Genomic DNA, 57671 nt, shown 5'->3' with positions numbered 1-57671 from the left:
GTGTCCAGGATGAGCGACCCCGACATGATCGAGGGCATCATCGCCGCCGTGTCCATCCCCGTGATGGCCAAGGCCCGGATCGGCCACTTCGTCGAGGCCCAGGTGCTCCAGGCGCTGGGCGTCGACTACGTCGACGAGTCCGAGGTGCTGACCCCCGCGGACTTCGCCAACCACATCGACAAGTGGCAGTTCACCGTGCCCTTCGTGTGTGGTGCCACCAACCTGGGCGAGGCGCTGCGCCGCATCACCGAGGGCGCCGCGATGATCCGCTCCAAGGGCGAGGCCGGGACCGGCGACGTGTCCAACGCGACCACCCACATGCGTAAGATCCGGGGCGAGATCAAGCGCCTCACCTCGCTGCCCGAAGACGAGCTGTTCGTCGCGGCCAAGGAGCTGCAGGCGCCGTACGAGCTGGTGGCCGAGGTCGCGAAGACCGGCAAGCTGCCGGTGGTGCTGTTCACCGCGGGCGGCATCGCCACCCCCGCCGACGCCGCGATGATGATGCAGCTCGGCGCCGAGGGCGTGTTCGTCGGCTCGGGCATCTTCAAGTCCGGCGACCCCGCCAAGCGGGCCGCCGCCATCGTCAAGGCCACCACCTTCCACGACGACCCCGACGTGATCGCCAAGGTCTCCCGGGGCCTCGGCGAGGCGATGGTCGGCATCAACGTCGACGACATCCCGGTGCCGCACCGCCTCGCCGAGCGCGGCTGGTAGGCGCGGCCGGCAGGAACGGCCTTCCCGGAAAGGCGCAATGTTCCCAGGAAGGTAAAGAGGCTCCCGTCGGCGGCGTGTCGGCCGCGGGTGACCGGCGGTAAGGCGATTCGCTCGGTCGGGACGTCCCGGCCGAGCGTTTTGCTGTGCGGCCGTAGATCTGTGTGCCGGAGATCCGCGCGTCGGAGATCTGCATGCCGGAGATCTGCATGCCGGAGATCTGCATGCCGGAGATCCGCGCGGCGGTGTCCGGCAGCGCGCGGCAGGGCGCCCGACGTCGCCGGGCCGTCGCCCGCCACGCCGATCGGTGCCACCCCGTCGCGATCGATCGCCGGGCCGCGGGCGTCCCGACCCGCTGATCGTCCCAGGGAGCCCAGTTGCCCGGCCTCGATCGCCGCACCTTCCTCGTCACGGGCCTCGTCACGGGCCTCGTCACGGGCCTCGTCACGGGCCTCGCCGCCGCGATCCCCGCGCCCGCCTCGGCGGACCCGGCCCCGACGCCGTCGCCCTCCACGCCAGGCGCGGAGGCCGGGGCGGCCGCACGCGGCCTGTGCTCCGACCCCTTCACGCTCGGGGTGGCCTCGGGGGACCCCGACCACGCGGGTTTCGTGATCTGGACCCGCCTCGCCCCGCGGCCGCTGGCCGAGGACGGCCTCGGCGGCATGCCGCCGATCGTCGTCCCCGTGCGGTGGCAGGTCTACGACGACGAGTGCTGCCGCCGGGTCGTACGGGAGGGTGTGGCCGACGCGAGCCCCGAGTGGGGGCACAGCGTCCACGTCGAGGTGGACCACCTGCGGCCCGGCAGGGAGTACTGGTACCGCTTCCGCGCGGGGCCGTACGTCTCACCGGCCGGCCGGGCGCTGACCGCCCCGGACCCGGCGTCCTTCGGCGGCCCGCTGACGATGGCGTTCGTCTCGTGCGCCCAGTACGAGCACGGCTACTTCACCGCCTACCGCCGGCTCGCCGAGGACCACCCGGACCTGGTCCTCCACCTGGGCGACTACCAGTACGAGTACGCGAGGGACACCTACGTCGCCCCCACCGGCAATGTGCGCGACCACGAGGGCCCGGAGACGGTGACCCTGGCGGACTACCGCCGGCGGCACGCGCAGTACAAGACGGACCCCGACCTGCGCGCGGCCCACGCCGCCGCGCCGTGGCTCGTCGTCTTCGACGACCACGAGGTGGACAACAACTGGGCCGGCGAGACGCCGGCGCACCCGGAGGAGCGGCCCGCCTTCGGGCAGCGCCGGGAGGCCGCGTTCCGCGCCTACTACGAGAACATGCCGCTGCGCCGCACCTCGGTCCCGTGCGGTGCCGGAATGCGGCTCTACCGGCGGGTCGGATGGGGCAGGATGGCGACCTTCCACCTGCTCGACACCCGGCAGTACCGCGACGACCAGGCCTGCGGCGACGGGTACAAGGACTGCCCCGAGGCGGCCGACCCGGCGCGGTCGATCACCGGCGCCGAGCAGGAGGCGTGGCTGCTCGACGGCTTCCGGCGCTCGGCGGCGCGGTGGGACGTCATCGCCCAGCAGGTGTTCTTCGCCCGGCGCGACAGCGACGCCGGGCCGGGCACGCGCACCAGCCAGGACGCCTGGGACGGGTACGCCGCCTCGCGCCGGCGCATCACCCAGGGCTGGGTGGACGCCCGCGTGCGCAACCCCGTCGTGCTCACCGGCGACGTACACGCGCACTGGGCGAGCGACCTGAAGCTGGACTACGACGATCCGGCCGGGCCCACCGTCGGGTCCGAGCTCGTCACGACCTCCGTCAGCACCACCGGCGACGGGGCCGACTCCGACCCCGCCGACCATCCCTTCCTGCGGATCAACCCGCATCTGAGGTTCTACAACGACCAGCGCGGCTACGTCCTGACCCGCGTCGAGCCGGAGGCGATGACCGCCGACTTCAGGGTGGTGCCCCGGGTCAGCGTCCCCGGCGCGGAGGCCTACTCCAGGGCCACCTTCGTCGTCGAGGACCGGGTGCCCGGCGTCCAGCAGACTTATCTGCGCCCGTTCTCCCCGCCGATCGCGGCCCGTACGGCGGGCGTCACCGCCGAGGACACGATCCGGCAGGAGACTGAACGCCCCTGACCGGTGCCGGCCGTACGGCGCGGCGTTATCGTGACCCCCTATGACGACCGACGACACCGGGCGGCTCGCCGAGCACCTGTCGCGTGAGCTGCGTCACCTCGTGATGCTGCTGCGCCGTACGACGGCGGGACAGCCGGTCACCGCCCAGCAGTACTCCGTGCTCGGCTCGCTGGAGGAGGCGCCCCGCCGGATGACCGAGCTCGCCGAGGATCACGGAGTGCAGCTCCCCACCATGAGCGTGCAGGTCAACCGCTTGGAGGAGGCAGGCCTGGTGGCGCGGGGCACCGACGCCTCCGACGCCCGGGTGCGCACCGTCGAGCTCACCGACGAGGGCCGCGACCGCCTCCGTGCCGTACGGCGGGCGCGCATCGCCTATCTCTCCAGCAGGCTCGGCGCGCTGACCCCCGAGGAGCGCTCGGCCATCGAGAGCGCACTGCCCGCTCTGGCCAAGCTGGGACGGACATGACCGGGTTTTGGGCGGGGAAGGCCGTGGCCATACCCTGAACGGGTCACCACAGAAGGGGAAACCGTGACGTCCGCACCGAAGATCGGCGTGCTCGCCCTGCAGGGCGACGTGCGCGAGCACGTCCGCGCGCTGGAGGAGTCGGGGGCGGCCGCCGTCCCGGTGCGCCGCCCGGGGGAGCTCGCCGCGGTGGACGCGCTGGTCGTCCCGGGCGGCGAGTCGACCACGATGTGGAAGCTCGCCGTCACCTTCGAGATGCTCGAACCGATCCGGATGCGGATCAAGGAGGGCATGCCCGCCTACGGCTCCTGTGCCGGGATGATCATGCTGGCCGACCGGATCGAGGGCGGTGTCGAGGGCCAGGAGACCCTCGGCGGCATCGACATGGTGGTCCGCCGCAACGCCTTCGGCCGCCAGGTCGACTCCTTCGAGGCCGATCTCGACTTCGCGGGGCGCGGGGAGATCAGGGCCGTGTTCATCCGCGCGCCCTGGGTCGAGTCGGTGGGGCCGGATGTCGAGGTGCTGGGCCGGACCGAAGCGGGGAGTAGGATCGTCGCGGTCCGACAGGGACCGCTGCTCGCGACGTCCTTCCATCCGGAGTTGACCGGCGACGCGCGCGTGCACTCGTATTTTGTCGAAATGGTGAGGGAGTTCTAGGCGATGTCCGGCCACTCCAAATGGGCGACGACGAAGCACAAGAAGGCGGCGCTGGACTCCAAGCGCGGCAAGCTGTTCGCCAAGCTCATCAAGAACGTCGAGGTCGCGGCCAGGACCGGCGGACCCGATCCGGACGGCAACCCGACGCTGTACGACGCCATCACCAAGGCCAGGAAGAACTCGGTCCCGATTGACAACATCGAGCGGGCCCGCAAGCGCGGCGGCGGCCTGGAGGCCGGCGGCGCCGACTGGCAGACCATCATGTACGAGGGCTACGCCCCGGGCGGTGTCGCGGTTCTCATCGAGTGCCTCACCGACAACCGCAACCGCGCGGCGTCCGAGGTGCGTGTGGCGCTGACCCGCAACGGCGGCTCGCTCGCCGACCCCGGCTCGGTGTCGTACATGTTCAACCGCAAGGGCGTCGTGCTCGTCCCCAAGGGGTCGCTGAGCGAGGACGACGTGCTCATGGCCGTCCTCGACGCGGGCGCCGAGGAGGTCAACGACCTCGGTGACAACTTCGAGGTGGTCTGCGAGGCCTCCGACCTGATCCCCGTGCGCAAGGCGCTGCAGGACGCCGGCATCGACTACGAGTCGGCCGAGATGAGCTTCATGGCGACCCTCAACGTCCCGCTGGACGAGGACGGCGCCCGCAAGGTCTTCAAGCTCATCGACGCGCTGGAGGACAGCGACGACGTGCAGAACGTCTGGGCGAACTTCGACGTCAGCGACGACGTCTTGGAGAAGCTGGACGTCTGACCCGGCCCGTCCTATCGGAGCCGCCCGATCGGGGTCGCCTGATCGGGCCGGTGGAAAACCGCTGGCCCGGCGCACCGCGATCGGCATAGGTTGGCGCGTCGTGGAAATCCGCGATCTCACCGCCGGCGACCTCGACGCCGTGCTCGACATCCGGCGACGCGCCTTCGGCCCGCTGTCCGCCGAAGGCGCGCGGACCTGGCGCGATCTGGTCTCCCCGATGCTGCCGGAGGGGCGTTACCTGGGCGCGTTCGACGGGCCCAGGCTCGCCGGCGCGGCCAGGATCAACCCGTACGTCCAGTGGTGGCACGGCCGGCCGTTGTCGATGGGCGGCGTGGCCAGCGTAACCGTCGCACCCGAGGACCGCGGCAGGGGAGTGGCCCGCGCGCTCATGGAGGCGGCCGTCGAACGCTGCGCCGCGCTCGGCCACGTGGTGTCGGCGCTCTACCCGGCGACCACCCCGCTCTACCGGAGCGTGGGCTACGAGCACGCCGGCGGAATGACGAGGATCACGCTGCCCGCGGAGGCGTTGCGCACGCTCGGCGGCTCCGGCGGCTCCGGCGGCTCCGGCGGCTCCGGCGAGCCCGGGAGTTCTGGCGGGCCCGATGGCTCCGGCGGTCAGGGTGGTTCCGGAGGTCAGGGTGGTTCCGGAGGTCACGGTGGCGCGCCGGGGCTGCGCCGAGCGGGCCCCGGCGACGCGGCCGAACTGGTGGCCCTGATCGGCGGGCTCCACGCCGCCACCCGCGCGAGCGGCCCGCTGTCCTACGACGAGCGCACCTGGCGCCTGTGGCTCGCCGACGAGGACGACTACTGCTACCTCGCCGGCGACGGGTTCGTCGTCTACCGCTGGAACGACGGCGACATCGAGGTCGACAACCTCGTGGCGGGCTCGGAGGCGACGGCCAGGGCGCTGTGGTCGCTGGTCGGCAGCGCCTCCTCCGTCGCGAAGTCGGTGCACGCCTGCGTCGACCCGGCCGACCCCGTGCTCTGGCTGCTGCGGGAGCGGTCGGACGACGACGTCACGGTGCGCCGGTGGATGCTCCGGCTGATCGACCTGCCCGCCGCGGTCGCGGGACGCGGCTTCCCCGCCGGGGTCGCGCTGGAGACCGTCGTCGAGGTGACCGACCGGCTGCGCCCCGGCAACACGGGATCGTGGACGTTCCGCGTGGCGGGCGGCTCCGGCTCCGTGACGCCGTCGGACCCGGCGTCGCCTACGGCGCCGCGTACTGGGCCGGGTACCGGCCTGGGCACTGGTCCTGGCTCTGGGCCGCGTACTGGAGCTGGCACTGGACCTGGCATTGGGCCGGGGGAGGCGACGCGGCTGACGATCGGCGGCGCGTCCGCGCTCTTCGCCGGGGTGCCCACGGCCACGCTGCGGCGCTCGGGCAGGCTGACGGGCGGTTCCCCCGAGACCGACGACGCGCTCGACGCCGCCTTCGCCTGCGCCGCCTACATGATCGACGCGTTCTGACGCCGCGTCGCGACCCCGCACCGGTGGTGATCGCTGTAGAGTGACCGACCGAACTGATGTTCGGCGGAGAGGCGAGCCGGTGCGATTGCCCCATGTGCGGGTGATGGGGGTGGACCCGGGGCTGACGCGGTGCGGCCTCGGCGCCGTGGAGGGCAGGCCCGGCGCGCCGCTGAGCCTGGTGTCGGTCGGGGTCGTCCGGACTCCGGCCGACGACGATATCGGCGCCCGGCTGGTCGTCATCGAGGCCGAGATCGAGCGGTGGCTCGACGAGCTGAAGCCGGACGCGGTCGCCGTCGAGCGGGTGTTCGCCCAGCACAACGTGCGCACGGTCATGGGGACGGCGCAGGCGTCGGCCGTCGCGATCGTCTGCGCGGCCCGGCGCGGGCTGCCGGTGGCCCTGCACACGCCGAGCGAGGTCAAGGCCGCCATCACGGGCCACGGCAACGCCGACAAGAAGCAGGTGGGCACCATGGTCACCCGGCTGCTGCGGCTCGACGCGATGCCGAAGCCCGCGGACGCGGCCGACGCGCTCGCCCTGGCCATCTGCCACGTCTGGCGCGGCGGCGTGCAGCACCGCCTGGCCGACGCCCTGGCCCGCTCCCGCTCCGCCCCGCGACCGGCCCCCGTACGCCGGGAGGACGCGTGACCCCGTACGCCGGCCCCGAAGGCTCTGATAGGACTGGGAGGCCCGGCGCGGTCGCGGCCGGGTGGCAGGGCCGGGGAGGGAGCACGCGGTGATCGCATCCGTTGCGGGGCAGGTGACGGCGGTCGGCGCCGACAGCGCCGTGGTCGAGGTCGGCGGGGTCGGAGTGCTCGTCCACTGTGCCCCGGGGACCCTGGCCGGGCTCCGCGCCGGCGAGCCCGCCCGGCTGTCCACCTCGCTCGTGGTGCGCGAGGACTCGCTGACGCTGTACGGTTTCGCCTCCGACGACGAGCGCGCCGTCTTCGAACTGCTGCAGACGGCCAGCGGGGTCGGGCCGCGCCTCGCCCTCGCCATGCTCGCCGTGCACGCGCCCAACGCGCTGCGGATGGCGGTGGCGAGCGCCGACCTCAAGGCCCTGACGATGGTGCCCGGCATCGGGCAGAAAGGCGCGCAGCGCATCGTGCTGGAGCTGAAGGACAGGCTCGGCGCGCCCGCGCAGGTCGTCGGCGCGGCACTGAACGGCGGCGCCCGCCCCCCGTGGCGCGACCAGGTGCATTCCGGCCTGGTCGGGCTCGGCTACTCGGCCAGGGACGCCGACGAGGCGGTCGCGGCGGTGGCCCCGGAGGCCGACGCGGAGGTCGCGGCCGGTCGCGCCCCCCAGGTGGCCGCGTTGCTGAAGTCGGCCCTGCGCGCCCTGAGCGTCCGGTGAACATCAGTCCGATGAGCGCCGGTTCGATGAAAGATTCACCGGGAGGCGGATGGTTCCCGGCAGGCCGAGCGGATGGTGCCGAGTGAGTGTGGAGCGGGATCTCGTGTCGCCCGAGCCCGAGCCCGACGGCGACGAGCGGGCGATCGAGGCCGCGCTGCGTCCGAGACGGCTCGACGAGTTCATCGGGCAGGGCCGCGTGCGCGAGCAGCTCTCGCTGGTCCTGGAGAGCGCGCTGCGCCGCAACCGGCCGCCCGACCACGTCCTGATGAGCGGCGGCCCCGGCCTGGGCAAGACCACGCTCGCCATGATCATCGCGGCGGAGCTGGGCGCGCCGCTGCGGATCACCTCCGGTCCCGCGCTGGAGCGCGCGGGCGACCTCGCCGCGATCCTGTCCACGCTGACGGAGGGCGAGGTCCTGTTCATCGACGAGATCCACCGGATGGCCCGGCCCGCCGAGGAGATGCTCTACCTCGCGATGGAGGACTTCCGGGTCGACATCGTCGTGGGCAAGGGCCCCGGAGCCACCTCGATCCCCCTCGACATCGCCCCGTTCACGCTGGTCGGGGCCACCACCCGGGCGGGCCTGCTGCCCGCGCCGCTGCGCGACAGGTTCGGCTTCACCGCCCACATGGACTTCTACGAGGTGGCGGAGCTGGAGCTGGTGCTGCGGCGCTCGGCCCGCCTGCTGTCGGTGGAGCTGCCGGACGACAGCGCCCTGGAGATCGCCCGCCGCTCGCGCGGCACGCCCCGGATCGCCAACCGCCTGCTCAGGCGGGTGCGCGACTTCGCCGAGGTCCGCGCGGAGGGCGTGGTCACCAGGGAGATCGCGGCGGCGGCGCTCAACCTGTACGAGGTGGACGCGGAGGGCCTCGACCGGCTCGACCGGGCGGTGCTCGACGCGCTGCTGCGCAAGTTCGGCGGCGGGCCGGTGGGCCTGTCGACGCTCGCGGTGGCGGTGGGGGAGGAGCCGGAGACCGTCGAGGTCGTGGCCGAGCCCTTCCTGGTGCGGCAGGGCCTGCTGGCCCGCACGCCACGCGGCCGGGTCGCCACCGCCTCCGCCTGGGCGCACCTCGGCCTGACTCCGCCTCCTGACAGCTTCGGATCGCCCGTCGCCCCCATGCTCTTCGAGGGCTGACCGCGCTTCTGGAGAGCGCCCCTCCGGGCGCTCTCCAGAAGCGGAAACCGGGGCAAAGAGGTAACAGACCGATTGCGAAGCCCATGAAACGGGAACTTTCCTGCTCGCCGAGCCGTGGGTTCGTTGCCGGGCTTCGGCGGGCTCGCATACACTGCGTGGCTTGACTGGCCGCTCACGCCGGCGCGAGCAGCGTCGCGGTGGCCCGCGTGTCGCAGCGCACCAGACCTCCGGCGTCAGGCCGGTTCATCACGTTACGGAAGGGTGGCCCCCGTGGGTAACAACCCGCTTGGGACGTTCCTGCCACTGATCTTGCTGGTAGTGGTTTTCTACTTCCTAATGATCCGCCCGCAGCGCAGGCGGCAGCAGGAGCAGATCCAGATGCAGAACTCCCTCACCCCGGGCGTCCGGGTCATGACCACGACAGGCCTGTTCGCGACGGTCGTCGCCCTGGAGGACGACGACGTCGTGCTGGAGCTCGCGCCCGGCGTCGAGACCCGCTGGACCAAGGGGGCGATCAGCCGCGTGCTCACTCCCGTGGACGACGTGACCGGCGTGGAGACCGAGGAGCCCGTGACCGGCGGTCCCGACACGGGGAACGGCGACGATACGAGCACCAAGCAGTCCTGAGTAGGCTGATCGCAACCTTTCGACGAAAGAACTGACCTCCAGTGGCCCCACCGACCAGTAGCCAGAGCAAGCCGGGACGCACACTCCTGCTGCTCCTCGTGCTCATCATTGTCATGGGCGCGACGGTCGCCCTTCAGAAGGCGTTCGTCCCCAAGTTCGGCCTCGACCTCGCGGGCGGCACCACGGTGACCCTCTCGCCTGTGTTGGCGAACGGGAAGACTCCCTCGCAGGAGAGCCTCGACCGCGCCGTGACGATCATCCGGCAGCGCGTCAACGGCACCGGCATCTCCGACGCCCAGGTCGCGAAGTCGAACGACAACATCGTGATCCAGATCCCGGGAGCGGGCCGGGACGAGGCGCTCAAGCTGGTGTCCACCACGGCCGAACTGCGCATGCGGCAGGTGCTCGCGGTGGCCGCGGCCAAGGCGCCGCCGGTCCAGCCGTCCACCGCCGCGCCGACTCCGAGCGGCTCGGCCGCGGCCTCCCCGGCGGCCTCCCCAGGCGTGGCCTCGACGGCCAAGGCCAGCGCGGCCCCGAGCGGGAACGCCACACCGGCCGGCCGGGCGCTGTCGAAGGCGCTGACCGCGCCGACGCCGGAGCCGAGCGAGACCAAGAGGGCCAGGACTTCCGGCGGCCGTGCCGCGAAGGCCTCTCCCTCGGCCTCGGCCTCCGCCTCCGCCGCGCCGTCGTCGAGCGCCGCGCCCGAGGACGCGGGCGACCCGCTGGCGGGCCAGGACACGAGCGGCATCGACCAGGCGCTGCTCACCGACTTCCGCACGATCGACTGCAGCGCGAAGAACCGCGGCCAGGGCGCCCTCGACGACCCGAACAAGCAGATCGTCGCCTGCAGCGACGACGGCTCGGCCCGCTACATCCTGGACAAGGCCGCCGTACAGGGCACCGAGATCAGCGGCGCCCAGGCGGGCACCGACCCCACCACCGGTGAGTGGATCGTCCAGGTGAACTTCAAGTCGAAGGGCGCCACGCAGTTCGCCGACATCACCCGGCGCATCACCAGCCTGCCGGCCCCGCGCAACCAGCTCGCCAACGTGCTGGACGGCGTCGTCATCGTCGCTCCGACGATCGAGGAGGCCATCCCCGGCGGCAGCGCCCGGATCTCCGGCAGCTTCACCCAGGTGACCGCCACCGACCTGGCCGACCAGCTCAAGTACGGCGCGCTGCCGCTGAAGTTCAAGCAGAGCTCGGTCGTGTCGGTCTCCTCGACTCTCGGCCAGGACCAGCTGCGCGGCGGCCTCATCTCCGGCGCCATCGGCCTGATCATCGTCATGCTCTACCTGCTGCTCTACTACCGCGGCCTCGGGGTCATCGGCATGGCCAGCCTGTGCGTGGCGGCGATCGTCACGTTCCTGACCGTCGACGTCCTGAGCCACAACGCGGGCTTCCGGCTCTCGCTGCCGCACATCATCGGCCTGGTGGTCTCCATCGGCATCACGGCCGACTCGTTCATCGTCTACTTCGAGCGGATCCGCGACGAGATCAAGGAAGGCCGCCGTACGCTGCGCTCGGCGGTGGAGGTCGCCTGGCGGCGCGCCCGGCGCACCATCCTGGTGGCCGACGCCGTCATGTTCATCGCCGCGGTGGTGCTCTACTTCCTCGCGGTCGGCGACGTGGCCGGCTTCGCGTTCGCGATGGGCCTGACGACGCTCATGGACGTCGTCGTCGTGTTCCTCTTCACCAAGCCACTGATGTCCCTCGTGGCGCGGATGCGGTTCTTCGCCAAGGGCCACAAGCTGTCCGGACTCGACGCGGAGCGCATGGGCCGCACCGGCCGCGCCGAGCAGACTCTGCAGGAGGCGTGATGCCCGGAGTGATCAGCCGCCTCTACCGCGGCGACATCGACATCGACTTCGTCGGCAAGCGCAGGACCTGGTACGGTCTGTCCGCGTTCCTGATGACCGTCTCCATCCTGGGCCTGTTGCTGCACGGGCTGAACCTGGGCGTGGAGTTCCGCGGTGGCTCGGTCTTCGACTTCGCCCGCACGCCCGGCTCCAGCATCGAGCAGGTCCGGCAAACCGTCGCGGAGGCCGGGCACAACCAGGTCATCGTCCAGCAGGCCGGCCCGAACTGGCGGGTCACCACCGAGAGCCTCAAGGCCGAGGAGGTGACCAAGATCCAGCAGGCGGTCGCCCAGAAGTACGGCGTCCCGGAGAGCCAGGTCAGCTCGCAGGTCATCGGCGCGACCTGGGGCGGCGAGGTCTCCCAGAAGGCCTGGATCGGCCTCGCGGTCTTCATGATCGCGATCATGCTGTACCTGTCCGTGGCGTTCGAATGGCGGATGGCCCTCGCGGCGGTCGTCGCCCTCGTGCACGACCTCGTCATCACGGCGGGCGTCTACGCCTGGTCGGACTTCGAGGTCACCCCGGCGACCATGCTCGGCTTCCTCACCATCCTCGGTTACTCGCTGTACGACGCGGTCGTCGTCTTCGACATGATCAAGGAGGTGACCGGCAAGCTCGGCACGGGCGCGAAGATGACCTACACGCAGGCCGCCAACAACGCGCTCAGCCACACGCTGATCCGGTCGCTGAACACCTCGCTGGTGGCGATCCTGCCGGTGGCGGCGATCCTGTTCATCGGCACCACGCTGCTCGGCGCGGGCACGCTGAAGGACCTGTCGCTGGCCCTGTTCGTCGGCATGGTCGTCGGCACCTACTCGTCCCTGTGCGTGGCGACGCCGATCCTGGTCACGCTCAAGGAGCGGGAGCCCAAGTGGCAGGCGCTCGCCAAGCGGGTGCACGCCAAGGAGGTCTCCACCGCCAAGGCCGCCCGTACGGTCAAGGAGCCGGTCTCGGCGGGCTCGCAGGGCACGACCCCGGCCGACGACAAGCGCAAGAAGCGCTGAGCGCTCGCCGGACGCACACCCCGGAGGCGCCCCCGGAACCCGCACGGGTTCCGGGGGCGCCTTCACGTACGCCTCCGCCCGGGCGGATCCCGGTGGTCGCGGCACTAGGGTGAACGTCGTGACTGACTGGACGGCACTCATCAGGGATGTCCCCGACTACCCCAAGCCGGGCATCCTCTTCAAGGACATCACCCCGCTGCTGGCGGACCACGCGGCCTTCACGCAGGTCGTGGACGAACTCGGCGACGGCCTGGCGTTCGACAAGGTGGCCGGCATCGAGGCCCGCGGGTTCATCCTCGCCGCCCCGGTGGCCTACCGCAGCGGCGCGGGATTCGTCCCAGTGCGCAAAGAGGGCAAACTGCCCTCGGAGACGTACGAGGCGTCCTATGATCTGGAGTACGGCTCCGCGACGATCGAGGTCCACGCCGACGCCTTCGAGCCCGGCGACCGTGTGCTGATCGTGGATGACGTCCTCGCCACGGGCGGCACCGCCCGGGCCGCCGTGGAGCTGGTCAGGCGGACCGGCGCGCAGGTGGTGGCGGTCTCCTTCCTGATGGAGCTGTCCTTCCTCTCCGGCCGCGACCGGCTGCCCGGGCTGGAGGTGCGCACCCTGCTCACCGTCTGAGCGAACCGGACCGAGCGGGCCGGACCGAGCGGGCCGGACAGGGTGAACCGGACTGAAGACACCAGATCGGGCGAACCGGGGCACGCGGCCGAGAGCGCTGTGGCAGCACGGATACACTGTGGAATCTGGACTCGACGTGAGGAGTCTGTGTGCCCCGTGATGTGGTCGTGCCCGACGACGCGCGGGTCGATCGCGGTGAGACACCCCGCGACGTCCCCGAGCCCGTCACCGACGTGCCCCCCGAGGAGGCGCGCGACCCCGCTGCGGGCCCTGAGGACAAGCCGGCGTCGCCGGCCACGCGACGTAGGCTCGCCCGTTTCGGGGGGCAGTGGGGTGCTATGAATCCGGTGTTGGAACCGCTCTTCAAGACGGTCCGTGCCACCCATCCCAAGGCCGACCTACGGCTGATCGAGCGCTCGTACGACGTCGCCGCCTATCACCACCGCGACCAGAAGCGGAAGAGCGGCGATCCGTACATCACGCACCCGCTCGCGGTGGCGACGATCCTCGCGGAGCTGGGCACCGACGACGAGACGCTCTGCGCGGCCCTGCTGCACGACACCGTCGAGGACACCGCCTACAGCCTCGACGAGTTACGGGCCGACTTCGGCGACAACATCGCGCTGCTCGTCGACGGGGTGACCAAGCTCGACAAGGTGAAGTTCGGCGACGCGGCGCAGGCCGAGACGGTGCGCAAGATGGTCGTCGCGATGTCGCGCGACATCCGGGTGCTGGTGATCAAGCTCGCCGACCGGCTGCACAACATGCGGACCATGCGCTACATGCCCGAGCACAAGCGCCAGCAGAAGTCGCGCGAGACGCTGGAGATCTTCGCGCCGCTGGCGCACCGGCTCGGCATGAACACCATCAAGTGGGAGCTGGAGGACCTCGCGTTCGCCATGCTCTACCCCAAGCGGTACGACGAGATCGCCCGCATGGTGTCGGAGCGGGCGCCGCGCCGCGACCTGTACCTGCACGAGGTGATCGAGAAGGTCTCCGCCGACCTGCGCGAGGCGAAGATCAAGGCGACCGTCCGGGGGCGGCCCAAGCACTACTACTCGATCTACCAGAAGATGATCGCCAAGGCCGTGGCCTTCGACGACATCTACGACCTCGTGGGCATCCGCGTGCTGGTCGACACGGTCCGCGACTGCTACGCCGCGCTCGGAACGATCCACGCCCAGTGGAAGCCGGTGCCGGGGCGGTTCAAGGACTACATCGCCATGCCCAAGTTCAACATGTACCAGTCGCTGCACACGACGGTCATGGGACCCGACGGCAAGGCCATCGAGCTGCAGATCCGCACGCGGGCGATGCACAACCGCGCCGAGTACGGCGTGGCGGCGCACTGGAAGTACAAGGAGGAGATGATCGGGGCGGGCCCCGGGAAGGTCAAGCAGGTCGGCGACATGGCCTGGCTTCGCCAGCTCCTCGACTGGCAGAAGGAGACCTCCGACCCCGGCGAGTTCCTGGAGTCGCTGCGCTTCGACCTGTCTGTCTCGGAGGTCTTCGTCTTCACCCCGCGCGGCCAGGTGATCGCCCTGCCCGAGGGCGCCACCCCGGTCGACTTCGCGTACGCGGTGCACACGGAGGTCGGCCACCGGTGCATCGGCGCGCGGGTGAACGGCCGGCTGGTCCCGCTGGAGTCCCGTCTCGGCAACGGAGACACCGTCGAGATCTTCACCTCGAAGTCGCCGGACGCGGGCCCGTCGCGAGACTGGCTCAAGTTCGTCAAGAGCGGCCGGGCCCGCAACAAGATCCGCCAGTGGTTCACCAAGGAGCGCCGCGAGACCGCCATCGAGGCGGGCAAGGAGGCGATCGGGCGGGCCATGCGCAAGCAGGGCCTGCCGCTGCAGCGGCTGATGTCGGGCGAGGCGCTGCTGGCGCTCGCCCGCGACCTGCGCTACGCCGACGTGTCGGCCCTGTACGCCGCGGTGGGCGAGGGGCACGTCGCCGCCCAGTCGGTCGTGGACAAGCTCGTGCAGGCCCTGGGCGGCGTCGAGGGGGCCGAGGAGGACATCGCCGAGGCGCAGGTCCCGACGCGGCTCAGGGGCAGGCCTAGGGCCAATTCGAACGCCGGAGTGATGGCGGCGGGCGACCCCGACGTGTGGGTGCGCCTGTCCCGCTGCTGCACCCCGGTGCCGGGGGACGACATCGTCGGGTTCGTCACCCGCGGCCACGGCGTGTCGGTGCACCGGGCGAACTGCCCGAACGTCGAGCAGCTCAGCACCGTCCCCGACCGGCTGGTGGAGGTCGCCTGGTCGCCCGGAGACGACTCGGTCTTCCTCGTCGCGATCCAGGTGGAGGCGCTCGACCGGCCCCGCCTGCTGTCGGACGTCACGCGGACCCTGTCGGACCAGCACGTGAACATCCTGTCCGCCTCGGTCGCGACCAGCAGGGACCGGGTCGCCGTCAGCAAGTTCACCTTCGAGATGGGCGACCCCAAGCACCTGGGGCACGTGCTCAAGGCGGTGCGGGGCATCGCCGGCGTCTACGACGTCTACCGCGTGACCAACTGACGACCGCCGCCGTCCCCGGCGGGCCGTGCGGCCGCGCCGGGGAGGAGAGCGCCGGTGAGGGCGGGGAGGGTCAGGAGAACTCGGCGAGCGTGCGCTCGGCCTCCTCCAGCCAGGAGCGGCGGGCGGCCAGGGCCTCCTCAGTCTCCTTGACGTCCTTGTCCCGGCCCGCCGTCTGGGCCTTGGACAGCCGGGTCTCCAGCTGCTCGATGGACCTGCGGAGCTGGTTGACAGTGTCCTGGGCGCGCGCCCTGGCCTCGGGGTTCGAGCGCTTCCACTCGTTCTCCTCGGCCCTGCGGACGGCCTCGTCGACCTTGCGCAGCCCGCCCTCCAGGCGGTCGCGCTGGTCGCGCGGCACCGGGCCGGCCGCCTCCCACCGCTCCAGGATGCCGCGCAGCGCCGACCGCGCCGAGCGCGCGTCGCCGACCGGGAGCAGCCGCTCGGCCTCGGCCAGCAGCCCCTCCTTGACCTCCGCGTTGGCCGCGAACGAGGCGTCCCGCTCGGCGAACACCGCGGAGCGGGTGTGGAAGAACTCGTCCTGGGCGGCCTTGAAGCGCGTCCACAGCTCGTCCTCGACCTCGCGGGAGGCCCGGCCCGCGGCCTTCCACTGGCTCATCAGCTCCCGGTAGGCCGCCGCGGTGGCGTTCCACTCCGTCGAGCCGGAGAGGGCCTCGGCCTCGTTCACGATGCGTTCCTTGGCGCCCCGCACCGCGTCGCGCTGCTCGTCCAGGGAGGAGAAGTAGGCCTTGCGCCGCTTGGCGAAGGACGTACGGGCCGTGGACAGCCGCTTCCACAGCGCCGCCTCGGTGGCCCGGTCGACCCGCTCGGCCGCCTTCCACTCCTCGACGAGCTGCCGCAGCCGCTCGCCGCCGGACTTCCAGTGGGTCGTCTCGTCGGCGATGCGCTCGGCCTCGGCGACGATGCGCTCCTTGACCTCCCGGGCGTGCACCCGGGCCTGGTCACGGGCCGCCCGCAGCTCCTCGCGCCGCTTGCCGACGAGCTCGGTCAGCGCCGTGAGCCGGTCGTCCAGCGAGGCCAGGTCGCCGACGGCGTGCGCCTCGGAGACCGACTCCCGCAGCTTGGCGATGCTCGACTCGGCCTGGGCGGGGGCGAGGTCGGTGCCGCGCACCCGCTGCTCCAGCAACTGGACCTGGCCGGCCAGCTCGTCGAACTTGCGGCGGTAATAGGCCAGCGCCTCCTCCGGCTCGCCGGCCTGCCAGGACCCGACGGCCCGTTCTCCCTCAGCCGTACGCACGTAGACGGTGCCGTCCTCGTCTACCCGGCCCCACGGGTCGGTGCTCACCGTGTCCTCCCGCACTTGAATCAGCCTCCAGGGCGCGATGTGCCCTTGGTTGTATTACGTCAGCTCTTGCTGGTGATTGTCACGTCTTTGATGACTACGGGCTGCTTCGGGGCTCCGGTGCCGTCGCCGGTGGCACCGGCGATCACGCCCTTCTTGGCCACCTTGTCCAGGATTTCGAGTCCTGTGGTCACGGTACCGAAAGGCGTGTAGTCGGGCGACAGCCCGGTGTCCCCGAAGACGATGAAGAACTGGCTGCCGTTGGTGTTCGGCCCGCTGTTCGCCATCGCGAGCACGCCGCGCGTGTACTTGGCGCCCGCCAGGTTCTCGTTGGCGAAGCGGTAGCCGGGACCGCCCTGGCCGTCGGTCGCGTTCTTCCCGTCGGCCTTGGCCAGCGGGTCGCCGCACTGCAGGATCGGGAAGTCCGTGCCCATCCGGTGGCACCTGGTGTCGTCGAAGTAGTCCTTCGACGCCAGGTACTTGAACGAGTTGACCGTGCACGGCGCCTTGGCGCTGTCCAGCGTGGCGACGATGGGACCGAGATTGGTGCTGATGGTCATCGTCGCCGGGGCGGTGCTCACCTTCTCCGGCGGCACGCCGACGTCCTTGACCTGGCCGTTGCCCTTGTCGGCCACGTACCCGCAGGTGCCGGTGGCCGGATCGTACGGCTTCGGGTCGTTCGCGAGAGCGCTGGCGCTCGGCGCGGCGGAGGCGGCGGGATCGGCTTTGTCGTCACCGCCGAGGAGGGTCGTCGCCGCCACGACGCCGCCGATCACGACCACCACCGCCGTGGTGGTGCCGATGATCGCGTTGCGCCGCGCCTTCTGCTCGCGCTCCACGCGCGTCTGCATCTGCCGCTGGTAGTGCTCCCGGGCCAGTTGCTTCTGCCGGTCCTTGCCGGTGACCACTTCGACCTCCCGACTCGTCGTGTTTCCCATGGTCGTACGCCCGGACGCGGTCGCGCCCGATTGGCCGCCCGCGCCGGAGGGGTCCTCCGGAGCGGTGGCCCGTTCTATAGCATCCGGCTCGACTGCTCCAAGAATGACTATTGAGGTGGGCGAATCGTATCGGCTGACAGGTATCGGTTCGCAGCCTGCCGACCCGCACCGGTACCCTTCGGTTACATTCGCTCGCGCAATCCTTGATTGATCCGTAGAGACGCAGAGGCCGCTTCCGTGCTCGTCGCCGGGTTTCCCGCAGGGTCGTTCCAGACCAACTGTTACGTCGTCGCTCCCGCAGCAGGCGAGGAGTGCGTGGTCATCGACCCAGGTCAGGACGCTGTCGGGGACCTCGACGCGCTGCTCGGCGAGCACCGGCTGAAGCCGGTCGCGGTGCTGCTCACCCACGGCCACATCGACCACGTGTGGTCCGTGGCCCCGGTGTGCGGCGCCCGCGACGTGCCCGCGTGGATCCATCCGGACGACCGCGACCTGCTGTCGGACCCGGCGAAGGGATTTCCGCCGCAGGCCGGTGGGGTGTTCGGCGGCCTGAAACTTTCCGAGCCCGACGACGTGCGCGAGCTGTCCGACGGCGCCGTGCTGAGCCTGGCGGGGCTGGAGCTGACGGTCGAGCACCGGCCCGGCCATACCAGGGGGTCGGTGACGTTCCGGGCGCCCGCCGAGGACATCCAGGTCCTGTTCGCGGGCGACCTGCTCTTCGCCGGCTCCATCGGCCGCACGGACCTGCCCGGCGGCGACCACGCCGCCATGCTGCGCAGCCTCTCCAGGACGCTGACGCTGCCGGACGAGACCTTGGTCCTGCCCGGCCACGGACCTCAGACGACAATCGGCCGCGAGCGCGCGACCAACCCCTTCCTCGGGGACGTCGCGCCGCCCGCAGGCCCGACCAGGGGATTGTGATGACGTTTCAGGCGCCGAAGGGCACCTTCGACTGGATGCCCCCGCGCTCGGAGTGGGCTCTCACCGTGCGGGACGCGCTGTCCGCGCCGGCCCGCCGCGCCGGCTACGGCTACATCGAGACGCCGGCCTTCGAGGACACCGCGCTGTTCTCCCGCGGCGTCGGCGAGTCGACCGACATCGTCACCAAGGAGATGTACACGTTCACCAGCCGGGGCGGCCAGTCGCTGACGCTGCGCCCGGAGGGCACGGCGAGCGTGATGCGGGCCGTGCTCGAACACGGCCTGTACGGCGGCCCGCTGCCGATCAAGCTCTGGTACTCCGGCAGCTACTTCCGCTACGAGCGGGCCCAGGCCGGCCGCTACCGCCACTTCTCCCAGGTGGGAGCCGAGGCGCTGGGATCGGAGGACCCGGCCCTCGACGCCGAGCTGATCGTCCTGGCGATGGACGGCTACGCCTCGCTCGGCCTGCGCCGGGTCCGGCTGCTGCTCAACTCGCTGGGCTGCAAGGAGTGCCGCCCCGCCTACCGCGCCGCGCTGCAGGACTTCCTGCGCGGGCTCGACCTCGACGAGGCCACCCGCGACCGGATCGAGATCAACCCGCTGCGCGTGCTCGACGACAAGCGCCCGGAGGTGCGGGCGCGGCTCACGGGCGCGCCGCTGGTCACCGACCACCTGTGCGGGGCCTGCAAGGCCTACCACGAGGAGGTCAGGGGGCTGCTGACGGCCGCCGGGGTGGCCTACGAGGACGACCCCCGGCTCGTCCGCGGCCTCGACTACTACACCCGTACGACCTTCGAGTTCCTGCACGACGGGCTGGGCGCGCAGTCGGCGGTCGGTGGGGGAGGGCGTTACGACGGCCTGAGCGAGCAGATCGGCGGTCCCGCGCTGCCCAGCGTCGGCTGGGCCCTCGGGGTCGACCGCACGGTGCTCGCGATGGAGGCGGAGGGGCTGCTGACCGAGCGGCCGCGCGCCCTCGGCGTGTTCGCCGTCCCGCTCGGCGAGGAGGCGAGACGGCGGGTCTTCCCGCTGGTCGGCGAGCTGCGCCGGGCCGGTCTCGCGGCCGACATGGCCTTCGGCGGCCGGGGCGTGAAGGGCGCGATGAAGGCCGCCGACCGCAGCGGCGCGCGCTACGCGCTCATTCTCGGCGACCGGGACATCGAGGCGGGAACCGCGCAGGTGAAGGACCTGACCACAGCCGACCAGACCGCGGTCCCGCTCGCGGAGGTCGTCGAATTCTTGAAGGGGAAACTCTCGTGATCCGCACCCATGAGGCAGGCACGCTCCGCAGGGAGCACGCGGGCCACACGGTGACGCTGGCCGGCTGGGTGGCGCGCCGGCGCGACCACGGCGGCGTGGTGTTCATCGACCTGCGCGACGCCTCCGGCTCCGCCCAGGTGGTCTTCCGCGAGGAGGACCACGCCCACGACCTGCGCGCGGAGTACTGCGTCAAGGTCACGGGGGAGGTCCGCACGCGCCCGGAGGGCAACGAGAACCCCGATCTGCCCACGGGTGAGATCGAGGTCGTCGCCTCCGAGGTGGAGGTGCTGAGCGAGTCCGCGCCGCTGCCGTTCCCGATCGAGGGCGGCTCGGGGGTGTCGGAGGAGGCGCGGCTGAGGTACCGCTACCTCGACATCCGCCGCCAGCAGATCGCCCACGCGCTGCGCGTCCGGTCGCAGGCGACCTACCTCGCCAACGAGGTCATGCGCGAGCACGGCTTCGTCTACGTCGAGACGCCCGCCCTGACCCGCTCCACGCCCGAGGGCGCCCGCGACTTCCTGGTGCCCGTACGGCTCCAGCCGGGCAGCTGGTACGCCCTGCCGCAGTCGCCGCAGCTGTTCAAGCAGCTCCTCATGGTCTCCGGCCTGGAGCGCTACTACCAGCTCGCCCGGTGCTTCCGCGACGAGGACCTGCGGGCCGACCGGCAGCCGGAGTTCACCCAGATCGACATCGAGATGTCGTTCGTCGACCAGGACGACGTGATCGCCCTGGGCGAGGCCCTGATCGGGCGCATCTGGAAGGAGACGCTCGGCTACGAGCTGCCCCTCCCGCTGCCGCGGATGACGTACGCCGAGGCGATGGCGCGGTACGGCTCGGACAAGCCCGACCTGCGCTTCGGGGTCGAGCTGACCGACCTCACCGGCTACTTCGCGGACACCACGTTCCGGGTCTTCCAGGCGCCGTACGTGGGGGCGGTCGTGATGCCCGGCGGCGCCTCGCAGACCCGGCGGGAGCTGGACGCCTGGCAGGAGTGGGCCAAGTCGCGCGGGGCGCGCGGCCTCGCGTACGTGCTGGTGCAGGAGGACGGCACCCTCGGCGGCCCGGTGGCGAAGAACCTCTCGGAGACCGAGCTGGCCGGCCTCGCCGGGCGGACCGGGGCCCGGCCGGGCGACGCGATCTTCTTCGCCGCGGGCGCGCCCGCGGCCGCCCGCGACCTGCTCGGCGCGGCCCGGCTGGAGATCGGCCGCCGCTGCGGCCTGATCGACGAGTCGCGGTGGTCGTTCCTGTGGATCGTGGACGCGCCGATGTTCGAGCCGGTGTCCGACGAGAAGGGCGGAGAGGGCGGCTGGACCCCGGTCCACCACCCGTTCACCGCGCCCAAGCCGGAGTGGGCCGAGAACTTCCAGGACCATCCCGGGGAGGCGCTCGCCTACGCCTACGACATGGTCTGCAACGGCATGGAGATCGGCGGCGGCTCGATCCGTATCCACCGGGCCGAGATGCAGCAGCGCGTCTTCGACGTGCTCGGCATCTCCAAGGAGGAGGCCGAGAGCAAGTTCGGCTGGCTGCTGGAGGCGTTCAAGTACGGCCCGCCGCCGCACGGCGGCATCGCCTACGGCTGGGACCGGGTCTGCATGCTGCTGGCGGGCGGCGAGTCGATCCGCGACGTGATCGCCTTCCCGAAGACGGCCTCCGGCTACGACCCGCTGACCGGCGCGCCCACCCCGATCACGGGGGAGCAGCGCAAGGAGGCCGGCGTGGACGCCGCGCCGAAGGGCGACCGGCCCGGCGCCGGCGCGGCTTCCCGCTCGTGAACGGGTAGCACCGAGCCGGGCGGCTCCGCCCCGCCGGCACGGGAACGGCCCGCGATCATGAGATCGCGGGCCGTTTCCGATCCGGGCGGATCAGGACACGACGACGTCCCTGATCCGGACCTTGATCTTGGGGGCGTTGGAGCCGCCGTCGTCACTGGTGATGTCGACGCCGTCCTTGGCCGTGTTGACCCCACCCTTGGCGATCTTGTCGACGATCTCCAGGCCCTTGCTGACGATGCCGAACGGCGTGTACGCCTGGGGCAGCTGCGCGTTCTCGTCCGTGTAGGAGATGACGAACTGGCTGCCGTTGGAGTTCGACGCGTCACCTGGCTGGGCCATGAAGACGACGCCCCGGCTGTACTGCGGCCCGATGTTCTCGTCGTCGAACAGGTAGCCCGGCCCGCCGGTGCCGTCGGTCGGGTTCTCGCCGTCCCCCTTGGCCTGCGGGTCCCCGCACTGCAGGAGGCCGAGGCCGTTCGTCTCGACCGTCGTGAGCCGGTGGCAGACGGTGTTGTCGAAGAAGTTCTTCTTCGCCAGGAAGGCGAACGAGTTCACCGTGCACGGCGCGTCGCCGGTGGCGAGGTCGATGACGATGTTCCCCAGGTTGGTCCTGATCGTCATCTTGGACGCCTTGATGACCGCCCTGTTCAGCTTCTTGGGCGGGAAGCCCACGAACTTCGCCGGGCTGCCCGTGTCGTCCTTGCGATACTCACAGCTGACCTGACGCAGGTCGGTGGGCTTGGCGGACGGCGTCGCCGCCGGCAACTCGGACGGGACCGCGGAGGGGCCCGTCGAGGGGCCCGCCGAGGCGGAGGCCGAGGGGGTCGCCCCGGCCGCTTCCTTGGCCGAGCCGTCACTGCAGGCTGCCAGGCCGCCCACGAGCGCGAGAACCCCCAGTCCGGCGCCGAGGGTGCTCCCCAGGCGACGGCGGGGGGTGGTGGTGCGCCCGGTCGTGCTCACGCGCGAAGCCGGCTGCTTCTGCCGATCAGTGTCGGTCACCGCTATGCCTTCCATTTCCCCTTTTGTTATTACGCTGGGTCACTCTATCCGCGATCCCGTCGGGTTCGTGTAAAACAGTCGTCGCATGGGTATCACCGGTGTTTGCGCTCATCTAGCTCTCAGAACCGCCTGAGAACCTCCTGACGAACCAAACCCGGACCACGCGCCCGGCCCCCTCGTCTCAGGAGTGACGACCACGATGTTCGACCAGATCTTCGGACTTCCCGTCCACGCCCTCGTCGTCCACGCCGCGGTGATCTTCGCGCCGCTGCTCGCGGCGCTGGCGATCGCGTACGCCGTCCTGCCCCGCGTGCGGCATCGGCTCGACTGGGCGCTGGTCGCGACGGCGCTGGCGGCGCTGGTCTCGGTGTTCGCGGCCAAGGAGAGCGGCGAGCGGCTGGAGCACCGGATGTTCCAGGGCGGGGCCCCCGAGGCGATCGAGGTCCACTCGGGGCTCGCCGAGATCCTCCTGCCGGTGACCGCGCTGCTGACCGTCGTCGCCCTGGCGCTGGTGTGGCTCACCCGGGCGCGCCGGGCCCCGGGGGGGACGGGCCCGCGCGCGGCCGTCCTGGTCGCGTCGGCCGTCGTCGTCATCCTCGCCGTGGCCGTCGGCTACTACGCCGTACGCACCGGGCACACCGGCGCGACGGCCGTGTGGGGCGCCTGACGGTAGTGTCGGCGGCGTGGAGAGCCTGTTCGATTCGGCGGCCGAGGAGGCGCACCGCGGCCAGGAGCCGCTCGCCGTGCGGATGCGGCCGCGCTCGCTGGAGGAGGTGATCGGCCAGCGGCACCTGCTCGGCCCCGGCACCCCGCTGCGCCGCCTGGTGGAGAGCGACGCCCCGATGTCGCTCTTCCTGTGGGGGCCGCCCGGCACCGGCAAGACCACGCTGGCCTACGTCGTCGCGGGCGCCACCAAGCGGAGGTTCGTCGAGGTCTCGGCCGTCTCGGCCGGGGTCAAGGACGTGCGCGCCGCCATCGACCAGGCCCGCCGCGACCTCGGCATGACGGGCAGGCAGACCGTGCTGTTCGTCGACGAGGTCCACCGCTTCAACAAGGCGCAGCAGGACGCGCTGCTGCCGGCGGTGGAGAACCGCTGGGTGACGTTCATCGGCGCGACCACCGAGAACCCCTTCTTCTCGGTCATCTCGCCGCTGCTGTCCCGCTCGCTGCTGCTCACCCTCGAACCGCTGGCCGACGACGACGTGCGCGCCGTGCTGGAGCGCGCGGTGACCGACCCGCGCGGCCTCGGCGGGCGGGTCGCGGTGCGGCCCGGCGCCCTCGACCAGCTCGTACGGCTGGCCGGCGGCGACGCGCGGCGCTCGCTGACCTACCTGGAGGCGGCGGCGATGCTGGTCGGCGACGCCCCACCGGACGCCGCGCCGGACGCCACGCCCGCGGTCACGGTCGAGGTCGTCGAGCGGGCCGTGGACAGGGCCGCCGTGCGCTACGACCGGCAGGGCGACCAGCACTACGACGTGACCAGCGCGTTCATCAAGAGCATGCGCGGCTCGGACGCCGACGCGGCCCTGCACTACCTCGCCCGGATGGTCGAGGCGGGGGAGGACCCGCGGTTCATCGCCCGCCGGATCGTGATCTTCGCGAGCGAGGACGTGGGGATGGCCGACCCCACGTGCCTGCAGGTCGCGGTGGCCGCCGCCCAGGCGGTGGACTTCATCGGCCTGCCCGAGGGCAGGATCAACCTCGCGCAGGCCGTCATCCACTGCGCGCTGGCGCCCAAGTCCAACGCGGTCGTCAAGGCCATCGGCGCCGCCTCCGACGACGTGCGGCGCGGCCTCGTCGGCCGGGTCCCCGGCCACCTGCGCGACGCCCACTACCCCGGCGCGCGGACGCTCGGCCACGGCAAGGGCTACCAGTATCCGCACGACTTCGAGCACGGCCTCGTCCGCCAGGACTACGCGCCGGAGGAACTGCGCGAGCGCCGCTACTACGAACCGACCTCCCACGGCGCGGAGGCGCGGTTCGCCGAGCGCTGGGCGAAGATCAGGGCCTTCCTGCGCGGAGACTGAGCGCCACCGGGCGCAGCCCCACGATGTGTGCCGCGGGTGTGACCTGGCGGGTGCGGCGCGCGTGCCGCGTGTGCGCCGCGGAACGGCGGGCAGGGCGTTCGCGATAGGGTCTTGCCATTCCAGCTCCGGTGATCCAGGGAGATCGGCACATGCTTACCGCGGGAGAGCTGGCGGGCCTCGTGGTCGCCATTTTCTGGGTGATCCTGGTCTGCTTCATGGTCGTCGTGCTGGTCAGGCTGGCCAGGCTGCTGACCGAGACCCGCAGGTCGGTGGCCGAGCTGAGCGACCGCCTCGGGCCGCTCCTCGACGACATGAGCCAGACCGTCACCGAGGCGAACCGGCGGCTGGTCGCGGCCGAGACGATCTCGGACAACATGCGCGACGTCAGCGGCAACATGGTGAAGATCACCGGGGTGGCGTCCACTCTGTTCGCCGGCCCGGTGCTCAGGATCGCCGCCTTCCGCGACGGCTTCCGCCTCGCGCTGGCCCGCCGCGCGGCCCGCAGGGCCCCGGCCCGGAGGGTGGCCCGCGGCGGTCCCCGCACCGGTGGCAGGATCAGGGAGCGGCACGCCGCCGAGCGCGTGGCCGAGCCGCGTGCCGTCGGAAGGGGGCGCGGATGATCCGCCGTCTCCTCTACATGTCCCTCGGCGCGTACCTCGCGGTCTGGGCCATGCGTAAGCTTCAGTCATTGCGGCCCGACCACGTGGCCAGGCGCACCGTCGGCCGCGCGGCGGCCCTTGCGGACCAGCTCAGGGACTTCACCGGCGAGGTGCGCCACCTGTCGGCGAGCAGGGAAACCCAGTTGCGCGCCGAGCTCGGGCTGGACACCGTTGATGACACCACTACCGGCAACAACAGAATCTACGACGTAAAGGATGGCCGCTGAGATGGAGTCGGCAGAGATCGCGCGCCGCTTCCTGCGCTTCTTCGAGGAGCGCGGGCACACAGTCGTGCCCTCGGCCAGCCTGGTCGCCGAGGACCCGACGCTGCTTCTGGTGAACGCGGGGATGGTCCCGTTCAAGCCCTACTTCCTGGCGCAGCAGACGCCGCCGTTCCGGCGGGCGACCAGCGCCCAGAAGGTCATGCGCACCCTCGACATCGACGAGGTCGGCAAGACCACCCGCCACGCCAGCTTCTTCCAGATGCTCGGCAACTTCTCCTTCGGCGACTACTTCAAGGAGCAGGCGATCCCGTTCGCCTGGGAGCTGCTGACCCGGCCCGAGTCCGAGGGCGGCTTCGGCTTCCCCGAGGACCGCCTGTGGGCGACCGTCTACCTGGACGACGACGAGGCCCAGGACATCTGGCACCGCAAGGTGGGGCTGCCGCTCGACCGCATCCAGCGCCGCGACCTCGCCGACAACTACTGGCACATGGGCGTGCCCGGCCCCGGCGGGCCGTGCTCGGAGATCTACTACGACCGCGGCCCCGAGTACGGCCGCGAGGGCGGGCCGATCGCCGACGAGAACCGCTTCCTCGAGGTCTGGAACCTCGTCTTCATGCAGTTCCAGCTCAGCAAGGTCCGCAACAAGGTCGACTTCGACGTGGCGGGCGAGCTGCCGGCCAAGAACATCGACACCGGCATGGGCCTGGAGCGTATGGCCGCGATCCTGCAGGGCGTCGACAACATCTACGAGATCGACACCACGTACAAGATCCTCGACACGGCGGCCGAGCTCACCCGGTCGCGCTACGGGCGCGACAAGCGGGCGGACGTCTCGCTGCGGGTGATCGCCGACCACATGCGGGCGGGCGTCATGCTCGTCGGCGACGGCGTGCTGCCGTCCAACGAGGGCCGCGGCTACGTGCTGCGCCGCATGCTGCGCCGCGCGATCCGCAACCTCCGCCTGCTCGGCGCGGGTGAGGAGCGGCACATGCACGCGCTCACCGCCGTCACCGTCGAGGCCATGGGTCAGCAGTACCCCGAGCTCAAGGCGGACGCCGCCAACATCCACACCGTGATCGACGCCGAGGAGGCGTCGTTCATCGGCACGCTCCGCACCGGTACGGCGATCTTCGACGTCGCGGTGGAGGAGACCAGGCGCAAGGGCGGCGGCACGCTCGGCGGCGAGCAGGCGTTCCAGCTCCACGACACCTACGGCTTCCCGATCGACCTCACCCTGGAGATGGCGGCGGAGCAGGGCCTCCAGGTGGACGAGGAGGGCTTCCGCCGGCTCATGAAGGAGCAGCGGGACCGCGCCAAGGCCGACGCCGCGGCGAAGAAGACCGGCAACGCCGACATCTCCGTCTTCACGACCATCCTGGAGAAGGCCGGGAAGGTCGACTTCCTCGGTTACGACCACACCACCTCCGAGGCCGGCGTGATCGGCCTGCTTGTCGACGGCGCGTCGGTCCCGGCGGCCGGTGCGGGCACCACCCTGGAGGTCGTGCTCGACCGCACCCCGTTCTACGCGGAGGGCGGTGGCCAGCTCGCCGACCACGGACTGATCCGCACCGGCGGCGCCGAGATCGAGATCGTGGACGTCCAGTCGCCGGTGCCGGGCCTGGTCGTGCACCGCGGCAAGGTGCGCACGGGCGAGGTGCGGGTCGGCGACCAGGCGCAGGCGGACATCGACCTGGAGCGGCGCCGGGCGATCTCCCGCAGCCACACTGCGACCCACCTGGTCCACCGCGGGTTCCGCAACGCCCTCGGCGAGTCGGCGGCCCAGGCGGGCTCGGAGAACTCCCCGGGACGCTTCCGCTTCGACTTCACCGCGGCGGGCGCGGTGCCGGCGTCGATGCTGCGCGACGTCGAGGACGAGGTCAACGCCGTCCTGATCGGCGACCTCAAGGTCAACGCGTTCTACACCAGCCAGGCCCAGGCCCGCGCGATGGGCGCGCTCGCCCTGTTCGGCGAGAAGTACGGCGACGAGGTCCGGGTCGTCGAGGTCGGCGACTACTCCCGCGAGCTGTGCGGCGGCACCCACGTGGCCAGCTCCGGCCAGCTCGGCCTGGTGAAGGTGCTGGGCGAGTCGTCCATCGGCGCGGGCGTGCGCCGGGTCGAGGCGCTCGTCGGCCTCGACGCGTTCCGGTTCCTCGCCCGGGAGAGCGTGCTGGTCGCGCAGCTGAGCGAGCAGCTCAAGACCCGCCGCGAGGAGCTGCCCGAGCGGATCGAGGGCATTGTGACCCGGCTCCGCACGGCCGAGAAGGAGCTGGAGAGGCTGCGCTCGGCCCAGGTGCTCGCGGTGGCCGGAGAGCTGGCGGCGCAGGCCCGCGACGTCGGGGGCGTCTCGGTGGTCACGCACCGCGCGCCTGATGGCACCTCCGCCGACGACCTGCGTAAACTCGCCCTCGATGTGCGCGGCAGGTTCCCTGGCGACCGCGCCGCGGTCGTCGTCGTCTCCGGCGTCCCCTCCGACCGGCCGGTCGTCGTCGCCGCGGTCAGCGAGGCGGGACGCGGGCGTGGCCTGAAGGCGGGCCGTCTCGTCGGTGTCGCCGCCAAGGCTCTCGGGGGTGGCGGTGGCGGCAAGGACGACGTGGCGCAGGGCGGTGGCACGCGGCCCGAGGCGATCGGTGACGCGCTTCGCGCGGTCGAGGAGGCCATCTCCTCAGCGGTGGCCTGATCCGCCGATGAGACATGGCGTCAGGATCGGGGTCGACGTCGGCTCCGTCCGCGTCGGCGTGGCCCGCAGCGACCCCTCGGGACTGCTGGCCACGCCGGTGGAGACCGTACGGCGCGGCCGGGGCGACCTCGCGAGGATCGCCGAGATCGCGGCCGAGCACGAGGCGATCGAGATCGTCGTCGGCCTGCCCACCTCGCTGTCGGGCCGCGAGAGCCACGCCGCGGAGGCCGCGCGGGCGTTCGCCGCGCGACTGGCCCGCACGGTCGCGCCGGTCCCGATCCGGCTCGTGGACGAGCGGCTCACGACCGTGGGCGCCCAGCAGCGGCTGCGCTCCAGCGGCGTGAAGGCCCGCGACCAGCGTGACGTGATCGATCAGGCGGCGGCCGTCCTGCTGCTGCAGGCCGCGCTCGACGGTGAGCGGGCCACCGGCAGTCCCCCCGGCAGGCCTCTCGGACCACCGGGCCCCTCCGCGGGGCCGGGTGAGGAAGCGAGCGGCGGGACCGCCCGGTGAGGCGCGCGGCGCTCGTCGCCGGCGGAGGGTTCGCCCTGGTCGCCGCGGCGGTGGCGTACGGCGTGCACGCGGTCGTCGGCCAGCCCGGCAGCCCGCCCGACTACTCCGGCGGCGGTTCGGGGACGGTGACGATCGAGATCACACCGGGGACGAGCGCCGGCGAGGTCGGCCGGACGCTGGCGAAGGCCGGCGTGGTCGCCAGCGCCCAGTCGTTCGTGGAGCAGGTGATCGCCCGATCCAAGGAGAGCGGCCTGCACCCGGGCCGCTACGTCCTGCGGCAGCGCATGTCGGCCTCCGCCGCCCTCGACCTGCTCCTGGCGCCGGCGAGCCGGGTGGTGCGCAGGGTCACCGTGCCTGAGGGGCTGCGCATGGGCGAGGTGCTGCGCGTCCTCGCGGAGGGGACGGGCATCCCGCTGAAGGACTTCACCGAGGCCGCCGGAGAGCCGCGGCGCCTGCGCCTGCCCGCGTACGCCGAGGGCGAGGCCGAGGGGTTCCTGTTCCCGGCCACGTACGAGATAGAGCCGGGGGCGACCGCCGGCGACATGCTCAGGAAGATGGTGGCGCGGTTCCGCCTCGCCGCGAAGAAGGTGGGCCTGGAGGAGCTGGCGCCGCGCCTGCACCTCACGCCCCGGCAGGCGGTGACTGTCGCGAGCATCGTGCAGGCCGAGGGCGGCGTCCCGGCCGATTACCCCAAGATCGCCAGAGTGGTGTACAACCGCTTGGCGCGGGGCGCGAAGCTGGAGATGGACAGCACGGTCAACTACGCGTTGAACCGGCACACCCTGAAGGTCACCGCCGAGGACACGCGCAACGGCTCCGCGTACAACACCTACGCGCGCCCCGGGCTGCCGCCCGGACCCATCGGCAACCCGGGGGAGAGCGCGCTGCTGGCGACGCTCCACCCCGCCGACGGCGCCTGGTACTGGTTCGTGACCACCGATCCTCGTCGTAAAATCACCAAATTCACTGACAAAGAGATGGAGTTCAGGAAATATCGGGAGGAGCTGAACAGGTATCTCGGGACGAACTAGCGGTGCCCCCGGCGCGTCCAGGGCGCCGCCCGGACGGCCCGCGGTAGGCGAACGTCCCCTTGTCCGGACTCATACCCGGACCCGTACCGGACCCCCACCGGACCCCCTCGGTCTGGCACACTCGCTTGACGGGAGGCCTCTCGTACCGAGAGATTGGCCAGCGCACTATGAACGATCTGGACATGGACTTCCTGCTCGGCGCCGAGGACGACGACGGCTCTCCCCGGCGTCGCCCCTCCGGCGGCCGGGCCCAGCAGCGACGCAGCCGCCGGCGCCGCAAGCGGCAGCGGCGCAAGGGCAGGGTCGCCACGCTGTTCGCCTTAGTGATCATCGTCGCGGTCCTCGCGGGTCTCGGCTACCTGGGCTTCACCTGGGCGCGCGGCGTCGTGATCCCCAATGACTTCACCGGCGAGGGGACGGGTGAGGTCGTGGTCGAGATCCAGGAGGGCGAGAGCGCCACCGACGTCGCCCAGATGCTGGAGGAGCAGGGCGTCGTGGCCAGCGCGCGGGCGTTCGTCAACGCCATCGGCGCGGCCGGGAAGAGCTCCTCGCTCCAGCCGGGCCAGTACGCGATGCGCAAGGGCATGTCCGCCGCCTCGGCGCTGACCCTCCTCGACCCGAAGAACCGCGTGCTCAACCGGCTCACCATCCGTGAGGGGCTGCGGCTCAGCAAGATCTTCGAGGAGCTGTCCACCGCCTCGGGCAAGCCGGTCGAGGACTTCAAGAAGGCGGCCCGCGCCGACATCGGCCTCCCCGCGTACGCCAAGGGCCGGCTGGAGGGCTACGCGTTCCCCGCGACGTACGAGATCAACAGCAAGCTCACGCCGCAGCAGATCCTCACCAGCATGGTCGACCGGTTCAACCAGACCGCCGACAAGATCGACCTGGATGGCCAGGCCGGGCAGGTCGGCTTCTCGCCCCGGCAGATCATGATCATCGCCAGCATCGTCCAGGCCGAGTCGGGCAGCGCCGAGGACATGCCCAAGGTGGCCCGCGTCATCTACAACCGGCTGCTGTCGAACCCCCCCATGAAACTGGGCATGGACAGCACGGTCATGTACGGCCTGAACAAGTACGGCATCGCCGCCTCGCACGCGGACCTGACCAGCACCTCGCGCTACAACACCTACAAGTACGCCGGCCTGCCGCCCGGCCCGATCAGTAACCCGGGCGACCACGCGATCGAGGCCGCGCTGCATCCGGCGGACGGCAACTGGCTCTACTTCGTGACGGTCGACCCGAAGCGGGGCATCACCAAGTTCACCGACAAGGAGTCGGAGTTCTGGAAGCTGCGCGACGAGTTCAACAGGAACTACCAGTGAGCGAGACCATCCGCCGGGCCGCCGTCCTGGGCTCGCCCGTCGCCCACTCGCTCTCCCCCGTCCTGCACCGGGCGGCGTACGCGGAGATGGGTCTGGGCGGCTGGCGCTACGACGCGATCGAATGCGCCGAGGACGGGCTCGCCGGCCTGATGGCGGGGCTGGGCCCGGAGTGGGCGGGCCTGTCGCTCACGATGCCGCTCAAGCGCGCCGTGCTCCCGCTGCTCGACACCGTCTCGGATCTCGCCCTGGCGGTCGGCGGCGCCAACACGGTCGTGTTCCGCGACGGCGGGCGGCACGGGGACAACACCGACGTGTACGGCATCGTCGAGGCACTGACCGAGGCGGGCGTGCCCGCGCCGTCCTCGGCGGTCGTCCTCGGCGGCGGCGCCACCGCGGCCTCGGCCCTCGCCGCCCTGCGGGAGACGGGCCTCGCGGAGGCCACCCTGGTCGTGCGCGACCCGGCCCGCGCGGGGGAGACCCTGCGCGTCGCCGAGCGGCTCGGCGTCGCGGTGACCGTGCGCTCCTTCGACGACTTCGACCCCGCGGCCGGCCTGGTCGTCTCCACGCTGCCGTCCGGCGCGGCCGACGCGCTGGCCGAGCGGGTCGCGGCCCGCCTGCCCGACAAGGGGGCCGTGTTCGACGTCGTCTACGCGCCCTGGCCGACGGCGCTGGCCCGGGCCGTACGGGCGCGGGGGCGCACCGTCGTGGGCGGCCTCCCCATGCTGCTGCACCAGGCGGCGCGGCAGGTCGGACTCATGACGGGCCGGACGGACGTGCCGGTCGCCGCGATGCGCGCGGCCGGCGAGGCCGAGGTCGCCCGGCGCGCGGCCTCCTGAGCGCCTTCGGGGGCAGGGCGGCCCAGGCCGGAATACGCCGGGGGCCGCCCGGGTTTGTGGTAAGGTAGGAACTCGATCGGTCCGGCATAAGCTGGACGCGCAAGCGGAGGTCCTCCTCCCACCTGCTCCGCCGAAAGGCGGACGGGTTCAGGATCACACCGGAGTTTTCGGCAGGAGAGCTCAGTGGCCCCGCATGCGTGACGTGCGGGGTTTTCGTTTTTCCCCGCACGGTCGAGACAAGCGGAAGTCCTTTGGAGGTCCCATCAGCACCGAGCCCCGCATCAACGACCGTATTCGTGTGCCCGAGGTCCGCCTCGTCGGCCCGAACGGCGAACAGGTCGGCATCGTCTCCATCGGAGACGCGTTGAAGCTGGCGCAGGAGAGCGATCTCGACCTGGTGGAGGTAGCGGCCACGGCCCGCCCGCCCGTCTGCAAGCTCATGGACTACGGCAAGTTCAAGTACGAGTCGGCCATGAAGGCGCGCGAGGCCCGTCGCAACCAGGCACACACGATCATCAAAGAGATCAAGCTTCGGCCGAAGATCGACCCGCACGACTACGAGACCAAGAAGGGTCACGTCGTGCGCTTCCTCAAGGCCGGCGACAAGGTCAAGGTCACGATCATGTTCCGGGGCCGCGAGCAGTCCCGGCCAGAGCTGGGTTTCCGGCTCCTGCAGCGCCTCGCCGAAGACGTCACCGACCTGGGGTTCGTCGAGTCGCAGCCGAAGCAGGACGGCCGAAACATGATCATGGTGATCGGGCCGCACAAGAAGAAGGCCGAGGCGAGGGCCGAGAAGGCCGCCGCCAAGGCGCACCGGGACGAGGACCTCCCGGCGGAGGAATCCGCGCAGGAGCAGGAGCAGGAGCAGGCCGCCCCGGCGCAGTGACGCCCGCCTGAACCACCGGGCGGGGCGCACGTATCGACACGCGGAATCCGAGACCGGGACGGTCTCGCGGAGCCAGGCAGGCCGCCGGGCTCGGGTTACCGGCCCGGGCCGTCGGCACGGACCAAAGAGGGAGAGACGGCTGAGATGCCGAAGATGAAGACGCACAGCGGTGCGAAGAAGCGGTTCCGGCTCACCGGCACCGGCAAGGTTGTCCGCCGCCGCGCCAACCGGCAGCACCTGTTCGAGCACAAGCCGTCCACCCGTACGCGCCGTCTGGAGGGTGCCGTCGTCATGTCCGACGCCGACACCAAGAAGATCAAGAAGCTGCTCGCAAAGTAGTAACGACCCGGGGAGATAGAACAACATGGCACGCGTGAAGCGGGCGCTCAACGCCAAGAAGAAGCGCCGGGTCGTACTCGAGCGGGCAAGCGGTTACCGGGGGCAGCGGTCGCGCCTCTACCGCAAGGCCAAGGAGCAGATGCTCCACTCGATGACCTATGCGTACCGGGACCGCAAGGACAAGAAGGGCACGTTCCGCCGTCTGTGGATCCAGCGGATCAACGCGGCGGCCCGCGCCAACGGCATGACCTACAACCGGTTCGTCCAGGGCCTGCGCCTCGCGGGCATCGAGGTGGACCGCAAGATCCTCGCGGACCTCGCGGTCAACGACGCCCCGACCTTCGCCACGCTGGTCGAGTCCGCCAAGAAGGCGCTCCCGTCCGACGTGAACGCGCCGGTCGCCTGAGACCTGCTCCGACGAGGGCCCGCCGCCTGCGGTGGGCCCTCATCGACGTCAAGGGGGAATGAGCAGGGATGGCGGAGCTCACCAACATCAGGTCGCCGCGGGTCAAGGCGGCCCGCAGGCTGACCAAACGCGCCTTCCGCGACCGGGACAGGGCGTTCCTCGCCGAGGGGCCGCAGGCGGTCCGCGAGGCGCTCGCGGTCAAGGACGTCACGGCGGAGCTGTTCGCGACGGTCGAGGCCGAGGCGCGGCACGCCGACATCCTGGCGGCCGCCCACGCGGCCGGCGTGCCCGTGCACCGGGCGAGCGGCGAGGTCATGGCCGAGCTGACCCAGACCGTCACTCCGCAGGGGCTGCTGGCCGTGTGCCGGTTCGTGCACGTCCCGCTGGCGGAGGCGGTCACGCCCACGTCCCGGCTGGTGGCGATCCTCGCCCACGTCCGCGACCCCGGCAACGCGGGCACCGTCCTGCGTACGGCCGACGCCGCGGGCGCCGACTCCGTGGTCTTCACCGACGCCTCGGTCGACCCGTACAACGGCAAGTGCGTGCGGGCGAGCGCGGGGAGCCTCTTCCACCTCCCCGTGGTGACCGGCACCTCCGTTGCCGACGCCGTACGGCACGTGCGGGAGGCCGGGCTGCGCGTGCTGGCCGCGGACGGAGCGGGCACCCGGACGCTCGACGAGGTCGCGCTGGACGCGCCCACCGCCTGGCTGTTCGGCAACGAGGCGTGGGGGCTGCCGCCCGAGCTCCTCGCCCTGGCCGACGAGGTCGTCCGCGTCCCGATCTACGGACGGGCCGAGAGCCTCAATCTCGCCACCGCCGCGGCGGTGTGTCTCTACTCTTCCGCGCGTGTTCAGCGGCAGACCTTACAAACCGTGGAAGATCCCACCACCCCCGGCGGCTGAGGCTGCTGCCGCGCCGCGGAAACCCGCTATTGTCGGCGAAGAAGCCGCGCGGGAAGGGGCGGCGCGCGCAGTTCCGGAGCGTCAGGAGGCGGTCTCGTGCGAGGTGACGACACCCCCGGCGGCACCCCTGAAGGGGACGCCGGAGGGCGGGCGCGCATCGACGTCGACGACCTTCCCGACGGCCTCGTCGCCACCGACCCCGACGGGGTGATCCTGATGGTCAACCGGGCGGCGGAGCGGCTGACCGGGGTGACCCGGCGGGCGGCGGTGGGCCGGGTCATCGGCGACGTGCTGCCGCTGCGCGACCAGGACGGCCGCGACTGGTGGAAGTGGCTCGACCCGCACGGCGGGCTGTGCACCCGCAGCCGCCAGCCCGAACGGCCGCTGCACCTGCCCGGACGGCAGGAACTGCTGGTCGCCGCGCGCTTCGTCCGGGAGCCGGAGCGCGGCGGCGAGGTGCGGCGGGTCGTCATCACGCTGCGCGACGCGTCGGCGCGGGCGCGGGTCGAACGCAGCCGCGCCGATCTGGTCTCCACGGTCGCGCACGAGCTGCGCTCTCCGCTGACCAGCGTCAAGGGGTTCACCGCGACCCTGCTGGCGAAGTGGGAGCGGCTGACCGACGCGCAGAGGCTCGTCATGCTGGAGACGGTCAACGCGGACGCCGACCGGGTGACGCGACTGATCACGGAGCTCCTCGACGTCTCGCGGATCGAGTCGGGCCGGTTGGAGATCCACCGGCAGGTCGTGGACGTGCCGGCCCGGGCGCGCCGGATCATCGCCGGCCGGGCGGCCGCGGGGGAGCCGGAGGACCGCTTCCGGCTGGAGGTCCTCGGGGAACTGCCCGAGACGTGGCTCGACCAGGACAAGATCGACCAGGTTCTCGGGAACCTGGTGGAGAACGCGGTGCGCCACGGACGCGGTACCGTGACCGTAGTGGTGGAGCCGGTCGAGTGGGGTGTGGCGGTGTCGGTGCGGGACCAGGGCGAGGGCGTGGCGCCCGAGCTGGTCGGCCGCGTCTTCCGCCAGTTCTGGCGGGGCAACGGCCGCCGCCGCGGCGGCACCGGCCTCGGCCTGTTCATCGTCAAGGGTCTCGTCGAGGCCCACGGCGGCACGATCAGCGTGCAGCGCGCGCCCGGCGGCGGCGCCGAGTTCCGATTTACCTTGCCCACCGGCACCCCCGACTTCGCCTGAGCTTTTCCACAGGCCCTCGCGCGGAGGACGGCCCGGTGGGCTGATCGGACTAGACTCGTTGCCGCTGAGCGCAGGGCGCTCGCAGGCCCCTGGATACGGAGCTCTCTCTTGTCGAACACCTATGACCCGGTCGAGGTGACGCCGCTGCACGCCGACGAGGTCGCGCGGGCACAGGCGGACGCCCTCGCCGCCGTAGCGGCGGCGCGCGACCTCGACGACCTGAAGCAGGCCAGGCTGGCGCACGCGGGCGACCGCTCGCCGATCGCGCTGGCCAACCGTGAGATCGGCGCGCTCCCGCCCGCCGCCCGCGTAGAGGCGGGCAAACGGATCGGCGCCGCGCGCAAGGCGATCGGCGAGGCGCTGGCCGCCCGTCAGGCCGAGTTGGAGGCCGAGCGCGACGCGCGGGTCCTCATCGAGGAGACCGTCGACGTCACGCTGCCGTGGGACCACGCGCCGCGCGGCGCCCGCCACCCGCTCACCACCCTGCAGGAGCGCATCGCCGACGCCTTCGTCGCGATGGGCTACGAGGTGGCCGAGGGGCCCGAACTCGAAGGCGAGTGGTTCAACTTCGACGCGCTGAACATCGCGCCCGACCACCCCGCGAGGTCCGACCACGACACGTTCTTCGTGGAGAGCGTCGAGTCGGGGAAGGTCCTGCGCACCCAGACCTCGCCGGTGCAGATCAGGGCCCTGCTGTCGCGCCCGCTGCCCGTGTACGTGGTGTCGCCGGGCAAGACCTTCCGCACCGACGAGCTCGACGCCACGCACACTCCGGTCTTCCACCAGGTCGAGGGCCTGGCGGTCGACAAGGGCCTGACGATGGCCCATCTGAAGGGCACGCTCGACCGGTTCGCCGAGGTGATGTTCGGGGCCGGCATCACGACCCGCTTCCGGCCGCACTACTTCCCGTTCACCGAGCCGTCGGCCGAGCTCGACCTGCGCTGCTTCGTCTGCCGGGGCTCCTCCGCGGTGCCCGGCAACCCGCCCTGCCGCACCTGCAAGTCGGAGGGCTGGATCGAGTGGGGCGGCTGCGGGATGGTCAACCCGCGCGTGCTGATCGCCTGCGGCGCCGACCCCGCCGTCTACTCCGGGTTCGCCTTCGGCATGGGCGTGGAGCGGACGCTGATGTTCCGCCACAACGCCGAGGACATGCGTGACATGGTCGAGGGCGACATCCGGTTCACCCTGCCGTTCGGGATGGAGGTCTGATGAAGGTCCCGCTTTCATGGCTGCGGGAGTACGTCGATCTCCCCGCGGTCACCGCGCAGGAGGTGGCCGACAGGCTCACCGCCGCCGGCCTCAAGCTTGAGGCCATCCACTCGCACGGCCACGAGATCAAGAACATCGTGGTCGGCCGGGTCCTCGAGATCGAGGAGCTGACCGGGTTCAAGAAGCCCATCCGGCACTGCCGGGTCGAGGTCGGCGAGGCCACGCCGCGCGAGATCGTCTGCGGCGCGACGAACTTCTCCGAGGGCGCGGTGGTCCCGGTCGCGCTGCCCGGCGCGGTGCTGCCCGGCGGTTTCGAGATCGGGTCCCGCAAGACGTACGGGCGGCTGTCGGACGGCATGATCTGCTCGGAGGCCGAGCTCGGCGTCGCCGAGTCGTCCCCGGGCATCCTGCTGCTGCCGCAGGACACCCCGATCGGCGCGGACGTCGTCGAGCTGCTCGGCCTGCGTGACGACGTGCTCGAACTGGAGGTCGCGACCGACCGGGGCTACGCCCTGTCGATCCGGGGCGTCGCCCGCGAGGCGGCGACCGCCTTCGGTGTGCCGTTCCGCGACCCCGCCGCGATCGAGACGCCGGACGGCGGGGGCGAGTCCTGGCCGGCGTCGATCGGCGACCCGACCGCCTGCGACCGGTTCGTGCTGCGCTCGGTGACCGGGTTCGACCCCGCCGCCGAGTCGCCGCTGTGGATGCGGGTGCGGCTGGCCCGCGCCGGCATGCGCTCGGTCTCGCTCGCCGTCGACGTCACCAACTACGTGATGCTGGAGCTCGGCCAGCCCCTGCACGCCTTCGACCGGTCGCGCCTGTCCGGCCCGATCGTCGTACGGCGGGCCCGTCCGGGGGAGACGCTGGAGACGCTCGACCACGTGGTGCGGACGCTCCACGAGGAGGACATCCTCATCACCGACGACTCGGGCCCGATCTCGATGGCGGGCACGATGGGCGGCCTGCACACGGAGATCTCCGGGACCTCGACCGACATCGTGATCGAGGCGGCCCACTTCTCCGCCACCGGCATCGCCCGGGAGTCGCGGCGGCACAACCTGGTGAGCGAGGCGTCCAAGCGGTTCGAGCGCGGCGTCGACCGGGAGCTGCCGCCGGCCGCGTCCTGGCGCGCCGTGCGGCTCCTCGCCGAGCTGGGCGGGGCCGTCGCAGACCCCGGCGTGACGCACGCGCAGGTGGACGTCGCCCCGGTGCGGATCACGATCCCGGCCGGCCATCCCGACCGCGTCGCGGGCGTGACCTACGGGCGGGAGACGGTGATCCGCCGGCTGGAGCAGGTCGGCTGCGTGGTGACCGAGGGCGCCGCCGCCTCCCCCCAGATCGGCGGCCCGGGCGGTGGCCCGAGCGGCGGCCCGAGCGGTGGCCCGAGCGGCGGCCAGGGCGTCGCCGCGACCGGAGTGCTCGCCTCGGGCGACCTCGCCGGGAAGCTGACCGTCGAGGGCGAGGACCCGATCACGGTCACCCCGCCGAGCTGGCGGCCCGACCTCACCGACCCGAACGACCTCGCGGAGGAGGTCATCCGGCTCGAAGGCTACGACCGCATCCCGTCGGTGCTGCCGCCCGCCCCGGTCGGCGGCGGGCTGACCGAGGAGCAGCGGCAGCGCCGCCGCGTCGGACGGGCGCTGGCCCACGCGGGATACGTCGAGGTGCTCGCCTACCCGTTCATGGGCCCGCGCGACCTCGACAACCTCCTGCTGCCGGAGCAGGACCCGCGCAGGCGGACGACCCGGCTGGTCAACCCGCTCAGCGAGGACGAGCCGTACATGCGGACCACGCTGCTGCCGGGGCTGCTGAAGACGCTGGTGCGCAACGTGGGCCGCGGGTTCGCCGACGTGGCGCTGTTCGAGTCGGGGCTGGTCTACCGGCCCGCTCCGGACGCGCCCGCGACGGCCCCGATCCTCCCGGTCGACCACCGGCCCTCGGAGGAGGACCTGGCGGCGATCGAGAGCGCGCTGCCGCGGCAGCCGTTCCGGGTGGCCGTGGTGCTCGCCGGGGAGTTCCACCGCTCCGGCTGGTGGGGTGAGGGCAGGCAGGCGACCTGGGCGGACGCCGTCGAGGCGGCCCGTACGGTCGCGCGGGCGGCCGGCGTCGAGCTCGCCGTACGGGCCGACCGGCACGAGCCCTGGCACCCCGGGCGCTGCGCCGCGCTGACCGTGCCGGACCCGGAGACCGGGGAGCAGGTCCTCGCCGGTCACGCCGGTGAGCTGCATCCCCGGGCGATCGAGGCGTACGGTCTGCCGCCGCGCACGTGCGCGATGGAGCTGGAGCTGTCGCTGCTGCGGCCCGCCGGGCCGGTGCAGACGCCTCCCGTGTCCGCCTACCCGGTGGCGACCCAGGACGTCGCGCTGACCGTTCCCGCCGCGACCCCGGTCGCGGAGGTGGCGGCGGCCCTGCGCGAGGGCGCGGGCGGCCTGCTGGAGTCGATCAGGCTGTTCGACGTCTACACTGGGCCGCAGGTGGGCGAGGGCAACAAGTCCCTGGCCTACACGCTGCGGTTCCGGGCGCCGGACCGCACGCTCACGGTCGAGGAGACCACGGCGGCGCGGGACGCCGCCGTCGCCCTCGCCGCCGAGCGCACCGGGGCCCACCTCCGCGGCGCCTGACGAGCACGATCGCGGGCGGGCGCCGGTCTGTCGCCGGCGCCCGCCCGCGGGCGTGTCACCTGCCGTACACCTCGAACGAGTAGAGCGATTGACGTGCTCTTCGGCATGAATGCCGAAGATCCAGCCTGCGCCGGGTGCACGGCACTTCTGCGGCTTCCTGCTTCATCGACCTGCGCCACATAGATGGTCTTACCGGGTCTCCACAGGCTTCCGAGCCTTGCGGCTCCGTTCCCGCCCGTCCGGCGGTACCTGACGTGGGCACGCTACCAGACGCCGATCAGCCCCGACGGTGGATCGGCTTTTCCTGGGATGACCCGCCCCACGGTCTTCGCCGAGCCGAGATCGACCTGGATGTACTGGTTGTTGCTCCATCCGCTGGCCCACCGGGTCGCCGGGTCTCCGTCCACCGCCCGCCCGGGCGCGTTGGAGCCCTCGGTGCTCGAGGCGCTCGCCGCACGGCCCAGCGCGAGGTCGCTCACGTCGTCGCCCCGGTGCGCCGGGAACGAGACCACCTGCTGGTAGGTCGGCCGGTTCTGCCAGGAGATCAGCGACTGCTTGATCCCGCCGAGTGGCGACTGCCGCACGGCGTCGGCGCACCACTGGTCCCCGGCGGCGCAGGAGTCGTCACCGGGGTAGGTCGTCGCCGCCGGTTCGGCCAGCGCGGCCGACAGGCTGTCCAGCAGGACCGTACGGCAGGCCGCCACGGTCGCGCCGCAGTACTTCGCGGGCAGGGGAGCGGTCACCGGGTCGCCCAGCACGGCCCGGATGTCCTTGTCGACGTAACCCCACCAGCCGTACTGGAACGCCGAGCCCTTGTGCGGTTGCGACTCGCCGGCCGACCCGGGCAGCGCGGAGGCGTCGCCCTGCTGGTGCCCGGACGGCGACTCGTTGATCTGCAGCGCCCCGGTCAGCGACTGGTAGAGCCCGTCGCCGAGGCCGGGCCGGAACTGCGCCCGCACCAGCTTCGGCCACCACGCGTCGAATATCCGGATCGCGTCGGCGTGCGCGTACGTCTTGCTGCCCTTGGCGGTCTCCTGCCGCCGGGCGCCCGCCTCGGCCCAGGCCGACAGCTTGGCGGCGGCGGAGGCCAGGGCGGGATCGGACCCGGACACGCTGCCGATCACCCGGAGCAGTTTCGGCAGCACCTTCCATCCGCGCAGGTCGGTGACGGCGGCCGAGGCCATGATCTTCACCACCCCCGCCCGGTCGACCGCGCCCGCGGACAGTGCGGCCCGCAGTGGCGCGTCGAGCAGGTCGGCGCGGTGCACCGGACCGAAGCTGAAGTTGCCGTCGGCCGCGCCGTAGTCCTTGGCCTGCTTGTTGTTCCAGCTCACGAAGTAGTCCTGGTTGACGGCCTGGGGGTGGGCCGAGGGCGGCGTGTAGGCCGCCGTGTTGACCGCCGGGTCGAAGCCGCTCCACTCGTGTGCCGCGTCGCCCGCCATCGGCAGGTTCGGATCGGACACCGCCGATCGCACCGGGACGTTGCCGGACATGAAGTACGCCGTATCGGCGGAGTTCACGTAGAACCAGTTGAAGGCGAAGCCGATTGTGGACGCCGAGTTCGTGAAGGCCGTCGGCGAGCCCATTTCGGCCGGGTCGTTGAACATCTGGAAGCCGATCGCGGAGTCCGTCTCGTGCTGGTAGGTCGAGCGCAGCGCCGTGAACGCCATCGGCACGCCGCCCGCCATCCCCCGCCAGGTCACCAGGCCGTACTTGGTCCGTTTGACGACGAGGTCGTAGGAGCCGGCAGCGGTGGAGTCGGCCGTGTTCGGCTTCCAGGAGTTGGTCTTCTTCAGCGTCTCCATGGCGGTGCACGTGCCGTGGTAGAGGTAGTGGTCCGATGACAGCGTGGGCGTGCCGCCGCTCGGGTCGCACAGCGTCACCGCGTACGTGTCGGTGATGTCCTCGGCGGCCGACGTGGCGCTCCAGGCGTAGTCGGTGCCGCGGCCGAGCAGCACGTAGAGGTTGAGCCCGGCGAAGGCCGCTCCCCGCGCCCGGACGCCGGGGCCGGACAGCTCCTCCAGCATGAGCAGTTGGGGCGCGAAGTAGCCGGTCTGCGGGCCGAACACGGCGATCGGGTGGCCGCCGGTCGCCTTGGCGGCCGAGACCACGAGCGCGTTCGACATGCCGGGCCGGGAGTTGTCCACGGTCAGTCCGGTCAGCGCGCTCGTGACCGCCGTCGTGGGGGAGGTCGCGCTGCCGGTCTCGTTCGCCGTGACGTCGACCGGGGCCGCCGTGCCCGCGTCGGGCAGCACGACGCCGGTGGCGCCGGACGGCGCCGCGCCGGAGGGGAAGCTCTGCCCGTCGTGCAGCGTGAGCACGGTCTCCGGGTCGTTCTGGGAACGGAAGGCCGCCCAGGCCCGGTCGCCCTCGGCGGCGCCGTACTTCGCCCGCGCGGCCACCCGTACGAGGGCGGACCGCATCTCCGCGCCGCCGCCCCCGCCGAACAGGCCGCCGATGACCCCGGAGACGGCGACCAGGTCGGTCATCGTGAAGTACCGCGGGCCTCCCGCGTTCGTGATCGCGTCGAGGTGGCCGGTGAGGACGTACTCGCCCGGGCAGTTGCGGGCGGACATGCAGCGGTCGATGTAGGCGTTGATCCCGGCGATGTAGTTCTGCACGTCGGAGTAGAGCTGGGTGCCGCGGCCGCCGGAGGTCCGCAGCCGGTCGATCTGGGCCTGGAGGTCGGCCTCCGTGTAGGGGGAGTTGCGCCAGACGCTCTGCTCCAGCTCCCGATTGCCTGCCGCGCCTCCGGCGAACGGCGTCAGCTCGCCCCGGCCGACGTGCCGCATGAGGTCCATGACCCACAGGCGGTCCTGGGCTCCGGCGTACCCGGCGCCGAACATCGTGCCCTCGCGGGTGGTGCCGGTCACGTGCGGCACGCCGGTGGCCTTGTCCCGGACGATCGTGACGTCCGATCGCGGGCTGACCGTGCTCTCGACCTGGTTCGCTGGCACGCCGAAGCCGCTGTCGCCGAAGAACGCGGAGATCTGCTCGTCGGTCAGCCCGGTGTAGCCGGAGATCAGGTCGGCGTACCTGCCGAGCTGGTCTTTGCTGTGGGCCGGGTAGGTGCCCAGGGTCTGGTTGCCCAGGATGTCCACGAGCGTGGCGTTGCCGTTCTGCCCGGGCGGCAGGAGGTCCGCGCACTGGCCCAGGCAGTAGTCGTCAGGCGGGTAGTAGGGGGCGGCGGTGGCCGTCGTCGCCGGCAGGCCGACGGCGACGAGGGCCAGCGCGGCGGCAGCGGTGATCGCCCGTCGAAGGCGCGCGTGCATGGGGGAACTTCCCTTCGTGGTGTCAGGGGGTGAAGGGATGGCGGGGTGGTGATGTCACACGCGCGTGAACGTGAGTCGGGCTCAACTCTGGACGATACGCGGGGGTCACCAGAGGAGCAATGCCGACTTTGCCGCGATCGTTGCAGAACCTGCAGATGGCAGTCAATGCGCGACCCGCTGCCGTTCGCGGAGCCGGAGCGTCCGGATAGGGGCCGTCGTGGTGGGGATCAGATGGGTTCGGGGCCTACAGTTCGTCGATCTCGGCGAGGTCGATGTCGGCGTCGAAGGGCACCGACACCTTGAGCCGGTCGTGGTAGATCCCGGTCAGCGCGTACGCGGCGGTGGCGGGGTCGAGTTCGTACACGTAGACCGTGGGCCGCCCGGACTGGTTCTCGATCCGCCAGAAGTGTGCGATCCCCGCCTCGGCGTAGAGCTGCGGCTTGCGCTTGCGGTCCCGCTCCTCGGACTCCGGTGAGACGACCTCCACAACCAGGGTCACATCACCGGCCTCGTACGCCGTCTGGTCCGGACCGCGATCCGCGTCCGCCTGAATGACGCACACGTCCGGCTCGGGCCGCTGACGCAGGTCGAGAATCACACTCATCTCACGACGTACGCGGAGCCCCGAGGGCAGATAGCGGCGCAGGCCGCTTGTGATGAGGTCGACGGCTCGTGGGTGGAAGGAGGCTTGGGGGCTGACGAAGACCAAGCTTCCATCGATCAACTCTGTGTGCGCGGGAAGGTGCGGCATGTGATCGAGGTCGGTGGCCCGGAATCCTTCCGGGGGAGGGAAAACCCAGCGCGGGACGCCACGAATGTCACTCATGGGCACTTCGCTCCACACCTCAGCCGTCATGCGCTCACCGTAGCAACGCGTGAGCGTCACGCGAAGTGATTCCCCGGCTGTCCCCTGCCGGAACGCGGGTTTTCCGTGACGGCGCCACGGTCGCGGAGCATACCCGGACAACGAGAAGGTGCGGCGCTCCCGGAGAGCTTCTCGCAGAGATCTCCGGAGAGCGCCGCATCGTTCCCGGCGGTCAGCCCACGCGAAAGGAGACCGACGGCCAGGTCCAGTTGCCGTTGTGTTTCGTGGCCCGCGGTGCGGCGGGGCGTCCGGCATCGCGGGCCACGGGTGGGGGCTATCGGGTCCAGGTCCACTTCTGGTTGGTGCCGCCGTGGCAGCTGTAGAGCTGGATCTTGGTGCCGTTGCCGGTGCCGGATCCGGCGGCGTCGAGGCACAACCCGGACTGGACGCCCTGGATGCTGCCGTCGGAGTTCACCCGCCACTTCTGGTTGTCGGCGCCCCAGCAGCTGTAGATCTGGACCTTCGCGCCGTTGCCGGTTCCCGCCGCGTCGAGGCACTTGCTGCCGTAGACCCGGATCTCACCGGCTGAAGTGGACGACCAGGTCTGGTTGCTCTGGCCGTTGCAGTCGTACAGCTGCACCTGCGTGCCGTCGGTCTGGCTCGCGTTGGGCACGTCCAGGCACCGGCCGGAGGCCGCTCCCTTGATCGACCCACTGCCGCCGCCGGGGTTCGTGGGTGTGGTGGTCGGCTGGCCGGTCGGTCCGCTGCCGTCGGGGGCGACGGCGCGTCCGGTGTTGGGGGAGATCATGCCGGGGCAGAGGTTGCGGCTGCGGAGGTTGGCGGCGATCTGGGAGATGGCGGAGACGGTGGTGGCGTACTGGTCGTGCATGAGGATGATCTGGCCGTTCTGGAGACGGCCGGCGGCTTGGACGATCTGGGCGGTGCTGGCGCCGTTCCAGTCCTGGGAGTCGACGTCCCAGATGATCTCTGTGAGGCCGAGTTGCTGTTCGACGGATTTGAGGGTGGAGTTGGTTTCGCCGTACGGGGGGCGGAAGAGTTTGGGTGCGGTGCCGGTGGCCTGCTGGATGGCCTGCTGGGTCCGCTGGAGTTCCGACTGGATCTGGGAGCTGTTCTGCTGGGTGAGGTGGGGGTGGGTGTAGCTGTGGTTGCCGACCCACATTCCGGCGTCGACCTGCGCCTTCACGAGTGAGGGGTTGTTCTGGGCGTTCTGCCCGATGTTGAACATGGTGGCGCGCAGGCCGTTTGCTTTGAGGGTGTTGAGCAGGTTGGTGGTGTTGCTGGGGTTGGGTCCGTCGTCGTAGGTGAGGCCGACGTACCCGGCGCTGCAGTCGGCGGCGTTGGCGGCGGTGGGGGACAGGGCCACGGTCGCCAGGGCCGCGGCGGCGACGCCCGCGAGCGCGGTGGCGAGGGTCTTGCGTAAACCGGGACGTCTCACGACGGGCACGGCGCTGTCGGCCATCTTTGCTCCTCCATTAGGAACTCTGATCGGGCGCAGGCGGCACGGTGCCCTGGTGGGGAGCGCCGCCCGGCCCCGGGGTTCGCCGGGGCCTCATTCTGGGAACTCACCCCGAAAAGTGTCAAAGACCTCCCAGAAATGTTTCAGTCCGATGCGTGATCAATCAGGTCTGGCCTGCGGAAACACCGATGAACTTTTCACGCCTTCAGGAACGCCTTTCGAGGGGCCGTCATCCAGCCGGGGGCCGCGCGATCTCTGGATTGAGCTGGAGGCCGCGTACGCCGCGCCGGCCCCGGGCCTGAAGGAGGAGGCATGGGCCTCACCTCGTACGGGACGAAGGCGCTGAGGCCCGGCTAGAGACCCAGGATCTCGTTGCGCAGGCGGGTCTTGAGCACCTTGCCGCCGGGGTTGCGCGGCAGTTCGGCCGCCCTGAACCAGAACCGGGAGGGCACCTTGAACGCCGCGATCCGGTCGCGCAGGAAGTCGCGCAGTTCCTCGCCGCCGGCCTCGGCGCCCGGCTTCAACCGGACCACCGCGCCGACCTGCTCGCCCATCTCGTCGTCCGGTACGCCGATCACGGCCACGTCGTCCACCGCCGGATGCTCGAACAGGGCGGCCTCGACCTCGGCGCAGTAGACGTTCTCGCCACCGCGGATGACCATGTCCTTGGCCCGGTCGACGATGTAGACGAAGCCGTCCTCGTCGACGCGGGCCAGGTCGCCGGTGTGCAGCCAGCCGTCCACGAACGTCTCGGCGGTGGCGTCCGGGCGGTTCCAGTAGCCGCCGATCACGATCGGCCCGCGCACGCACAGCTCGCCGACCTCGCCGGGCGGCAGTTCGGTGCCGTACGGGTCGCAGATCTTCACGTCCACCACCGCGAGCGGGCGGCCGATGCTGCCGGGCTTGGCCAGGTAGTCCCGGCCGCTGTTGTAGACGGCCAGCGCGGTCGTCTCGGTCATGCCGTACCCGTTCGCGGGTGTGCGCTCGGGAAGCGTCTCGGTGATCCGTTCCAGCAGCTTGGGCGGCGCGGGCGCCCCGCCGTACGAGATCGAGCCGAGCGACGAGATGTCGTGCCCGCCCAGGCCGGGATGGGACAGCAGCTGCCAGGCGTTGGTCGGGACGCCGCTCAGGATGGTGACCCGCTCGCGTTCGATGAGCTCCAGGGCCCGCTTGGGGTCCCACCTGTACATCAGCACGAGCCCGCCGCCGCTGAACATCGTGGTCATCAGTACGGCGAAGCACCCGGTGACGTGGAAGAGCGGCACGGTGAGCAGGGTGATCCTGCGCTTCCCGGCCGCGGACGACACGTCCCTGCCCGCGAGGGCCACGGTGCGCATCATCGCGTACGCCACGGTCATCGGAGCCTGGCCGAGGTTGCGGTGGCTGCCGAGCGCGCCCTTGGGGCTGCCGGTCGTGCCGGAGGTGTAGAAGATGGTCGCCGGGTCGTCGGGGCGGAGGTCGACCGGCGGCAGGGTCACGTCGGTGCGGACCTCGCCGAGGACGCCGGCCCAGTTGGCGCCCTCCCCGCGGGCGACGATCATGGGCAGGCCGCTGCCGGACATTCGCGCGGCGCGCTCGCCGTCGGCGATCACCAGTGTCGCGCCCGAGTCGCCGAGGGCGTACTCCAGTTCCTGCTCGGTCCACCAGGCGTTCAGCGGGACGGCGACCGCGCCGGCGGCGAGCACGGCGGAGAAGGAGACGATCCATTCGGGGTAGTTGCGCATGGCGAGGGCGACGCGGTCGCCGGCGCGCACGCCGTAGTCGTCCACGAGCCGGTTGGCGAGGGTCGCGACCAGCCGGAAGTGCTCCTCGTAGGTGATCCGCTCGTCCTCGTAGACGACGAACACCTTGTCGCCGTGGAACCGGGTTATCTCCAGGAGCGCGCGGAAGGTCGCGGGGGCGTGCTTCCACGCCCGGATCCTGCTGCCGCCGACCTCGATCTCCTCCATCTCGAAGAGCTGACCGGGGGCGGTGAGCTGGGCCTGGACCTGTTCATGCGTGATCGTCATGATGGAGGTGCTCCCGGATGAATACGTTAACCGGAGGTTTCACGATACCGACCGGTAGGTATGGCCGCCAGGTGTCCACCTCGCGAAACGCCGCTTGCATGCCCATGCCCGGCGGTGCATACTCTCTACACAAGCAAGAACATGAGGTTGTCTGCATAGCCATGCAGGGGAGTCTGGGGGGCCGATGAGGGCGGCGATCGCCGGAGCGAGCGGATACGCGGGGGGAGAGCTGCTCCGCCTGCTGCTGGGCCACCCCGCCGTCGAGATCGGCGCGCTCACCGCGGCGTCCAGCGCCGGCACGAGACTGGGCGCGCACCAGCCCCACCTGCCGTCCCTGGCCGGCCGGGTCATCGAGCAGACTACCCCGCAGGCGCTGACCGGGCACGACGTGGTCTTCCTCGCGCTGCCGCACGGTCAGTCGGCCGCTGTCGCGGCCGAACTCGGCGACGGCACGCTGGTCGTCGACTGCGGTGCCGACTTCCGGCTGGCCAGCGCGGCCGAGTGGACGGCCTTCTACGGAGGAGTCCATGCCGGCACCTGGCCCTACGGCCTGCCCGAACTGCCCGGCCTGCGGGAGATCCTGCGGGGCGCCCGGCGGATCGCCGTGCCCGGCTGCTACCCGACCGCCGCGACCCTGGCGCTGTTCCCCGCCTTCGCGGCCGGGCTCGCCGAGCCCGACGTGGTGGTGGTCGCGGCCAGCGGCACCTCCGGGGCGGGGCGCGCGCCCAAGGCCAACCTGCTCGGCAGCGAGGTCATGGGCTCGGTCGGCGCGTACGGAGTGGGCGGGGTCCACCGGCACACGCCGGAGATGGAGCAGAACCTGTCGGCGGTCGCCGGGCGGCCCGTCCGCGTGTCGTTCACGCCGACCCTCGCGCCCATGAGCCGCGGGATCCTCGCCACCTGTACGGCTCCCGCCACCTCCGGGACGACCCCCGCCGCCGTGCGCGAGGCGTACGAGGCGGCGGTCAAGGACGAGCCGTTCCTCCACCTCCTGCCCGAGGGCCTGTGGCCGGCGACCGCGATGACCGTCGGGTCGAACACCGCGGTCCTGCAGGTCGCGCTGGACCAGCGGGCCGGGCGGATCGTGGCCGTCATCGCCATCGACAACCTCACCAAGGGCACCGCGGGTGGCGCGATCCAGAGCGCCAACCTCGCGCTGGGTCTTCCGGAAGAACTCGGCCTTCCCACCAATGGAGTCGCCCCGTGAGCAAGATCTCCCCTTCCGAGGAGCGTGCATGAGTGTCACCGCACCCCTGGGCTTCCGTGCCGCCGGGGTCGTCGCCGGAATCAAGAGCGGCGGCGCCCGCGACCTCGCCCTGGTCGTGAACGACGGCCCCTCGCGGGCCGCGGCGGGGGTCTTCACCCGCAACCGGTTCAAGGCCGCGCCGGTCCTGTGGTCCGCCCAGGTTCTCGACGGCGGGCGGGTCAGGGCGGTCGTGCTGAACTCCGGCGGCGCCAACGCCTGCACCGGCCCGCTGGGCTTCCAGGACACCCACGCCACCGCGGAGAAGGCGGCCGAGGTCCTCGGCGACTCCGCCGCCGAGATCGCGGTGTGCTCGACCGGGCTGATCGGCGAGAGGCTGCCGCTCGACGCGCTGCTCGGCGGCGTGGGAACCGCGGCGGCCCAGCTCAGCCGGGACGGCGGGCTGGCCGCAGCCGACGCGATCCGGACCACCGACACCGTCGGCAAGATCTCCTTCCGTCGTGGCGAGGGGGGTTACATGGTGGGCGGCATGGCCAAGGGCGCGGGGATGCTCGCGCCCGGCCTGGCCACCATGCTCTGCGTGCTGACCACCGACGCCGATCTCACGTCCGAGGAACTCGACACGGTGCTGCGCAAGGCGACGTCGGTGACGTTCGACCGGCTCGACACCGACGGCTGCATGTCCACCAACGACACCGTGCTGCTGCTCGCCAGCGGCGCGTCCGGCGTGCGCCCCGATCTCGCCGAGTTCGAGAAGGTCGTCACCTCCGTCTGCGCCGACCTGTCCCGGCAGCTTCTGGTGGACGCCGAGGGCGCCACCAAGGCGATCGCCATCGAGGTCGTCGGCGCGGCGTCGGAGGACGACGCGGTGGCGGTGGGCCGGGCCGTGGCCCGCTCGAACCTGCTGAAGTGCGCGATCCACGGCGAGGACCCCAACTGGGGCCGGGTGGTCAGCGCGGTCGGCACCACCGATGCGGGCTTCGAGGCCGAGCGGGTCAACGTGGCCGTCAACGGCATCTGGATCTGCAGGGGAGGCGCGGCGGGCGACGACCGCTCGAAGGTGGACCTGCGCCCGCGCGACGTGACCATCACGATCGACCTGTCCGCCGGGCCGCACAGTGCGACCGTGCACACCACCGACCTCACGGCGGCCTACGTGCACGAGAACTCGGCGTACTCGTCATGAGCGTCCGACGCAACGGCGCCCTCGACAAGGCGCACACGCTGATCGAGGCCCTGCCCTGGCTCTCCCGCTTCCACGGCGCGACCGTCGTGATCAAGTACGGCGGGAACGCGATGACCAAGGAGCACCTGCGGGAGAAGTTCGCCGCCGACGTGGTCTTCCTGCGGTACGCGGGCCTGCGGCCGGTCATCGTGCACGGCGGCGGACCGCAGATCCAGTCGCACCTCGACCTGCTCGGGATCGACAGCCACTTCGTGTCCGGCCTGCGGGTGACCACCCCCGAGGCCATGCAGGTCGTCCGGATGGTCCTCGTGGGGCAGGTCAACCGCGACGTCGTGGGCCTGATCAACGGACACGGTCCGTTCGCGGTCGGGATGTCCGGCGAGGACGCCCACCTGTTCACGGCCGAGCGCAAGCACGTGACGGTCGACGGCGTCAAGGTCGACATCGGGCAGGTGGGGGAGATCGTCCGCGTCGAGGCCGGAGCCGTGCGGGCTCTGCTGGACGACGGGCGCATCCCGGTGGTGTCCTCGGTGGCCCGCGGTGAAGACGGCGGGATCTACAACGTCAACGCCGACACCGCGGCCGCGGCACTCGCCGTCGCGCTCAAGGCGTCGAAACTGATCGTCCTGACCGACGTCGAGGGGCTGTACGCGGACTGGCAGCCTCCGGAAGAGGGCGAGGAACCAGGCTCGGGCCTGGAGGTCGTCAGCCGGATCACCGCCTCTGAACTCGCCGCGCTGCTGCCCTCGCTGTCCAGCGGGATGGTGCCGAAGATGGAGGCGTGCCTGAAGGCCGTGCGCGGCGGCGTCCCGCAGGCGCATGTGCTCGACGGGCGGGTGCCGCACGCCCTGCTGCTGGAGGTCTTCACCGACGAGGGAATAGGCACGATGGTCGAGCCGGACGCGGACCCGGAGACGGACGGCCGGAGCCCCGCGGAGGTCGCGGACGGCGTCGTGAGCGGAGGAGATGCCAGGTGAGCGGCAACGACGAACTGCGCGAACGTTTCGCGTCGGCGTTCATGCACAACTACGGGGTGCCGCCCGTCGCCCTGACGCGCGGCGAGGGCTGCGCGGTCTGGGACGTGGACGGGCGCCGCTACCTCGACCTGATCGGCGGCATCGCGGTGAGCTCGCTCGGGCACGGCCATCCGGCCCTGGTCGAAGCGGTGTCGCGGCAGGTCGCCACGCTCGCCCACACCTCGAACCTGTTCCTGCACGAGCAGGAGGTGCTGCTCGCCGAGAGGCTGCGCACCCTGCTCGGGGAGCCGGCCCGGGTCTTCCTGGCCAACTCCGGCACCGAGGCCAACGAGGCCGCGCTGAAGATCGCCATCAAGTACGGCCGGACGCACGGCCGGGGTTACATGGTGGCGGCCGAGAACGGCTTCCACGGCCGCACGCTCGGCGCGCTGTCACTCACCGGCAAGCAGTCCATCCGCGACCAGTTCGGCCCGTTCCCGCTGGACGTGCGGTTCGTTCCGTACGGCGACGCGGACGCGCTCAAGAACGCCGTGACCGACGACTGCGCCGCGGTCTTCCTGGAACCCACGCAGGGCGAGGCCGGGGTCGTCCCGCCGCCGGAGGGCTACTTCCGCGCGGCCAGGGAGATCTGCTCCGCCACCGGCGCACTCCTGGTCGCCGACGAGATCCAGTCGGCCGTCGGCCGCACCGGGCACTGGTTCGCCCACCAGGCGGAGGGAGTCGTCCCCGACATCGTGACGCTGGCCAAGGGGCTCGGCGGGGGCATGCCGATCGGGGCCTGCCTCGGCCTTGGAGAGGCCGGCGAGGTCTTCGCCAAGGGAGACCACGGCTCGACCTTCGGCGGCAACCCGGTCTCGTGCGCCGCGGCGCTGGCGGTGCTCGGCACCATCGAGCGCGACGGCCTGCTCGGCAACGCCGTGCGTGTGGGAGCGCTCCTCTCGGAGGGCGTCACCGCGGTGCGGCACCCGCTGCTCAAGGGCGTGAGAGGGCGCGGACTGTGGCTCGCCGCCGTGCTGACCGCTCCCAAGTCGGCACAGGTGCAGGCCGCGGCCCAGGAAGCCGGCTTCCTGGTCAACGCACTGCAGCCCGACGCGGTCCGGCTCGCGCCGCCGCTTGTGATCACCGAGTCCGACGCGCGGACCTTCCTCGACGCGCTGCCCGGCATCCTGGAGGCCGCCGATGCCTGACATCCCGATGAACACCGCCGCCAACCCGGCGCCTGACGCCATCGTGCCGCGGGTTCGGCATTTCCTCCGTGACGACGACCTGTCCCCCCAGGAGCAGGCGCAGGTGCTCGACCTCGCCGAGGCGATGAAGAAGGACCGGTTCGGTTACCGGCCGTTCGAAGGCCCCCGGGCGGTCGCGCTCCTCTTCGACAAGCCGTCGACCCGGACCCGCGCCTCGTTCTCGGTGGGCGTGGCAGAGCTGGGCGGGCTGCCACTGATCATGGATGGCGGCACCTCGCAGATGGGACGCGGCGAGCCCGTCGAGGACACCGCGCGGGTGCTGTCGCGGCAGGTCGCGGCGATCGTCTGGCGCACGGGAGGCCAGGAGCGCATCGAGACGATGGCGGCCTACTCGTCGGTGCCGGTGGTGAACTCGCTGACCGACGAGTTCCATCCCTGCCAGATCCTCGCCGACCTGCAGACGATCCGGGAGCACAAGGGCACGGCCGGCGGGCTGACGCTCGCCTACCTGGGCGACGGCGCCAACAACATGGCGCACTCCTACCTCCTGGGCTGCGCCATGGCCGGGATGCACGTCCGGATCGGGGCGCCCGCGGGTTACCTGCCCGACGCCGCGGTGCTGGACCGGGCGGCCGAGATCGCGGCGGCCACCGGGGGATCGGTCGTGGCGCTCAGCGATCCCGAGGCGGCCACGGCCGGGGCGCATGTGATCGCCACCGACACCTGGGTTTCGATGGGTCAGGACGGCAAGGAAGAGCGGGTGGCGGCGTTCACGCCCTACCAGGTGAACACGGCCCTGCTCGCCCTGGCCGACGCCGACGCGATCGTGCTGCACTGCCTGCCGGCGTACCGGGGGCTGGAGATCACCGCCGACGTCATCGACGGACCGCGCAGCGTCGTGTGGGATCAGGCGGAGAACCGGCTGCACGCACAGAAGGCGCTGCTGCACTGGCTCGCGACGCGGAGCGCGGAGGGGCTGTGAGCATCCCGCTCACCAAGGCGGCCCGGCACGCCAGGATCGTCGAGTTGCTGACCCGGCACAAGGTCCGCTCGCAGCCCGAGCTGGCCAGGCTGCTGGCCGAGCAGGGGGTGGAGGTGACCCAGGCCACGCTCTCCCGCGATCTCGACGAGCTCGGCGCGCTCAAGCTGCGGGCCGACGACGGCACTCTGGTCTACGCGCTGCCCGGTGAGGGCGGCGGCCGGATCCCGATCTACCGGGCCGGCGTCGCCAACGGCTTCACCGAGAACCCCGACGCGCGCCTGCGCAGGATCGCCGAGGAGCTCCTGGTGTCGGCGGAGGCATCCGCCAACCTGGTGATCCTCCGTACGCCTCCGGGAGCGGCCCAGTTCCTCGCCTCGGCCGTCGACCACGCGGGCTGGGACTCGATCCTCGGCACGGTGGCCGGTGACGACACGATTCTCGTGATCAGCAGGAGCCCTACGGGAGGGCAGGCGCTGGCGGAATCCCTGCTCAGCCTGGCCACCCGCAGGACGCCTGACGTGACCAGGCACAAGCTCACCGCCGACCTCCATGATCACACGCATGGAGACGACGAAGCGTGACGGTGCGTGACCCGGACCGTGTGCGGGAACCGGGCCGTCCGTCGGCTAAGGTCGCGGATTAGCCGCACGAGGATCCAACATCAGGATCCACCACGGGGATCCACCACGGGGATCCTCATGGAGAAACGCGCCGAGGGCTCGTCCAGGGGACGACCGGAATGGCGTGGGATCTCCGTACGAGGGCTCCTGCGGAAACGCACGCGGTCACCTTTGTCGGCAGAGATTCGGAATTCGGAGGGAGAACACGGTGGCGGACAACAAGCCGATGCGGCTCTGGGGTGGCAGGTTCGAGGGGGGACCCGCGGACGCCCTAACGCGCCTGTCGGTGAGTGTGCAGTTCGACTGGCGGCTCGCGCCGTACGATCTGCTGGCTTCACGCGCGCACGCACGCGTGCTGCACCGCGCCGGCCTGCTGACGCAGGAGGAGCTCGACCGCATGCTGGGCGCGCTCGACGATCTCGACCGGGCCTGCCGCAAAGGGGAGTTCCGTCCCACGGTCGCCGACGAGGACGTGCACACCGCGCTGGAGCGCGGCCTGCTGGAGCGGCTCGGCTCGCTGGGCGGCAAGCTCCGGGCCGGTCGCAGCCGCAACGACCAGGTCGCGACCGACCTGCGCCTCTACCTGCGTGACCATGTCCGCACGATCGTCTCCAGGCTGGTCGAACTGGAGACCGCGCTGATCAGCCAGGCCGAGGAGAACGCCGACGTCGCGGCGCCCGGCATGACACACCTGCAGCACGCCCAGCCGGTGTCGTTCGGGCACCAGCTTCTCGCCCACGTCCACCCGCTGACCCGCGACGTGGACCGGCTGCGGGACTGGGACAGGCGCGCGGCGGTCTCGCCGCTGGGTTCCGGCGCGCTGGCCGGTTCCTCGCTGCCGCTCGACCCCGCCGCGGTCGCCGCCGAGCTCGGGTTCGACGCCCCCGCGCCGAACTCGATGGACGCGGTCGCCGACCGTGACTTCGCCGCCGAGTTCCTGTTCTGCGCGGCCATGATCGGTGTGCACATCTCCCGGCTCGGCGAGGAGATCGTGCTGTGGGCCTCGCAGGAGTTCCGGTGGATCGAGGTGGACGACGCCTACTCCACCGGGTCCTCGATCATGCCGCAGAAGAAGAACCCCGACGTCGCCGAGCTGGCCAGGGGCAAGAGCGGCCGCCTGATCGGCGCGCTGATGTCGCTGCTGACGACGCTGAAGGGCCTGCCGCTCACCTACAACCGCGACCTCCAGGAGGACAAGGAGCCGGTCTTCGACGCCGTCGACACCCTGCTCCTGGTGCTCCCGGCCGTGTCGGGCATGATCGCCACCATGCGGGTCAACAAGGCCAAGCTGGAGACCAGCGCGCCCGACGGGTTCGCGCTGGCGACCGACCTCGCCGAACTGCTGGTCCGCCGCGGCGTCCCGTTCCGGGACGCGCACGAGGCCGTCGGCCACCTGGTGGTGTGGTGCCAGGTGAACGACAAGGACCTCGGCGAGCTCACGGACGAGGAACTGGCGAAGGTCTCACCGCACTTCGCGGTGGACGAGAGGGGCGCGAGCGTCCGTGACGTGCTGAACGTGCACGGCGCGCTGGCCGCCCGCAGCGCCTTCGGCGGCACCGCGCCCGACCGGGTCCGCGACCAGGTCGCGAACCTCCGGGAGATCGTCGACGGCCAGGCGGCATGGGCGAACGAGAACTGATCGACGGCGTCGCGGGCGAGCCGCTCGGCCGCGACTTCTTCGACCGCCCGTCGGAGGTGGTCGCCCCCGATCTGCTCGGCCGGGTGGTCGCGCACGGGTCGGTGGCGGTCCGGCTGAGCGAGGTCGAGGCGTACGGCGGCCCGGGGCAGGACCCGGCCTCTCACACCTACCGGGGGCGCACACCGCGCAACGCCGTCATGTTCGGGGAGCCGGGACACCTCTACGTCTACTTCACGTACGGGATGCACTACTGCGCCAACCTCGTGTGCATGCCCGCGGGCACCGGCTCGGCCGTCCTGCTACGGGCGGGCGAAGTGGTCGCGGGCGTGCACACCGCCCGCATCCGCCGCATGCCGCACGCCGGCGGCCCCGGGATGGAGGGCCTGGCGCGCCGGGTCCCCGACCGGGACCTCGCCCGGGGACCGGCCCGGCTCACGGTGGCTCTCGGCCTGGTCAGGGAGCACAACGGAACGGACTGCTGCTCGGGCGGCCCCATCCGGGTGCACGAGGGCCGGCCGGTGCCGCCCGCCCAAGTGAGGACGGGCCCGCGCACCGGCGTGTCCGCCGGCGCCGACACGCCCTGGAGGTTCTGGATCGACGGTGACCCCACCGTGTCTCCGTACCGCGCGCACGTTCCCCGACGCCGTGGCCGAACCGCACGCTGACGCCTCGCTATGAAGTGGCGATAGGGTTCCGTGATCAGGCAGGCTTGTACGGAAGCCCGTACACCCACCATCGACAAGCGAAAGCCACGACCGTGACCGTAACTTCAGGCAATCTCGTGCCGACGTCGGAGATGGGTGACATCCTCGACGAACTCGAGTGGCGCGATGTGATCGCGCAGACCACCGACATCGACGCGCTGCGCAAGGCGCTCGCCGACGGTCCGATCACCGTGTATGCGGGCTTCGACCCGACCGCGCCCTCGCTGCACGTGGGCAACCTCGCGACCCTGCTCATCCTGACCCGCTTCCAGCGAGCGGGACACCGCCCGATCGGCCTGGTCGGCGGCGCGACGGGTCTGATCGGGGACCCGAGCGGGCGCAGCACGGAGCGGGCGCTCAACTCCAGCGACATCGTCGCCGAATGGGTGTCCCGCATCCGGGTGCAGGTCGAGAAGTTCCTCACCTTCGACGAGGGGCCCACCGCGGCCACGCTGGTCAGCAACCTGGACTGGACGGCGGAGCTGAGCGCGATCGACTTCCTGCGCGACGTCGGCAAGCACTTCCCGGTAAACCGGATGCTCGCCAGGGAGTCGGTCTCCGCGCGGCTGGCCGGCGAGGGACTCAGCTACACCGAGTTCAGCTACCAGATCCTGCAGGCCAACGACTACCTGGAGCTGTACCGCCGCCACGGGTGCACGCTCCAGCTCGGCGGCAGCGACCAGTGGGGCAACATCACCGCGGGTGTCGATCTCATCCGGCGGGTGGAGAGCGCCCATGTCCACGCGCTCACCGGCAAGCTGATCACGAAGGCGGACGGCACCAAGTTCGGCAAGACGGCCGGCGGCGCCGTGTGGCTCGACCCCGCGCTGACCTCGCCGTACGCGTTCTACCAGTACTGGCTCAACGCCGACGACCGGGACATCGTGCGGTTCCTCAAGGTCTTCACCTTCCGTACGAGGGAGGAGATCGAGGAGCTGGAGAAGGCGGTGGCGGAACGGCCGGCGGCCCGCGCGGCGCAGCGCGCGCTGGCCGAGGACCTGACGACCCTGGTGCACGGCGCCGACGAGCTCGCCCGGGTGATCGCCGCCTCGCGTGCGCTGTTCGGGCAGGGTTCGCTCACGGAACTGGACGCCCGGACGCTGGAGTCGGCCCTCGCGGAGGTGCCGAAGGCGGCTGTGCCGGCCCTGGGGGCGTCGTACGTCGACCTGCTCGCGCAGAGCGGGCTCGTCGAGTCCAAGTCAGCGGCGCGCCGGGCCGTGAAGGAGGGCGGCGCGTACCTCAACAACACCAAAATCACCGATGAGGAGTACGTGCCCTCGGCGGACGACCTGCTGCACGGCCGGTTCCTCGTGCTTCGGCGCGGCAAGAAGACCGTCGGCGGCATCGAGGTCGCCTGATCGTCCGTATGTCGATCGCCCGGAGCCGTCCCGGTCCACCTGTCCGGGGCGGCTCTTTCGTGGTCAAGGTTCGTTGTGGCGCAGGTAACAATCTTGTGGCCTCGGCGGCAGTGATTGCCCGAAGTTGCGGTCTGGCCTGGGGTTTTGGCCATCTCGGCGTGATTTGACGGCCGGGCGGACGTTGCATAATGTTTCCCTTGCCCCCGGGGAGAGCGGGACGCCGAAAGGTGGCCGGACCCCGACGGGCAAGCCACTCCGACAACCACCAAGACGAGGCGCTCGCGCCGGATCCGGGTCGTCTGCGGCACGGCGGAACCGAGAGGTTTGACGTGAGGCGGGCGAGGGTTTAAGATGGAGTGGTTGCCCCGAAAGGGGAAGGTCACTCTGACAAGAGCATCGGCCGAGATCGTATGACTCACTTCGGGTCTGCGACGCGGTGATCGCCGAAGAGTCGGCTGGACGGAAGTAATCGCCCTGGATCTCGGGACCTGTCACGGGTTTCGAGTGATGGTGGTCGCGTCCGTTTCTTGAGAACTCAACAGTGTGCTAAAAGCCAGTGCATGAATCATGCATGACCCCGTCACCGTTGTTGGTGGCGGATTCCTTTGACGGTGCCCTTTCCTTAGCCGGGGGGTGCCGGCCATGGGTTCACTTTTCAGACATTGTTTGGAGAGTTTGATCCTGGCTCAGGACGAACGCTGGCGGCGTGCTTAACACATGCAAGTCGAGCGGAAAGGCCCTTCGGGGTACTCGAGCGGCGAACGGGTGAGTAACACGTGAGTAACCTGCCCCTGACTCTGGGATAAGCCTGGGAAACTGGGTCTAATACCGGATACGACCATTTCTCGCATGTGATGGTGGTGGAAAGTTTTTTCGGTTGGGGATGGGCTCGCGGCCTATCAGCTTGTTGGTGGGGTGATGGCCTACCAAGGCGACGACGGGTAGCCGGCCT

48 protein-coding genes, 1 rRNA gene and 2 pseudogenes (2 of these 51 running past the window's edge) are annotated in these 57671 nt (G+C 71.4%); 44 read left to right on the top strand and 7 right to left on the bottom strand.

Translation table 11 applies throughout. The annotated features are described in order from the left end of the window. From pdxS to OG344_RS28785, 14 genes are all read left to right on the top strand, one after another. A protein-coding gene (gene pdxS, locus OG344_RS28850) for a pyridoxal 5'-phosphate synthase lyase subunit PdxS (protein WP_405085772.1) crosses the window boundary here: on the top strand, positions 1–714 show its 3' portion. It extends 201 nt beyond the left edge of the window; the window shows 714 of its 915 coding nt (coding positions 202–915); its start codon lies beyond the left edge, outside the window; it ends in the stop codon at positions 712–714. A gap of 374 nt (positions 715–1088) precedes the next feature. Continuing rightward, positions 1089–2807: an alkaline phosphatase D family protein gene (locus tag OG344_RS28845; protein ID WP_405085771.1), complete on the top strand. Its 1719-nt coding sequence runs from the start codon at positions 1089–1091 to the stop codon at positions 2805–2807. A 40-nt stretch (positions 2808–2847) separates the two neighbouring features. Beyond that, entirely contained in the window at positions 2848–3273 is a 426-nt protein-coding gene (locus OG344_RS28840) for a MarR family winged helix-turn-helix transcriptional regulator (RefSeq protein ID WP_405085770.1), read from the top strand. 63 nt (positions 3274–3336) lie between these two features. After that, positions 3337–3927 (top strand): pyridoxal 5'-phosphate synthase glutaminase subunit PdxT, encoded by a 591-nt coding sequence (gene pdxT / locus OG344_RS28835; RefSeq protein ID WP_405085769.1) that lies wholly within the window; start codon positions 3337–3339, stop codon positions 3925–3927. Positions 3928–3930: 3 nt separating this feature from the next. Continuing rightward, a complete protein-coding gene (locus tag OG344_RS28830) occupies positions 3931–4683 on the top strand; it encodes a YebC/PmpR family DNA-binding transcriptional regulator (protein WP_405085768.1) in 753 nt (250 codons plus the stop codon). A gap of 100 nt (positions 4684–4783) precedes the next feature. Then, positions 4784–6151 (top strand): enhanced intracellular survival protein Eis, encoded by a 1368-nt coding sequence (gene eis, locus OG344_RS28825; protein WP_405085767.1) that lies wholly within the window; start codon positions 4784–4786, stop codon positions 6149–6151. 94 nt (positions 6152–6245) lie between these two features. Then, positions 6246–6797, top strand: coding sequence for a crossover junction endodeoxyribonuclease RuvC (ruvC, locus tag OG344_RS28820; protein ID WP_327049402.1), 552 nt, complete (start codon positions 6246–6248; stop codon positions 6795–6797). Between the two features lie 88 nt (positions 6798–6885). Then, positions 6886–7503, top strand: a complete 618-nt coding sequence (gene ruvA, locus OG344_RS28815; protein ID WP_405085766.1) for a Holliday junction branch migration protein RuvA — start codon at positions 6886–6888, stop codon at positions 7501–7503. 49 nt (positions 7504–7552) lie between these two features. Then, a complete protein-coding gene (gene ruvB, locus OG344_RS28810; protein ID WP_405085765.1) occupies positions 7553–8638 on the top strand; it encodes a Holliday junction branch migration DNA helicase RuvB in 1086 nt (361 codons plus the stop codon). A gap of 336 nt (positions 8639–8974) precedes the next feature. Further along, positions 8975–9265: a preprotein translocase subunit YajC gene (gene yajC / locus OG344_RS28805; RefSeq protein ID WP_405085764.1), complete on the top strand. Its 291-nt coding sequence runs from the start codon at positions 8975–8977 to the stop codon at positions 9263–9265. A 98-nt stretch (positions 9266–9363) separates the two neighbouring features. Further along, positions 9364–11085, top strand: a complete 1722-nt coding sequence (gene secD, locus OG344_RS28800) for a protein translocase subunit SecD (RefSeq protein ID WP_405085763.1) — start codon at positions 9364–9366, stop codon at positions 11083–11085. Then, on the top strand, positions 11085–12128 hold the full coding sequence (gene secF, locus OG344_RS28795) for a protein translocase subunit SecF (RefSeq protein WP_405085762.1): 1044 nt from the start codon (positions 11085–11087) through the stop codon (positions 12126–12128). Before secD ends, secF begins: the two co-directional genes overlap by 1 nt. 118 nt (positions 12129–12246) lie before the next feature. After that, positions 12247–12753 (top strand): adenine phosphoribosyltransferase, encoded by a 507-nt coding sequence (locus tag OG344_RS28790; protein ID WP_327046372.1) that lies wholly within the window; start codon positions 12247–12249, stop codon positions 12751–12753. Between the two features lie 338 nt (positions 12754–13091). Then, positions 13092–15272, top strand: coding sequence for a RelA/SpoT family protein (locus OG344_RS28785; protein WP_405089191.1), 2181 nt, complete (start codon positions 13092–13094; stop codon positions 15270–15272). Positions 15273–15342: 70 nt separating this feature from the next. Here OG344_RS28785 and OG344_RS28780 read toward each other — a convergent pair whose 3' ends face one another. Further along, positions 15343–16572, bottom strand: coding sequence for a DUF349 domain-containing protein (locus OG344_RS28780; protein WP_405085761.1), 1230 nt, complete (start codon positions 16570–16572; stop codon positions 15343–15345). Between the two features lie 59 nt (positions 16573–16631). Further along, positions 16632–17477 (bottom strand): peptidylprolyl isomerase, encoded by an 846-nt coding sequence (locus tag OG344_RS28775; RefSeq protein ID WP_405085760.1) that lies wholly within the window; start codon positions 17475–17477, stop codon positions 16632–16634. A gap of 267 nt (positions 17478–17744) precedes the next feature. On the opposite strand from OG344_RS28775, the gene OG344_RS28770 reads away from it, so the two are divergent. Genes OG344_RS28770 through aspS form a run of 3 tightly spaced genes read left to right on the top strand, consistent with a single transcriptional unit; the run spans position 17745 to position 21459 of the window. After that, positions 17745–18428, top strand: coding sequence for an MBL fold metallo-hydrolase (locus tag OG344_RS28770; RefSeq protein ID WP_327049400.1), 684 nt, complete (start codon positions 17745–17747; stop codon positions 18426–18428). Next, positions 18428–19684, top strand: a complete 1257-nt coding sequence (gene hisS / locus OG344_RS28765; protein ID WP_405085759.1) for a histidine--tRNA ligase — start codon at positions 18428–18430, stop codon at positions 19682–19684. The genes OG344_RS28770 and hisS overlap by 1 nt, the downstream gene beginning before the upstream one ends. Then, positions 19681–21459: an aspartate--tRNA ligase gene (gene aspS / locus OG344_RS28760; protein WP_405085758.1), complete on the top strand. Its 1779-nt coding sequence runs from the start codon at positions 19681–19683 to the stop codon at positions 21457–21459. Before hisS ends, aspS begins: the two co-directional genes overlap by 4 nt. Positions 21460–21549: 90 nt before the next feature. On the opposite strand, the gene OG344_RS28755 is transcribed toward aspS, so the two are convergent. After that, positions 21550–22458, bottom strand: coding sequence for a peptidylprolyl isomerase (locus tag OG344_RS28755; RefSeq protein WP_405085757.1), 909 nt, complete (start codon positions 22456–22458; stop codon positions 21550–21552). A gap of 187 nt (positions 22459–22645) precedes the next feature. Between OG344_RS28755 and OG344_RS28750 the strand changes: the two genes are divergently transcribed. The 17 genes and pseudogenes from OG344_RS28750 to OG344_RS28670 all read left to right on the top strand — a co-directional run. Beyond that, positions 22646–23125: a hypothetical protein gene (locus OG344_RS28750; protein ID WP_405085756.1), complete on the top strand. Its 480-nt coding sequence runs from the start codon at positions 22646–22648 to the stop codon at positions 23123–23125. Between the two features lie 16 nt (positions 23126–23141). After that, positions 23142–24485 carry a replication-associated recombination protein A gene (locus tag OG344_RS28745; RefSeq protein WP_405085755.1) on the top strand — a complete coding sequence of 448 codons (1344 nt, stop codon included), beginning with the start codon at positions 23142–23144 and terminating at the stop codon, positions 24483–24485. Positions 24486–24634: 149 nt separating this feature from the next. Further along, on the top strand, positions 24635–25105 hold the full coding sequence (locus OG344_RS28740) for a DUF948 domain-containing protein (protein ID WP_405085754.1): 471 nt from the start codon (positions 24635–24637) through the stop codon (positions 25103–25105). Further along, on the top strand, positions 25102–25371 hold the full coding sequence (locus OG344_RS28735; RefSeq protein ID WP_405085753.1) for a hypothetical protein: 270 nt from the start codon (positions 25102–25104) through the stop codon (positions 25369–25371). The genes OG344_RS28740 and OG344_RS28735 overlap by 4 nt, the downstream gene beginning before the upstream one ends. Before the next feature lies 1 nt (position 25372). Further along, positions 25373–28045 carry an alanine--tRNA ligase gene (gene alaS, locus OG344_RS28730; RefSeq protein ID WP_405089190.1) on the top strand — a complete coding sequence of 891 codons (2673 nt, stop codon included), beginning with the start codon at positions 25373–25375 and terminating at the stop codon, positions 28043–28045. A gap of 7 nt (positions 28046–28052) precedes the next feature. Beyond that, complete coding sequence (gene ruvX / locus OG344_RS28725) at positions 28053–28556, top strand: Holliday junction resolvase RuvX (protein ID WP_405085752.1); 504 nt, start codon at positions 28053–28055, stop codon at positions 28554–28556. Next, positions 28553–29587: an endolytic transglycosylase MltG gene (gene mltG / locus OG344_RS28720; RefSeq protein WP_405085751.1), complete on the top strand. Its 1035-nt coding sequence runs from the start codon at positions 28553–28555 to the stop codon at positions 29585–29587. Before ruvX ends, mltG (OG344_RS28720) begins: the two co-directional genes overlap by 4 nt. Positions 29588–29754: 167 nt before the next feature. Next, the gene (gene mltG / locus OG344_RS28715; protein WP_405085750.1) at positions 29755–30909 is read left to right on the top strand and encodes an endolytic transglycosylase MltG; all 1155 of its coding nucleotides are present in this window, start codon (positions 29755–29757) and stop codon (positions 30907–30909) included. Then, the gene (locus OG344_RS28710) at positions 30906–31745 is read left to right on the top strand and encodes a shikimate dehydrogenase (RefSeq protein ID WP_405085749.1); all 840 of its coding nucleotides are present in this window, start codon (positions 30906–30908) and stop codon (positions 31743–31745) included. Before mltG (OG344_RS28715) ends, OG344_RS28710 begins: the two co-directional genes overlap by 4 nt. A 262-nt stretch (positions 31746–32007) precedes the next feature. Beyond that, the gene (infC, locus tag OG344_RS28705; protein ID WP_405089189.1) at positions 32008–32631 is read left to right on the top strand and encodes a translation initiation factor IF-3; all 624 of its coding nucleotides are present in this window, start codon (positions 32008–32010) and stop codon (positions 32629–32631) included. Positions 32632–32775: 144 nt separating this feature from the next. Then, the gene (gene rpmI, locus OG344_RS28700; RefSeq protein ID WP_150938654.1) at positions 32776–32970 is read left to right on the top strand and encodes a 50S ribosomal protein L35; all 195 of its coding nucleotides are present in this window, start codon (positions 32776–32778) and stop codon (positions 32968–32970) included. 25 nt (positions 32971–32995) lie between these two features. Beyond that, positions 32996–33376 (top strand): 50S ribosomal protein L20, encoded by a 381-nt coding sequence (gene rplT, locus OG344_RS28695; RefSeq protein ID WP_117408920.1) that lies wholly within the window; start codon positions 32996–32998, stop codon positions 33374–33376. A gap of 68 nt (positions 33377–33444) precedes the next feature. Further along, positions 33445–34278 carry a TrmH family RNA methyltransferase gene (locus OG344_RS28690; RefSeq protein WP_405085748.1) on the top strand — a complete coding sequence of 278 codons (834 nt, stop codon included), beginning with the start codon at positions 33445–33447 and terminating at the stop codon, positions 34276–34278. Between the two features lie 96 nt (positions 34279–34374). After that, on the top strand, positions 34375–35469 hold the full coding sequence (locus OG344_RS28685) for an ATP-binding protein (RefSeq protein ID WP_405085747.1): 1095 nt from the start codon (positions 34375–34377) through the stop codon (positions 35467–35469). Positions 35470–35577: 108 nt separating this feature from the next. Then, positions 35578–36678 (top strand): phenylalanine--tRNA ligase subunit alpha, encoded by a 1101-nt coding sequence (gene pheS, locus OG344_RS28680; protein ID WP_327046356.1) that lies wholly within the window; start codon positions 35578–35580, stop codon positions 36676–36678. Further along, positions 36678–37997: pseudogene (locus tag OG344_RS28675) on the top strand (phenylalanine--tRNA ligase subunit beta); the annotation flags it as partial. The gene pheS and the pseudogene OG344_RS28675, both read left to right, overlap by 1 nt. A gap of 144 nt (positions 37998–38141) precedes the next feature. Further along, positions 38142–39299, top strand: a pseudogene (locus OG344_RS28670) (phenylalanine--tRNA ligase subunit beta); the annotation flags it as partial. Between the two features lie 263 nt (positions 39300–39562). Here OG344_RS28670 and OG344_RS28665 read toward each other — a convergent pair. The 4 genes from OG344_RS28665 to OG344_RS28650 all read right to left on the bottom strand — a co-directional run bounded on the left by OG344_RS28665 (position 39563) and on the right by OG344_RS28650 (position 46862). Then, positions 39563–42571, bottom strand: coding sequence for a penicillin acylase family protein (locus tag OG344_RS28665; RefSeq protein WP_405085746.1), 3009 nt, complete (start codon positions 42569–42571; stop codon positions 39563–39565). A 244-nt stretch (positions 42572–42815) separates the two neighbouring features. Further along, on the bottom strand, positions 42816–43322 hold the full coding sequence (locus OG344_RS28660; protein WP_405089188.1) for a Uma2 family endonuclease: 507 nt from the start codon (positions 43320–43322) through the stop codon (positions 42816–42818). A 388-nt stretch (positions 43323–43710) separates the two neighbouring features. Continuing rightward, complete coding sequence (locus OG344_RS28655; RefSeq protein WP_405085745.1) at positions 43711–44856, bottom strand: polysaccharide deacetylase family protein; 1146 nt, start codon at positions 44854–44856, stop codon at positions 43711–43713. 350 nt (positions 44857–45206) lie between these two features. Further along, entirely contained in the window at positions 45207–46862 is a 1656-nt protein-coding gene (locus tag OG344_RS28650) for a class I adenylate-forming enzyme family protein (RefSeq protein WP_405085744.1), read from the bottom strand. A gap of 184 nt (positions 46863–47046) precedes the next feature. Between OG344_RS28650 and argC the strand changes: the two genes are divergently transcribed. From argC to OG344_RS28600, 10 genes are all read left to right on the top strand, one after another. After that, positions 47047–48069 carry an N-acetyl-gamma-glutamyl-phosphate reductase gene (gene argC, locus OG344_RS28645; protein WP_405085743.1) on the top strand — a complete coding sequence of 341 codons (1023 nt, stop codon included), beginning with the start codon at positions 47047–47049 and terminating at the stop codon, positions 48067–48069. A gap of 28 nt (positions 48070–48097) precedes the next feature. Beyond that, positions 48098–49252, top strand: a complete 1155-nt coding sequence (gene argJ, locus OG344_RS28640) for a bifunctional glutamate N-acetyltransferase/amino-acid acetyltransferase ArgJ (RefSeq protein WP_405085742.1) — start codon at positions 48098–48100, stop codon at positions 49250–49252. Beyond that, positions 49249–50229 (top strand): acetylglutamate kinase, encoded by a 981-nt coding sequence (gene argB, locus OG344_RS28635; protein WP_405085741.1) that lies wholly within the window; start codon positions 49249–49251, stop codon positions 50227–50229. The genes argJ and argB overlap by 4 nt, the downstream gene beginning before the upstream one ends. Then, positions 50226–51416: an acetylornithine transaminase gene (locus OG344_RS28630; protein WP_405085740.1), complete on the top strand. Its 1191-nt coding sequence runs from the start codon at positions 50226–50228 to the stop codon at positions 51414–51416. The genes argB and OG344_RS28630 overlap by 4 nt, the downstream gene beginning before the upstream one ends. A 7-nt stretch (positions 51417–51423) precedes the next feature. Next, on the top strand, positions 51424–52398 hold the full coding sequence (gene argF / locus OG344_RS28625; RefSeq protein ID WP_405089187.1) for an ornithine carbamoyltransferase: 975 nt from the start codon (positions 51424–51426) through the stop codon (positions 52396–52398). Next, positions 52395–52979 (top strand): arginine repressor, encoded by a 585-nt coding sequence (locus tag OG344_RS28620; RefSeq protein WP_405085739.1) that lies wholly within the window; start codon positions 52395–52397, stop codon positions 52977–52979. Before argF ends, OG344_RS28620 begins: the two co-directional genes overlap by 4 nt. A gap of 265 nt (positions 52980–53244) precedes the next feature. After that, positions 53245–54657, top strand: coding sequence for an argininosuccinate lyase (argH, locus tag OG344_RS28615; RefSeq protein WP_405089186.1), 1413 nt, complete (start codon positions 53245–53247; stop codon positions 54655–54657). Then, entirely contained in the window at positions 54639–55322 is a 684-nt protein-coding gene (locus OG344_RS28610) for a DNA-3-methyladenine glycosylase (RefSeq protein WP_405085738.1), read from the top strand. Before argH ends, OG344_RS28610 begins: the two co-directional genes overlap by 19 nt. A gap of 131 nt (positions 55323–55453) precedes the next feature. Then, complete coding sequence (gene tyrS / locus OG344_RS28605; protein WP_405089185.1) at positions 55454–56719, top strand: tyrosine--tRNA ligase; 1266 nt, start codon at positions 55454–55456, stop codon at positions 56717–56719. A 663-nt stretch (positions 56720–57382) separates the two neighbouring features. Next, a 16S ribosomal RNA gene (locus OG344_RS28600) occupies positions 57383–57671 on the top strand (it continues 1233 nt past the right edge of the window).

Origin of the sequence: Microbispora sp. NBC_01389 (assembly GCF_045040095.1) — a bacterium.
In the GTDB taxonomy this organism is placed as follows: Bacteria; Actinomycetota; Actinomycetes; order Streptosporangiales; family Streptosporangiaceae; genus Microbispora.
Note: the sequence above shows the minus strand (reverse complement) of the source record. Positions and strands in the feature narration are given on the sequence as shown.

Coding starts and splice junctions, on each gene's coding strand:
- OG344_RS28665 (WP_405085746.1), bottom strand. CDS start 42,571: ATGCACGCGCGCCTTCGACGGGCGATCACCGCTGCCGCCGCGCTGGCC.
- hisS (WP_405085759.1), top strand. CDS start 18,428: ATGACGTTTCAGGCGCCGAAGGGCACCTTCGACTGGATGCCCCCGCGC.
- OG344_RS28690 (WP_405085748.1), top strand. CDS start 33,445: ATGGCGGAGCTCACCAACATCAGGTCGCCGCGGGTCAAGGCGGCCCGC.
- OG344_RS28840 (WP_405085770.1), top strand. CDS start 2,848: ATGACGACCGACGACACCGGGCGGCTCGCCGAGCACCTGTCGCGTGAG.
- argC (WP_405085743.1), top strand. CDS start 47,047: ATGAGGGCGGCGATCGCCGGAGCGAGCGGATACGCGGGGGGAGAGCTG.
- OG344_RS28610 (WP_405085738.1), top strand. CDS start 54,639: ATGGGCGAACGAGAACTGATCGACGGCGTCGCGGGCGAGCCGCTCGGC.
- yajC (WP_405085764.1), top strand. CDS start 8,975: ATGATCCGCCCGCAGCGCAGGCGGCAGCAGGAGCAGATCCAGATGCAG.
- OG344_RS28650 (WP_405085744.1), bottom strand. CDS start 46,862: ATGACGATCACGCATGAACAGGTCCAGGCCCAGCTCACCGCCCCCGGT.
- argF (WP_405089187.1), top strand. CDS start 51,424: ATGAACACCGCCGCCAACCCGGCGCCTGACGCCATCGTGCCGCGGGTT.
- ruvB (WP_405085765.1), top strand. CDS start 7,553: ATGGTTCCCGGCAGGCCGAGCGGATGGTGCCGAGTGAGTGTGGAGCGG.
- OG344_RS28740 (WP_405085754.1), top strand. CDS start 24,635: ATGCTTACCGCGGGAGAGCTGGCGGGCCTCGTGGTCGCCATTTTCTGG.
- OG344_RS28735 (WP_405085753.1), top strand. CDS start 25,102: ATGATCCGCCGTCTCCTCTACATGTCCCTCGGCGCGTACCTCGCGGTC.
- argB (WP_405085741.1), top strand. CDS start 49,249: ATGAGCGTCCGACGCAACGGCGCCCTCGACAAGGCGCACACGCTGATC.
- ruvX (WP_405085752.1), top strand. CDS start 28,053: ATGAGACATGGCGTCAGGATCGGGGTCGACGTCGGCTCCGTCCGCGTC.
- OG344_RS28655 (WP_405085745.1), bottom strand. CDS start 44,856: ATGGCCGACAGCGCCGTGCCCGTCGTGAGACGTCCCGGTTTACGCAAG.
- tyrS (WP_405089185.1), top strand. CDS start 55,454: ATGGGTGACATCCTCGACGAACTCGAGTGGCGCGATGTGATCGCGCAG.
- secF (WP_405085762.1), top strand. CDS start 11,085: ATGCCCGGAGTGATCAGCCGCCTCTACCGCGGCGACATCGACATCGAC.
- mltG (WP_405085750.1), top strand. CDS start 29,755: ATGAACGATCTGGACATGGACTTCCTGCTCGGCGCCGAGGACGACGAC.
- argH (WP_405089186.1), top strand. CDS start 53,245: ATGCGGCTCTGGGGTGGCAGGTTCGAGGGGGGACCCGCGGACGCCCTA.
- argJ (WP_405085742.1), top strand. CDS start 48,098: ATGAGTGTCACCGCACCCCTGGGCTTCCGTGCCGCCGGGGTCGTCGCC.
- rplT (WP_117408920.1), top strand. CDS start 32,996: ATGGCACGCGTGAAGCGGGCGCTCAACGCCAAGAAGAAGCGCCGGGTC.
- OG344_RS28785 (WP_405089191.1), top strand. CDS start 13,092: ATGAATCCGGTGTTGGAACCGCTCTTCAAGACGGTCCGTGCCACCCAT.
- rpmI (WP_150938654.1), top strand. CDS start 32,776: ATGCCGAAGATGAAGACGCACAGCGGTGCGAAGAAGCGGTTCCGGCTC.
- OG344_RS28830 (WP_405085768.1), top strand. CDS start 3,931: ATGTCCGGCCACTCCAAATGGGCGACGACGAAGCACAAGAAGGCGGCG.
- OG344_RS28660 (WP_405089188.1), bottom strand. CDS start 43,322: ATGCCGCACCTTCCCGCGCACACAGAGTTGATCGATGGAAGCTTGGTC.
- alaS (WP_405089190.1), top strand. CDS start 25,373: ATGGAGTCGGCAGAGATCGCGCGCCGCTTCCTGCGCTTCTTCGAGGAG.